The following is a 56,732-nucleotide window of genomic DNA, read 5'->3' on the forward strand; positions in this document are numbered from 1 at the left end:
GGCCGAGGTCGTCGGTGACCTGGCCCATGGTGGCGGTGTCGGCGGCGGCGAAGACGTCGGCGGGGGCGCCGGAGTTGATCTGCACGGCGAGTTCGCTGCTGCCGGCGAAGTTGAGCACGACGTCGACGTCGGGGTGTTCGGCCTCGAAGTCGGCGGCCAGGTCCTCGAAGACGTCGGTCAGGGAGGCGGCGGCGAAGACGTCGAGCTCGCCGGAGAGCTCCCCGGCGTCCTGGCCCTGGCCGTCCTCGTCGGACTCTCCCCCGCCGCAGGCGGTGGCGGCGAGGGTGAGGCAGGTGGCGGCGGCGATCAGGCTCAGGGCCGGGGTGTCCCGCCGTGGGATGCGGGAGCTGGGGGGCGTCTCAGGCATGGCGGTCTCCGGTGGTCTCGATCACGACGTTGGTGGACTTGACGACGGCGGTGGCGGTGCTGCCGACCTCCAGGCCGAGTTCGTCGGCGGCCTCGCGGCTCATGAGGGACACGACGCGGTGGGGCCCGGCCTGGATCTCCACGGAGGCCATGACACGGTCGCGGACCACGTGGGTGACCAGGCCGCGGAAGCGGTTGCGGGCCGAGGAGGTGCGCCGCGCGGGGTCCTCGTGGTCGCCCGAGCTCATGAACGCGGCGAGGTCGGCGCCCTCGAGCACGCGGTGCCCGCTCCCGCCCCGGTCGGCGGGCAGGCGCCCGGAGTCGACCCAGCGGCGGACGGTGTCGGCGCTGACGCCGAGGAGGTCGGCGGCCTCACTGATCCGGAATGTCGGCATGGGGTTCACCTTATATGCCGCACATACGAGCCCTGAAGACGGATTCCTACAGCAAGTGCGGCATCTCGGGCGCTGATCCCTGGCAGATACGACCAAGCCCGGCCCCGGGCCCGGTCGCCGGCCCGCGCACGACGGAGGGGCCGCACCCGGTGACGGGTACGGCCCCTCCTGCTGGGCCACGGGGACCTGGGTCCCGGTCGTCAGCCGCGCACGTCCACGACCTCGCCGACCGGGCCCTCGGCCCGGTAGTCGTCGAGCGCGGTGACCACGTAACCGGCGGTCTCGTCGTCGGCACCGCCGTCGGCCAGCTCGGTCTTCCCGGTGACCTCGACCAGGTTCTCCGGGGTGAGGGCGGCGCACTGTTCCTCGGGGTCACCGCCGGCCGCGGCCTCGACGGCCTCCTCGGTCAGGCGGTAGACGGCGTAGAAGCGGGCGTCCTCGTCCTCGTCCCAGGTCACCTGGGCGGTGCCGTCCTCGACGGTGGCGTCCAGCCCCTGGACGGCACCGACCTGCGGTTCGTCCTGGCCGGAGTCCACCTGCGGGGGCAGCGCCGGCTGGGCGTAGTGCGAGTCCAGGAGCTCGCCGACGGCGGCCTCGTTCTCGCGCAGGTTCTTGATGGAGAAGTAGATGTCGCCGCCGACCTGCTCGTTCTCGGACGAGTAGTCGAGCTGGGAGCTCAGGGCGTCGTCCTCGCTCCAGTCGTCGCTGCCCAGGCGGTAGGCGCCCTGGCCGATGTAGAGCTCGACGTCGGTGCCCTCGACCTCGTTCGCCCACCAGTCGGTCATCTGCTCGTAGTCGGCCGTCTCGAAGCCCCGCTCCCAGTACAGCTGCGGGGCGACGTAGTCGACGGTTCCCTCCTCGATCCAGGTCCGGGTGTCGGCGAACTGGTCGTCGTAGGACTGCAGGCCCGCGCTGGGCGATCCGGTGTCGTCGGTGGAGTCGTTGCGCCAGATACCGAACGGGGAAACGCCGAAGCTCACCCAGGGCTTGGTCTCCTGGATCTGCCCGTGCACGTCGCGCATGAGCTGGTCGACATTGTCGCGCCGCCAGTCCTCACGCTGGTCGAAGTCGCCGCCGTGGGCCTCCCACATGGCGTCGTCGTCGAACTCCTCGCCCTCGACCGGGTAGGGGTAGAAGAAGTCGTCGAAGTGCATGCCGTCGACGTCGTAGCGCTCGACGACGTCCATGATCACGCCGGTGACCCACTCGCGGACCTCGGGGTTGCCGGGGTCGACGTAGGCCTCGTTGCCGTGTTCGACGAGCCACTCGGGGTTCTGGCTGACCGGGTGGTCGTCGGTGAGGTCCTCCAGGTCCGGCTCGAGGTGGCCGATCCGGTAGGGGTTGAACCAGGCGTGCATCTCCAGGCCGCGCTCATGCGCCTGCTCGACGGCGTACTCGAGCGGGTCGTAGCCGGGGTCCCCGCCCTGTTCACCGGTGAGGTAGCGCGCCCACGGCTCCATGTCGGAGTCGTAGACGGCGTCGGCGGTGGGGCGCGCGTGCAGGAACACGGAGTTGAGGTTCATGTCGACGGCGTCGTCGAGCCACGCGTCGAGCTCGTCCTTCTGTTCCTGCTCGGACAGTCCGGGCTCGGAGGGCCAGTCGATGTTGCGCACGGTGGTCAGCCAGGCGCCGCGCATGTCGCGCTTGTCCTGCCCGGCCTCGCACGCCACGGAGGGGGCCGCCTGGTCGCCGGAGGTGTCCTGCGGGTCGTCGTCCCGGCCGACGGAGCAGCCCGAGAGCAGCACGGTGGTGGCGGCTGCAGCCGCACCCCACCACGTCACGGCGCGCGGCGGGGTCTTGGACGACCGTGCCACAGAACCCATTGATCAGTCTCCTCCGAGAGGTGGTCTCGCATGCCGCCGTCCCCCTGGCGCCACGCCGCGACCAAGAGTAGGACAAGATGTCAAGATTCCGTATCGATCCAGGTTTAATGTGGACAACGTCGCACGGCGACGGCATCGGGAATCTTTGCGCATGACACACAATCCGCGCAACCACAGGGGTTCTGGGTACCTGTATCCCCGCCGGGGGTCAACCGGACCTCTCCCACGGTTCAGCACGGACGCGCGCCCGACGGGGACCGCGGCACCTCGGGCCCCGGCCGAACCGGACACACCCTCCCGAACGACGTCCTAGACTCGGATGCCGTGAACTCCGCCCTGACCCCACCCGAGCTCGCCGTCCGCACCGTCGAACTGCGCGGCCGCGCCGAGAGCCTGGTGAACCACCTGCCCGCCGGGGCACCCCTGGCCTGGCTCTCCGGGGAGGACGGCCTCGTGGGCTGGGGCGAGGCGGTACGCCTGGACCTGGGGCCCCGCCCGGAGGGCACCTCCCCCACCGACACCGCACGCTTCTCCGACGCTGCCCGCTGGATCGAGGGTCTGGTCGCCGGTGCCGACGTCCGGGACGAGGTCGGCCTGCCCGGGACCGGACCGGTCGCCTTCGGGACCTTCACCTTCGCCCCGACCTCGCCCGGGACGGCGCTGGTGGTCCCGCGGGTGCTCGTGGGCCGCAAGGACGGGCGCACCTGGCTGACCACGGTCACGGACACCCCGGGAACCCACCCGCCCGAGCTCGTCCACAGCCGCTCCCCCGCCCGCCCCATCGGGCCGGTCACCTGGCGGGACGGCTCACTGACCCCGGAGCAGTGGAAGGGCGCGGTCGCGCACACCGTCTCCCGCATCCGCGACGGCCGGCTGGACAAGGCGGTCCTGGCCCGCGACGCCGTCGCCGCCACCGACGGGCCCATCGACGTCCGGGTGCTCCTGGAACGGCTGCGCCTGCGCTTCCCGAGCTGCTTCACCTTCTCCGTGGACGGCATGGTCGGGGCCACCCCCGAGCTCCTGCTGCGCCGGGAGGGCGACCGCCTGACCTCGCTGGTGCTGGCCGGGACACGTCCGCGCGGCGACGACGAGGAGGCCGACCGGGCGCTGGGCGAGGACCTCATGGCCTCGGCCAAGGACGACCGCGAGCACCACCTGGCCGTGGAGTCGCTGCGCACCGCGCTGGGCCCGCTGGCCGAGGAGCTCGACGTGCCCGGTACCCCGCACCTGCTGCGGCTGGCCAACGTCCAGCACCTGGCCACGCCCGTGCGCGCCCGGCTCGCCGACGGGGTCTCGGCCCTGGACGCCGTGGCCGCCCTGCACCCCACGGCCGCCGTGGGGGGCACACCGACGGAGACCGCGATGCGCCTGATCGCCGAGGTCGAGGGGATGGACCGCGGCGGTTACGCCGGCCCGGTCGGCTGGGTCGACGGCGCGGGCAACGCCGAGTGGGGCATCGCGCTGCGCTGCGCACGGGTGGAGGGGCGCAACGCACGCCTGTACGCCGGGGGCGGGATCGTCGCCGGTTCCGACCCGGACTCCGAGCTGGCCGAGACCGAGTCGAAGTTCCGTGTCATGCGTGAGGCGCTCACCGAACCGCCCGCGTGAGGCCGGCGAGTTCCGCGCCCGCCCGCAACAGCGCCGACATCCTCCGTGCGATCGAACCGACCCGTTCGTCCAACGCGACGAGCGGGCCCTCCGTGTCGAGGCGGTCCCCCGACCGGTACAGCCCCCGGAGGGCGGCCATCGTGTCCCGCACCTCGGGGACGCGGTAGCCGGCCGCTCTGAGCGCGGCGGTGATCCTGGCCTCCCGTATCGCCGCGAGCGGGTAGCGCCGGGCCGCGCCCGCACGGCCTTCGACCCGCTCGGGCACGACGAGCCCCTCCTTCTCCCAGAAGCGCAGGGTCGAGGTCCGCACACCGATCGCCCCGGCGAGCTCGGTGATCGTCATGGTGTCCTCGTTGCTCGGGGCGGGGTCGGCGAAGGACTCCTCCCGGATCGCCAGCAGGGCCGCCCGTGCGTCCAGTGCCTCCTGCCGCTCCCGGACCAGGCCGACGTGCAGGGAGCTGAGCAGCGCCAACGCCTCCTCCCCCGGCAGGGTGCGCACGTCGCGCAGCGCGCTGCGGGCACGGACGGGTCCGACCGCGAGGGCCAGGTCGCGGTAGGCGCGCAGCACACGCACGTGGTCCCGGGTGAACACGCGGTAGCCGTTGGCCGCGCGGCTCGCGGGCGGCAGGGTTCCGAGGGCCTCGAGGTCGCGGACCTGCTGCACGGAGTACCCGGCGGCCGCAGCGACCGCGGACGTCGTCAGGCCTGCGCCGGGGCGGGGATCCGTGGGAGGCACCGGTCAACCCTCCATTAGCACTTCAACCGCACACTTCAATCATGAGTATGCAGCAATTCCTCGACACGGTCCGTTCCTTCGACAGTGTCCTCGAACTCGCCCCGACCGAGGGCAGCGGGTTCCCGGAGATCGCGTGGGGTGACCACTTCTTCTACTACGCACCCGACGGGAAGGTCCCGAACGGCCAGCCGTACGCCACGTTCGTGACCAAGGACTACCCCGGTGACACGGGGTCCGGGTTGGACGCGCCGGGCCGGTGGCGCATCAACGTCCACGTCGGCAAGAAGGCCTTCGCAGAGCTGGTCACCGACCCCGAGCAGGGCGGCGGGCACGACTTCGGTGCGGCGGACGTGCTCCTGCCCCACCCCCTCTACGCCGACCAGGGCTGGATCGCGGTGGTCGACCCGGGGCCGGGGACCACCCCGATGCTGCTCGAGCTGGTGCGCCGGGCCCACGACGCGGCGCGGGAGCGGGCCCGGCGCAGGACCGGCTGAGCCCCGGCCCCGTACACACGAACCGGCACCGGAGTCCCCCACGACGGACGCCGGTGCCGGTGATCTGTGGAGCGGCCGGTCAGGCCGTGCCGACGTCACGCCCCTGCGTGTGCCAGATGCACACCACGGACGGGCGCGCGAAGTCGCCGTCGGGCCAGGTGCTGGTGGGCTCCTCGACGGTGCCGTTCTCGCCCGGGTGCTGCGGGGCGATGAAGGCGGTCTTGTTGTCCTCGGTGATGAGCGGCCCGCAGCACTCGGCCTCGACCGGGACGGTCGCGAAGGTGCGCAGCTCGCCGCGGAAGCGCCCCTCCACCGGGACCACGTGCAGGCCGTCGTTGATCTCCAGCGCCGAGGGCTGTCCGTCGGTGGCTACCCAGAGGTTGCCGTCCTTGTCGAAGGTGACGTTGTCGGGCGCCGAGATGGGCATGACCTTCGACTTGTCGTAGCCGGCGAAGTAGGTGCTCTCGTCCTCGGGGTCGCCGCAGACGATGGGCACGTTCCAGGTGAAGGACTCCGCGCCGGCGTCGTTGCGGTCCTCGACGACCTCCAGGATGTGGCCGTGCTTGTTGGGTCCGCGCGGGTTGGGCTCGTCGGCCTGGCCGGGCTCGCGGGCGTCGTTGTTGGTCAGGCAGCAGTAGACCTTGCCGGTCACCGGGCTGGGCTCGAAGTCCTCGGGGCGGTCCATCTTGGTGGCGCCCACGGCGTCGGCGGCCAACCGGGTGTGGATGAGCACCTCCTCGAGGGTGAAGCCGTCCACGAAGCTCTCGGTGTTGCTGGCCAGCGGCACCCACTCGCCCCTGCCGTCGAACTCGCCGTCGCTGGGCAGGGTTCCGGTCCCGTCGATCTCCTCCTCGGGGCTGTTGCCGGTCAGGCGGCCCACGTAGAGGGTCCCGGTGTCGAGCAGGCTCATGTTGTGCTTGCGCGAGCCCTTCACGTACTGCTTGGCGCTGACGAACTTGTAGATGTACTCGAAGCGCTCGTCGTCGCCCATGTACACGGCCACACGCCCGTCGGAGGTGATGGCGGTGGTGGCGCCCTCGTGCTTGAAGCGGCCGAGCATGGTGCGCTTGGTCGGCTTCGACTCGGGGTCGGTGGGGTCGATCTCCACGACCCAGTAGAAGCGGTTGGCCTCGTGGGGGTGCTTGGCCAGGTCGAAGCGTTCCTCGACCCGGTCGAAGCGGCGGCCCACGTAGGTGTCGCCCTCGACCTCGATGGAGTAGCGGGCCAGGGCCTCGCGGTCCTCCTCGGCGACCTGGTCGCCGCCCACGAAGTACTGGTCGCAGTTCTCCTCGCCGCTCAGGAACGTGCCCCAGGGCGTGTAACCGCCGGCGCAGTTGTTGAGGGTGCCCAGGGCCTCGACGCCCTCCGGGTCGGCCTCGGTGCGCAGGAGCTCGTGTCCGGCGGCCGGCCCGGAGATCCGGAACGGGGTGTTGCCGGTGATGCGGCGGTTGAAGGGCCGATCGCCCCCGGCCAGGCGCCACTCGCCGGTGCCGTTCTGGCGCTCCAGCTCGAGGATCGACCCGCCGTGCGCGGCGATGGCGACCTTGATCTGCTCCAGGTCCGCGTCGTTGCCGTCGGTGTACCCGGCGAACATGAGCTCTTCGTTGGTGTACTCGTGGTTCACCCAGAGCAGGCCGTGGTCGTCATCGAGCTGGTGGAAGCCGACGTAGTCGCAGTTGTAACCGAACTGCTGCTCCTGGGCCTCACCGGTCTGGTTCTCGAAATCGAACTCCGGGGCGCCGGGCAGGACCGGGTCGCCCCACCTGATGACGACGTGGTGGTCGTAGTTCGGCGGGACCGTCACCACGTCGTCGGTGTTGGGCTGGACGGCCTCGAACGTGGGCCGCGGCGAGGGGTGGTTCCGCTCGTTCGCGGCGGCCGACCCGGCCGAGGAGAGGCCCAGAGCACCCGCACCGGTGGTGACGGCCGCGCCCTGCAGGGCGGTCCGGCGGGAGAGCACCGCACGGAAGATGTCACCGAAGTAGGGGTTGTCGCTCTTGTTGGGCGCGGGGTGGAAACAGGCGTTGCCGCACCGGTACTGGCAGGTCTTGGGGGAACGGCCGCCCCCGACCTCTGCGAACAGGGGCAGCAGTCGGCGGCGGGGCGCGGATTCGGGCACTCGTTCTCCTCGTGGATCGTGGCTCTCCACGCCCTCGGCCGGGTACGGGCTCCGGTGGGGGCACGGAGACTGACGGGCAGGGGGACCTCTGCCTGGTCGACTACGACCTTGGCCGAAGCTCCACTCGGTCCGGTGAAAACCGGGTGAACGCGGACACAACTCCCACACACGACTCGTGCTCATCACTCCGGACCGTTGCGAGCTCACACACCGTAGGCCCCGGGGTGATCCTTGCCTACCCCCCTGCCGACTTCCAGAAGCCGCGCCAACATCGGCCTCGGGAACGCTCGAACTCGTCCTCCCACCGCAGGGGCACACCGCTGTCCCGCTGCCGGGCGCGCGCGAACGGCGGAGAGCAGGGCCGGAATCCGCCGCGATCGGCGGTGGTCGGCCGACCCCCGACCACTCGACGATGGGGACCACCGCCGAAACGATGAGGCGCGGTCCCCGTGGTCGCGCGCCGCTGAGGAGTTCCGATGACAGAAGTGCCCGTCCGCCCGCCGTTCGACCGCGAGGCCGCGGTGGCCCTCGCCGCCATCGCCGACCAACTGGAACCGGTGACGCCCGAGACCATCTCCGCGATGCGTTCACGCGGGACCCCGTTGGACCTCTCCGACGACGCTCTGGCCGACGTCGGCATCACCCGCAGGGACCTGGCCATCGCGGGGTACAACGGCGACGAGATCACCGTCTCGGTGCTCGAGCGAGCGGGCCGGACCGGGACCGGCCCCGGGATCTTCCACACGCACGGCGGCGGCATGATCACCGGGGACCGCATGGTGGGCGTGCAACAGCTCCTGCCGTGGATCGTCGAGCACGACGCCGTCGTCGTCACGGTCGAGTACCGGCTGGCCCCCGAGTTCCCCGACCCCTACCCGGTCGAGGACTGCTACGCCGGGCTCCGGTGGACCGCAGCACACGCCGCCGAACTCGGCATCGACCCCGAGCGCCTGCTCATCGCCGGCGCGAGCGCGGGCGGCGGCCTCGCAGCCGGCGTCACCCTGATGGCGCGTGACCGCAACGGCCCGCGGCTGCTCGGCCAGCTGCTCATTTGTCCGATGATCGACGACCGCGACACGCCGGTGTCGACGGCTCAGTACCCGGATGAGGGCACGTGGGTGCGCTCCAGCAATCGGACCGGGTGGAACGCCCTGCTCGGTGAGCGCCGCGGGACCGACGAGGTGTCGGTCTACGCCGCCCCTGCCCGGGCGACCGACCTCTCCGGTCTGCCGCCGGCGTTCATCGACTGCGGATCCGCCGAGGTCTTCCGGGACGAGGACGTCGCCTACGCGAGCGCGCTCTGGCGCGACGGCGTCCAGGCCGAACTCCACGTCTGGCCCGGCGGCTTCCACGGCTTCGACATGCTCGCCCCGCAGGCCGCCGTGTCCCAGGCGGCGACCGCCGCGCGCGACGCCTGGGTGGCCCGCCTGTTCGGCGCATGACGGCCCGAGCAGCGGACACGACAGACCTTCACCACGACCTCAGGAAGCACACCATGAGAGCAGCACGGTTCCACGGCAAAGAAGACCTCCGCGTGGAGGAGGTCCCCGAACCCAGTCCCGGCCCCGGGCAGGTGAAACTGCGCACCGCCTTCACCGGCATCTGCGGCTCCGACCTGCACTACTACTTCTGTCCCGAGTCCCTGCCGTTCGATCTGGACAACCCGCACCCGCTGACCGGCGCGCAGCTACCGCAGACGCTCGGGCACGAGTTCGCGGGCACGGTCGTCGAGGTCGGCGAAGGCGTGAACGGCGTGCGGGTCGGTGACCGGGGCGCCGTCTACCCGATGTGCGTTTCCTGTGGCGAGTGCACGCCGTGCCGCAGGGGGCTGCCGTTCATCTGCCGCCTGATGGGTTCCCTCGGTGCGACCGCCCCCGGCGGCGGTCTCTCGGAGTTCGTGACGTTCGACGCCTCACTCCTGCACGTTCTCCCGGAGAACGTGGACCTTCGGATGGGCGCGCTCGTCGAACCCATGGCGGTCGGCTGGCACGCGGTCGAACGCAGCGGGGTCGAGGCGGGCGGCACGGCGCTCGTCGCCGGCGCCGGACCGATCGGGATCGGCTCGTGGTTCGCGCTCAAGGCCCGCGGGGTCGACCGGGTCCTCGTGTCGGAGCCGAACCCGGAGCGCCGCGCCGCCGTCGCCGCTCTGGGCGCGACCGTGGTGGACCCTGCCAACGAGGATCTCGCGGCGGCCGTCGCCGAGCTCACCGACGGGGAAGGGGTGGACGCCGCGGTGGACGCGGCAGGCGCAGGAGCAGCGGTGTCCTCAGCGGTGGCCGGCCTCGTTCCCGGAGGCCGCCTGGTGGTGGCCGGATTCTATGAACAACCGGCAGAGATCCAGCCCACGCACCTGATGATGGCCGAGACGGAGATCGTCGGAGCGGTCGGTTACAGCGCCGAGGAGTTCGACGCCGTCATCACCGCGATGGGCCGCGGACAGTACGACACCACCGGGTGGGTCCAGGAGATGGCGTTCGACGAACTGCACGACGCTCTCCACTCGCTGCGCAACGGGGTCGGCAACAAGATCCTCATCCGGAACAGCTGATCGACGCCCTGAAAAACCGAACGAAGGAGCCCGTGTTGTCTGCTTTCCCGCGCCCACCGTTCGACGCCGAACTCGAGGCCGTGCTCGCGGCGCTCGCCGACCAGATCCCGCCGACCCTGACCGCAGACATGATTCCGCAGCTGCGACAGGCCGCGCCGGCGCAGACCTCCGACGAGGTTCTCGCCGAAGCCGGGCTGACCCGCCGGGACGTCACGGTCCCCGGGCATCTGGGCGACGACATCACCGTCTCGGTCATCAAGCGCCGGGACCACCGGGGGCCCGGCCCCGGCATCTTCCACACACACGGCGGCGGCATGGTCTCGGGCGACCGGTTCTCGGCACTGACCCAGGTCATCCCTTGGGTGGTCGAGCACGACGCCGTCATGGTCACCGTCGAGTACCGGCTGGCCCCCGAGTTCCCCGACCCCTACCCGGTCGAGGACTGCTACGCCGGACTGCTGTGGACCGCCGAACACGCCGCCGAACTCGGCATCGACCCCGAGCGCCTGCTCATCGCCGGCGCGAGCGCGGGCGGCGGCCTCGCAGCCGGCGTCACCCTGATGGCGCGTGATCGGCGCGGACCGGCCCTGGCCGGGCAGATGCTCATGTACCCGATGCTCGACGACCGCGACCGGACGGTCTCGTCGGCCCAGATGGAGGGGGTGGGCCTGTGGGACCGGGCCAGTAACACCATGGGCTGGACGGCGCTGCTCGGTGAGCGCCGCAGGACCGACGAGGTCTCCGTCTACGCCGCCCCCGCCCGTGCGACCGACCTGTCGGGGCTGCCTCCCGCGTTCATCGACTGCGGATCCGCCGAGGTCTTCCGGGACGAGGACGTGGCCTACGCGAGCGCGCTCTGGCGCGACGGCGTCCAGGCCGAACTCCACGTCTGGCCCGGCGGCTTCCACGGCTTCGACCTGGCCGCCCCGCACACCGCGCTCGCGCACGCCATGACGGAGGCCCGGAACTCCTGGGTGGCCCGCCTCCTCGGCGCCTGAGGCCCGTCGCGGCGGGTCACTAGACTGTGCGGAAGCGGCGAAGGAGCACCGATGGAGCGGCTGGTCGGCCACCTGAGGTCCGTCGATCCGGAGGCGAGTGAATCCCTGAGGATCGTGGAGTACTTCGATGTGCTCCTCAAGCGCGGCGCCGGCGTCGACGGACTGCTGCGGGGCGCGGCCGTTCTTTCGGGGACTGTGGCCGGTGCCGAGGTCCGCGGGCGGGTGAGCCGGCGCGGACCCGAGGGAGGTGTACCGGACGACGCACCCGGCGCCCGGTGCTCCTCCCGACGGTCCGGTGAGGGCTGGTCGGTGTGGCTGGAACGGGGCGGCGACGCGCTCGCGGACGACGAGATGATCGTGGAGCGCCTCGCGCTGGGCGTCGAGTTGCTCGAAGCGCGCCGCCGCCCCGCCGGTGGCCTGGAAACGGTCATCGACGCGGAGAGTCCGGTCGCGGAGCGGACGAAGGTCCTGGCCCGGCTCCACCTCCGTGCCGCGTCACCGGTGCGGATCATCGCGACGCCCGCCGACGCCCCCGAGTTCGGGGCGCCGACCGCGACCGTGCCGACCCCGTACGGGCTCCTGCGCGCCACCCTCGACACCGCCGATCCCTCCGCCCCGGGCGAGGCGGTGTCCCCGGCCGGTCCCGCCGGCCTCGGCACACGAGTGCGCGCCGACCGGGCACCGGAGTCCTGGGAGGCGGCGGTCGTCGCCCTGCGTCTGGCCGACGGGACCGACCCCGTGGTCGACGCGTCCTACCTGGGCGGGCTGCTGCTGGTCGCGCGGGGTCACGACCCGCGGTCTCCGCACGAGGACGTCGTGGCTCTCGCCCGCCTCGACCCGCGCGCGGCGCACATCCTCCGGGTGCTCGTCGAGTCCGAGAGCATGCGCTCGGCGGCGGCCGCCCTGGGCACCCACCACTCGACCGTGCAGGCCCGGCACGAGGCACTGACCCGCGCCCTCGGCTACGACCCGCGCACCCCGCTGGGGAAGATCCGCTACGTCACGGCCGAGCTGCTGCTCCGGCTGACCGACCCCGCGTACCTTCCCGCTTCCGACGGCTGACCCTTCCCCCGGTCGCACGGTGTCCGGTCAGGCCCCTCCCCCGGCGCGGCCGACCGGGACGATGAGCGGACCGCCGGAGACGGGGTCGGCCGTGACGACGGCCTCCAGGTCGAAGGCCTCGCGCAGCAGCTCGGGGGTGAACACCTCGGCGGGCGGCCCGCAGGCCAGGACCGTGCCGCTGCGCATGACGACCACGGTGTCGGCGTAGCGCGCGGCCAGGTTGAGGTCGTGCAGGACCATGACCACGGTGCGGCCGCCGCTGCGGTTCAGGTCGCGCACCAGGTCCAGGACGTCGATCTGGTGGACGAGGTCGAGGAAGGTCGTGGGTTCGTCGAGCAGGAGCAGGTCGGTGCCCTGGGCCAGGACCATCGAGATCCAGGCCCGCTGGCGCTGTCCGCCGGAGAGCTCCTGCAGCGGGGTGTCTGCGAGTTCGGCGAGGCCGGTGCGTTCCAGGGCCCCCTGCACGACCGTGCGGTCCTCGGCGGCCCACTGGCGGTACCACTTCTGCGCGGGGTGGCGCCCGCGGGCGACGAGGTCGCCGACGGTGAGGCCGTCGGGGGCCGTCGGCTGCTGCGGCAGGATCCCCAGCACCTGGGCCACACTGCGGGTCGGCACACGGTGGATGTCGCGGCCGTCGAGTTCGACCGATCCCGCCCGGGGCCGCATGAGGCGCCCGAGCGCCCGCAGCAGGGTGGACTTCCCGCAGCCGTTGGGGCCGACCACGCACGTGACGGTGTTCTCGACGACGTCGAGGTCGAGGGAGTCCACCACCGTGTGGTCGTCGTAGGCCAGGGTCAGCCCCCGGGCGCTCAACCGTGCGGCGGGGGTTCCGGCCGGACTGTCGAGGTGGGCGGGTGGTGTCTTCACGCCTGCCCCTTTCGGTTTCCGCGGACGAGCAGGTGGATGAGGTAGAGGGCGCCGAGGCACCCGGTGACGATGCCGACGGGCATCTGGGCCGAACCGAAGAACGTGCGCGCGATCAGGTCGGCGGTGGCGACCAGCCCGGCGCCCACCAGCGCCGACAGCAGGACGGGCGGCCGCGGGGTGCTGGCCAGGCGCAGCGCGATCTGCGGCGCGGCCAGGGACACGAACAGGATCGGGCCGGCCGCCGAGGTACCGGCGGCGGCGAGCAGGATCGCCAGCACGAGCGCGGCGGTACGGGCGGTCTCCAGCCGCACGCCCAGAGCCCGCGTGACGTCCTCGCCGAAGGAGAGCGCGTCCAGGGTGCGGGCGGCGACGAGCGCGAGGGGAAGCAGCAGCACCAGCGCGACGGCCACGGGCAGCGCATCGGTCCAGGAACGCATGTTCAGGCTCCCGGCGATCCAGACCATGGCCCGGCCGGTGTCGTCGACCTCCCCGAGGGTGAGCATCCAGATCGTCACGTTCATCAGGGCCGTGGAGATGCCGACGCCCACGAGCAGGAGGCGGAACCCGTCGATCCCGCTCCTCCAGGCGAGCCCGTAACACAGCGCCCCGGCCGCCAGCCCGCCCAGCAGCGCGACGGCCGGGGCCCCGATCTGGGCGAGCGGGCCGCTGACGGCGCCGTAGCTGCCACCCAGGGCCAGGACGGCCACGACACCGGCGCTGGCCCCGTGGGTGACCCCGAGCAGGTCCGGGCTGGCCAGCGGGTTGCGCATGATCGTCTGGGTGATGGCTCCGGCCGCGGCCAGGGCGGCGCCGGCCAGCACACCCACCACGATGCGCGGCATGCGCACCTGCCAGACGGTGAAGTGGTCGTCGTAGGTGAGCCCGACGACGTTGGCCCACACCGTCGCCGGCGACAGGACCACGGTGCCGAGGGAGAGGTTGAGGCCCACCAGTGCCACCAGCACCAGGGCCGCCGCCGTGCAGGTGCCGATCAGCCGTGGACGCAGGCGCAGGGCGACGGGGCCCGCGGTGAACGCGCGCCGGGTGTGGAGGACGGGCCGGTCGAAGGTCGGGGTCACAGGGCGAACAGCCTCCGGCGGCGGACGACATGGATGAAGAAGGGGACCCCGATCAAGGCCAGGACCACGCCGACCTGGAGTTCGCCGGGCGGGGCCAGGAACCGTCCGGCCACGTCGGCGACCATCAGCAGTGCCGCGCCCATGAGCGCCGAGCAGGGCAGCAGCAGGCGGTGGTCGCTGCCCACCAGGGACCGGGCCAGGTGCGGCACGACCAGCCCGACGAAGGCGATGGGTCCGCAGGCGGCCACCGTGATTCCGGTGAGCAGGGTGACGGCGAGCATTCCCACCAGGCGGGCGCGTGCGACACGGAAGCCCAGGCCCCGGGCGATGTCCTCCCCGAGGGCGAGGGCGTTGAGGGCCCGGGCGTTGGCCAGGGCCAGTACCGCCCCGATCAGGACCACGACGGCCATGGGTCCGATGATCGAGGGGTCGCGGCCGACGAGGGAGCCCACGCGCCAGAAGCGGAAGCTCTCCATCGTGGACTGGTCGAGCAACACCAGCCCGGAGGTCACCGAGTAGGCCAGCCAGCTCACGGCGGTGCCGGCCAGGGCGAGGGTGAGGGGTGTGGGTCCGCGCCCGGGCACGGAGGCCACGGCGTGCACGAACACCACGGCCGCACCGGCTCCGGCGAAGGCGAACCAGGCCTGCGCGTGCAGTGCGGTGACGCCCAGGAAGTGGATCGCGGCGACCACGGCCAGCGCGGCGCCGAAGGTGACCCCCAGGATGCTGGGGTCGCCCAGGGGGTTGCGGGTGTGTCCCTGCATGAGGGTGCCGCCGAGGCCGAGGGCGATGCCGGCGAGCAGCCCCAGGACGGTACGGGGCACGCGGATCTCGTGCACGATCGTGTCGGCCTCCGCGCCGGCCCCGCTGGTCAGGGCCTGCCACACGGTGGCGGGGTCGAGGGTCCGTGCCCCGACCAGGACGCTCGCCGTCGCGGCCAGGGCGACGGCCGCCACGAGCAGGGCGAGGATGCCCGCCGTCCGGCCGCGGCCCCGGTCGGTGCGGACGGTCGGCGGCCGCGGCTCGGGGGACACCGCCGTCGTCCTGCTCACTCGTGTCTCCCGTCATGACGAAGGCCAGGCCAACCCGGGTTAGGTTTGCCTAGCCACACTTGAATGACCTAAGTTTGCCACGGTCTGTCCAGGAACGTCATCCGCCCTGCTGAGACACCCGTCCACGGGTGGTTCGAACCCCGTCACGCCCCCATGGAGCCCCACCGTGCACACCCCCGTTCCGATGCGCTTCCGCGCCCTGTCCGTCCTGGCCGCGGCCTCCGGCGTCCTGCTGGCCACCTCCTGCGGAGCGAGCGGCCCGGACGGCGGGGACGGCCCCGACGAGGGCGGGGCCGGTTTCCCCCGCACCGTCGAGCACGCCATGGGCGAGACGGAGATCCCCGCCGCCCCCGAACGGATCCTGCCCCTGGACGCCACGTACGTGGACGCCGCGTTGGCCCTGGGCGGCGAGGTCGTGGGGTACACCCAGCCCGCCGACAACGAGGAGACCCTCCCCGAATACCTTCTGGAGAGCGAACACAACAACGGTGACGCCTCGGGGGCCTCGTCCGTGGGCATGCTCTGGGAGACCGATCCCGAGCTGGTGGCCGCCGCCGAACCCGACCTGATCCTGTCGGCCGAGGTGCGCCACGGCGACGGGTACGAGCAGTTCTCGGAGGTCGCCCCCACCGTCATGTCGGAGGACGTCGGCGTGTCGTGGAAGGACAACCTCCGCCTGACCGCTGAGGCGATGGGTGAGGAGGACGAGGCCGAGCGCCTGATCGGGGAGTACGAGGACCGTGCTGCCGCGATCGGCGAGGAGATCGCCGAGGACCACGGCGGCGAGGCCCCCACGGTGTCGGTGGTGCGCTTCGCCGGGGACGCCGAGGGGGTGCGCCTGTACACGCGTGAGTCCTACGTGGGTGTGATCCTCGACGACCTGGGCATCCCGGGCGGCGAGCACACCGAGACCGACGCCGACGACATCGCCACTTACCACAGCCCCGAGCGGTTGCTGGAGCTCGAGGCCGAGCACATCGTCGTGGCCACCTACGACGACGGCGAGGCAGGCGAGGTCGACGACGAGAAGGAGCGCTACGTCACCAACCCGCTGTGGGACCAGCTCGAAGGGCAGAAGACCGACGTGGACGACGAGCACTGGATGTCGGGCGTGGGTGTGATCTCGGCCCACGAGGTCCTGGACGACGTCGCCGAACTCTTCGACGTCGACCCGCAGGTCTGAGCCCGCGGCGAGGCCCCCGGGGCGCTCACACGAGCAGGTCGAGGGCCTCGTCGACGGCCGTCTGGAGGCGGCGGCGCAGGTCGGCGCCGGCCGCGCGCGAGGTGCACACCTCGATGATGCGCAGCCCCTCGCCCATGAGCGCCTTGGACAGGTCCCCGGCCCACTCCAGGCGTGTGTAGGGAAGGTCGGCCACGGCGGCGATGCGTTCCATGGACAGCCCGTGCGGGGTTCCGAAGACCCGCTCGAAGTCGGGGTGGCCCGCCTGTTCGAGACCGGAGAAGATCCCGCCGCCGTCGTTGTTGACGACCACGATCGCCAGGTCGGGGCGGGGTTCGCCGGGGCCGATCACGAGCCCGTTCTGGTCGTGGATCATCGCCAGGTCGCCCAGGAGCGCGTAGGCGCGCCCCTCCCCCGTGCGCTGGTGGGACAGGGCGGCGCCCACGGCGGTGGAGACGGTGCCGTCGATGCCGCTGACCCCGCGGTTGCCGACCAGGCGCAGGCCGCAGCGGGCCGCCATGGTCGAGTCGAGGTCCCGGATGGGCATGCTGGATCCGGCGAACAGCAGGGAACCCGGATCCAGGTGCGCGGCCAGGTCGCGGGCCAGGCGGGGTTCACTGAGCGTTTCCTCGGCGTCCAGGACCCCGTCCACGGCCGCACGGGCCGCGTTCTCGGCCCGCTGCCACGATCGTGACCACGCCGTGTCGGCGGGGCCCGCCTGCTGCGTGCGGGCGGGCGGGGCCACGGCCGCGACCACGTCGGTCGCGGTCCGGGTCGGGTCGGAGAAGGAGTCGGCCAGGTGGGCGGAGGGATCGCCCACCGCGTCGGCGGTGACCACGACGTGGCGGCGTGCACGCCTCAGGTAGGCCAGGACCTGTCGGGACAGGTTGGGCCGCCCCACGCTCACGACGAGGTCGGGCGTGTGCTCGGCGGCGAACCGGGGCGAGGCCAGCAACTGACGGTAGGTGGAGACCGCGCCCGTGCGGCGGGCGTTGGAGGTGGGCTCGGCCAGCAGCGGCCACCCGGTGAGCTCCGACAGCGCCAGGAAGGGCACCGGGTCGTAGTCGCCGTCGCCGCACACGATGACGCCGCGCTCGGCGTCGGGCAGTTCGAAGGGCGCGGGTTCGGGGGCGCGCTGCGGACGCACGGTCCACGGGCCTCCGTCCTCGCGGCCGTCCAGCGGCTCGGGCCACTCCGGGCCCTCGTCCTCGTCGGGGGTGAGGGGCTCGCGGAAGGCCACGTTGAGGTGCACGGGACCGGGCCGGCCGCCGCGGGCCGAGGCCCATGCACGGCCGGTCAGCGAACGCCAGTAGGCGGCCATGCCCGGGACCGGGTCGGGTGTGCCGACCTCGGCGAACATGCGCACGGCGCTGCCGTACAGGCCGATCTGGTCGGCGGTCTGGTTGGCGCCGGTGCCGCGCAGTTCCGGGGGCCGGTCGGCGGTGAGCACCAGCAGTGGCACACCGGACTCGTCGGCCTCCATGACGGCGGGATGGAAATTGGCGGCGGCGGTGCCGGAGGTACAGACCACGGCCACGGGGGTGCGGGAGGCCCGCGCCAACCCCAGGGCCAGGAACGAGGCAGAGCGCTCGTCGACACGCACGTGCACCCTGATGTCACCGTGGGCGACCAGGGCGAGCGCGAGCGGAGTCGAACGCGACCCGGGCGCGACGACGGCCTCGGTCAGGCCGCAGCGGGCCAGTTCGTCAACGAGGACCCGCGCCAGGGCGGTAGACGGATTCATCCACAACGCTTTCGTTCGTCAAGGTGTGTACCAATTCCCAGTCAACCCGCTCGGCGGCCCCGGTGCGAGCCGACCCGGCTGTGAGATCCGGCGCGGTCCCCGTCGCGGGGGCCGCCTCAGCGGCCCTGCCCCGCCTTCCTGGCGGCCTCGGCGCGCTCGCGCCAGCCGGCCGGGTCGGTCTCGACCGCACGCAGGTGTTCCTCGTCGACGGCGGCCGGGCGGACCGGCAGGGCACCGTCGACCGGCAGCAGCGGTTCGGCGGTGACGTCGCCGGTGAGCATCTGGACCGTGGCGAGCCCGCACGCGTAGGGCAGTTCGGGCAGGGCGGCGGCCAGGGCCACACCCGCGGCGATCCCGACGGAGGTCTCCACGGCGCTGGAGACGACCACCGGGAGCCCGCAGGCCTCGGCGATCTCCAGGGCCGGACGGACCCCGCCCAGGGGCTGGACCTTGAGCACGACCACGTCGGCGGCCTCGGCGGCGCGGACCTTGAGCGGGTCCTCGGCCTTGCGGATCGACTCGTCGGCGGCCACGGGCACGTCGACGCGGCGGCGGACGCGGGCCAGCTCCTCCAGGCTCGCGCAGGGCTGCTCGGCGTACTCCAGGCCGAAGCGGTCCAGCTCGGTGATCATGGAGACGGCGGTGTCGGCGTCCCAGGCCCCGTTGGCGTCCACACGGATCCGACCCCCGGGGCCGAGGGCGTCGCGGACGGCCTCGACGCGGGCGAGGTCCTCGGCCGGGTCCTGGCCCTTCTCGGCGACCTTGACCTTGGCGGTGGCACAGCCCCCGGACGCCACGATCTGCGCCGCGCGTTCGGGCCCGACGGCGGGCACGGTCACGTTGACCGGGACGGTCGTGCGCACGGGCTCGGGCCAACCGGTGTGGGCTGCCTCGACGCACGCCTGCCACCAGCGCGAGCTCTCCCGGGGGCCGTACTCGGCGAACGGGGAGAACTCGCCCCAGCCGGCGGGACCGTGCACGAGGAGCCCCTCGCGCACGGTGATCCCGCGGAACCGGTTGCGCAGGCCGATCGCGTACGCACGCCCCCCGGCGGATCCGGCCGCCGGGGGCGGGACCGGGCGGCTCACGGGCGGCGCGGGTACTTGTCGAACTCGGGGCGGCGCTTCTCCTTGAACGCGTCGCGGCCCTCCTGGGCCTCCTCGCTCATGTAGTAGAGCATCGTCGCGTCACCGGCGAACTGCTGCATGCCCGCGGCACCGTCACTGACGGCGTTGATGGCGCCCTTGACCATGCGCAGGGCCAGCGGGGACTTGTCGAGCATCTCGCGCGCCCACTGCACCGTCTCCTTCTCGAGGTCGGCGAGGGGCACGACGGTGTTGACCATGCCCATCTCGCGGGCCTCCTGCGCGTCGTACTGGCGGCACAGGTACCAGATCTCGCGGGCCTTCTTCAGGCCGACGGTCTCGGCGAGCAGCCAGGAGCCGTAACCACCGTCGAAGGAGCCGACCTTGGGGCCGGTCTGGCCGAAGCGGGCGTTGTCGGCGGCGATGGTGAGGTCGCAGCACACCTGGAGGACGTTGCCGCCGCCGATGGACCAGCCGGCGACCATGCAGATGACCGGCTTTGGCAGGCGGCGGATCTGGACCTGCAGGTCGAGCACGTTGAGGCGGCCGATGCCCTGCTTGGCCACGGCGTCGTCGCCCATGTAACCATCGTCGCCGCGGATCTTCTGGTCCCCGCCGGAGCAGAACGCCTGGTCGCCGGCGCCGGTGAAGATGATCACACCGACTTCGGCGTCGTCGCGGGCGATGTTGAAGGCCTGCTGCAGCTCGAAGAGCGTCTGGGGCCGGAAGGCGTTGTGCCGCTCGGGGCGGTTGATCGTGATCTTGGCGATGCCCTCCGCGGTCTCGTAGATGATGTCGGAATACTCGCCCGACCGCTGCCAGTCGATCACGCTGCTCACGGCTACTGCCTTTTCCTCACGGGGACACTGGGGACGCGCGGTGCGCATCGGATGCACGGTACGCCCGAACGTCAACTTTATGCATTCTGCCAGCCCGTCCGGGACTCCCCTGCCCCGGGCCCGCGACGTGGGCGGGGACGGGCGCGGCCGGGGCGGACATATCCTGGCGGGCGTGGTTAGCCAGAGCGTCGAGCCGTCCCCCGCCCCTTCCCGCGCCTCCTCGGGAGGTCGCGCGCTGCGGGCGGCGGTGGGGTTGTCCCCCGAGCGGATCACCGAGCTGTACGCGCGTGCACTGGAGGGCGAGGGCCCGGCCCTGCTCCCGGTGCCGGCTGGTACCCCCGACGCCCGGGCGCGCGAGCTGCTGGAGGCGATGCGCCCGGACTCGGTGCTGACCCCTGAGGGCGAGACCCCCTTGGAGGGAGGAACCCCGGTCGGCGAGGACACCGCGCTGGTGGTGACGACCTCCGGGTCGACCGGCGCGCCGAAGGGTGTGGAGCTGTCCGCGGCTGCGCTGCTCGCGTCGGCACGGGCGTCGGTGGAGCGCATCGGGGCCGCGCCCGGTGACACCTGGTTGTGTGTGCTGCCGGCCGGCCACATCTCGGGCCTGCAGGTCATCACCCGCGCCCTGGCCATGGACACCGAACCCGTGCACGCCCCCTTCGACACCGACGGTGTGGCCGAGCTGGCCGAGCGCCTGACCCCGCACGTGTCGCTGGTCCCCACGCAGCTGCGCCGCCTGCTCGCGGCCGGCGCGGACGTGAGCCGGTTCGGCTCGGTCCTGCTGGGCGGGGCCGCGGCCGAACCCGAGCTGTTGGAGCGCGCCCGTGACGCCGGGGCGCGGGTCATGACCACCTACGGCATGAGCGAGACCTGCGGCGGGTGTGTCTACGACGGCGTTCCCCTCGACGGGGTCCGCGCCGAGGTGGAGCCCGAGGAGCCGGACGGTCCGGGACGGATCGTGCTCTCGGGGCCGGTCCTGGCGAGCGGGTACCGGTACCCGACGGGCTCAGAACCGGGACCCGACCCGTTCGACCTCGAGCCCTCCGGTCGCCGTGTGCTGCGCACCCAGGACCTGGGCCGGTTCGAGAACGGGCGCCTGCGCGTGCTGGGCCGGGTCGACGAGGTCATCAACACCGGCGGGCACAAGGTCGTTCCGGGCCAGGTCAACACCTTGCTGAGCGCCCACCCCGGGGTGGCCGAGTCGGTCGTGGTGGGACGCCGCGACCCGGAGTGGGGCCAGCGGGTGAGCGCCGTGGTGGTCCCGGCCGACGCCGGCGCCCCTCCGACCCTGGAGCAGTTGCGGACGTGCGTGCGCGAACACCTGCCCGCCTACGCGGCCCCGCGCGAGCTCGACCTGCGCACGTCGATCCCGCTCCTGGCGTCGGGCAAACCGGACCTCCGGGCCCTGCGGGAGGCCTGAGCGGCGTCCGGGGACGATCGGGGGACGAAGCGGCGTTTACCGGTGCGCTCCCAACCCGTGGGACCCTGGGGCCGGAGCAGCGCGTGTGCCCATCGGCCCGGTCGGGGTGCACACGGCACGGGAGCCCTCCGGCCGCGCGATGATGCGGGGGTCCGGGGAACTTCCGGAGGCTTCTTCGCGTCTACCCGAGTATCCGGTCCTTCGGCCCCTCAGTCCCAAGGAGGCCCGCGGTTGGCTACTGCCATCGGCCCACCCGTCCGCGTCCCCGTGCCCTCCCCCGGGTCCGGGGGTACTCGGTCCTGCCGCGACCCCTCAGGGGCGGTTCCCTTTACCCGCTCCGGCGATCAGATGGCCACTGGCGACACAGTGACTTATGCCACTCTCGCCGATATGCAATCGAGACAGGGAACATTTGACTCCCCGACACGTTGGACATATTGGCGCGTCCAGTCGGCGGGAACCCTCCGCCGCGTGCCAATCGCCGAGGAAGGGAGGGAGTTGCCCGGATGACAAGCACTGGCATGACCGCTTCGGAAGACACGGACCTCACGGACCAGACGGATCACGAAGCGACGGCCGGCAGCGCTCCGACCGAGGAGATCACCGTCGACGCGGCCCTGACCGACCTGATCACCCGAGGCCGTGCGCAGGGACAGGTGTCCCTCTCCGAACTGCGCACCGCCTTCACCGCGGCCGGAGTCTCCGCCTCCGAGGGCCGCACCATCCTGCGTGAACTCACCGAGAACGGGGTCCGCCTCTCCAAGAGCGGCGACGACTCCGCACTGGTGGCCGACCCTGACGCCGAGGACGACGTGCTGGAAGACACTCTGATCGCCACGGTGCTCGACACCGACGAGGCACCCAAGGCCGCATCCGGCAAGGTCGCGCCCCGCAAGGGCTCCTCCACACGGAGGAAGCCCCGTTCGCCGCGGCGCGCCAAGAAGGCCGAGAACACCCAGACCAACCCCGACCCGGACTCCGGCGAGGCCGACCTCGACGACCAGTCCCCCGCGATGGGCGACTCGGTCCACACCTACCTGAAGGCGATCGGTCGCCGTCAGCTGCTCACCGCCGAGCAGGAGGTCGACCTGGCCAAGCGTGTGGAGGCCGGGCTCTACGCCGAGTACCGCCTGGGCCAGCACGGTGAGGTCGACGAGTCCTACGACCTGGCCCCGGTCGAGCGCGACGAGCTCGAGTGGGTGGCCGAGGACGGCCGCACCGCCAAGTCGCACATGCTCGAGGCCAACCTGCGCCTGGTCGTGTCGGTGGCCAAGAAGTACAGCGACCGCGGGATGTCCCTGCTGGACGTGGTCCAGGAGGGCAACCTCGGGCTGATCCGCGCGGTCGAGAAGTTCGACTACACCAAGGGCTTCAAGTTCTCCACCTACGCCATGTGGTGGATCCGCCAGGCCATCCAGCGCGGCTTCGCCGACTCCGCGCGCACCATCCGCCTGCCCGTGCACGTGCTCGAGCTGCTCAGCAAGGTCAGCCGTCTGGAGCGCGACATGCACCAGGCGCTGGGCCGCGAGCCCACGCCCGAGGAGCTGGCGCTGGAGTTGGACAAGACGCCGACGCAGATCGAGGAACTGCTGCGTGTGACGCGCCAGCCCATCAGCCTCGACTCCACCATCGGCGAGGACGGCGAGACGCGCATCGGCGACCTCATCGAGGACGTGGACGCCTCGGAGGCCTCCGAGGTGGTCGACCGCCAGCTCATGGCCGACCAGCTGCGCAACGCGTTGTCGGACCTCGAGCCGCGCGAGGCGACGATCATGTCCCTGCGCTTCGGCCTCATGGACGGCCGTCCGCGAACCCTGGACGAGATCGGCAAGCACCTCGGCCTCACCCGTGAGCGCATCCGGCAGCTGGAGAAGCAGTCGTTGTCCAAGCTGCGGCACCCGAGCCGGGCACAGCAGCTCCTCGACTTCGCGAGTTAGAGGACCTGCCGTAACCGGCCGAACGACGTAGGGGGCCGTCCCATCGGGGACGGCCCCCACGTCTGTCTCAGGGCTGTCCCTGACTGTGCCCGGGTCTGCGGGGCGATCGGGGCATCGACCGGCGGCACGGTGCGACCATGGAGGGCATGGACGACCACTCCTCCACACAGCGCAGGGACGAACTCGCCGCCGCACTGCGGGCCGGCCGGGAACTGGGGCCCGAGTACGACGAGGCCCTGGCCGCGTCCGTGGTCGAGAACGTGGACGCCACCATCGACGAGAAGGTGCGCCGCCAGGTGGAGGCCCAGCTGCGCAAGGACCGGCCCAAGGTCGGGGTGCCCTCCAACACGGTGCGGCTCGTGCTGTCCCTGGTGACGCTGGGTCTGAGCCTTCCGATCACCGCGATCGTGGTGACCCTGGGGCCGCCCGGCGTGCTGCCCCTGGTGTGGCTGGGGATGATCGCCTTCTACATCGTCTCCGTGCTGGGACTGCGCCGCTGAGCGCCGTGTCCCGGGAACGCCGAGGGGGCGGGGCCCCACTGGACCCCGCCCCCTCCGTCACGTGCGTAGCGCCTCAGCAGGCGTCGAGGATGGCCTCCTCGGTCTCGGCCATCCGGTCGGCGCCCTCGGTGACCAGCGACGGGTCCTGCTCGTCGATGCCGTCGAGGAGGTAGGCCGTGGCCTCGGTCCGCTCGTAGGCGGTCTCCTGCTTGTTGCCGCTCAGGTTCTCCTCGAGCACGACCATGTCCTCGTAGTGGGCGTCCAGGATGTCGAGGTGCTGCTCCTGGGGTTCGATGCCGTCCTCGACGTAGTCCTGGTAGACGCTCTGCGCGGCCATCCCGATCTCGCCGATCTCGGCCTCGACGTTCTGGCACGCCGACCGTGCCTCGGCGTTCGTGCAGGAGGTCAGCGCCAGAGGGAGCGCCACCATCGCGACGAGGGCGAGGGGGCGCTGGGGGTGGCGAAGGTGCAACACGTGGGGTGCTCTTTCCGGACGGGTCTGGGGTCAACTCGGGGGGTGTCGCCGGGGGATGCAGCCCCGCGGGGGTCCACGGGGATGTGCGGGGGCGGGAGCAGTGAACCAGATTCAGAACAACAACGCGAAGAACATGATCAGCAGGGCGATCGTCCCGATGAACAGGGCCACGACACAGCCGATGACGGCGCCGATGGGGTTGCGGCGCGGCGGGTAGGGGTGACCGCCGTGGTAATAGGGGTCGTGGTGGTAGTGGCGGCTGCGGCGCCACCCGTAGCCGTATCCACCGCCGTACCCGCCGCCGTACCCGCCGTACCATCGGCGCCGGGACGGGGCGGGCGGGGGCATGGGACCGCGTGCCATACCGGGGCCGCCGGCGCGGCTGCCGGGCGTGCCCGGGGACGTGCGGCGCCGGGGTGCACCGCCGCTGCGGGCCGCCCCGCCGATGCCGGGCGAGCTGCCGCCGCCACCGAAGGACTTGCCACCGCCGCCGCGGCCGCCGAAGGACCTGCCGCCGCTGCGCCGCGAGCCTCCGCTCCGGCGCGAACCGCCGCCGCTGCGCCGGCCTCCGCCTCTGGATCCTCCGCCTCTCCTGGCCATGGGCACCTCCCTGGGGGTCGAGTACGTGCCGCGCAGGGGACGGCGGCACAGATCGACCTTAACGGGAGGTCAGCGCGTCTCGGACGCCGAGCAGGGGGCAGGGCCGCTTCCGGACACGATGCAACCGGACGGGCGCGGGATCCGTCGTTGTCCCAGGCCCCGGTGGTGTGACGCGCAGTGCCGGGTCAGCTCTCCAGGGCAGCGCGCAGGATCCGGACGGCTTCCTCCTCGTCCAGGCCCACCCGCTGGATGACCTCGGCGTAGGCACGGGCCGCCTCCAGGGCCTCGGCCCGCTGGTCGTCACCGGAGGCCGCCACGAACGTTCCCGAGCGGCCCCGGGTCTCCACGACTCCGGCCTGTTCGAGCTCCCGATATGCACGGGCGACCGTGTTGACCGCCACCGAGAGCTGCCCGGACAGCGCCCGTACCGTCGGTAGTCGGTACCCGACGGGGAGCTCCCCGTTGGCCGCGGCGATCGCGACGATCGCCCGGATCTGCTCGTAGGGCGGAACCTTCGACGTTGGATCAATGCGGATGAAATCCGCCATCTCCTACCGCGCTCCCCACAGGGGCCCGTGGGCCCCGTCCCCGTCGACCGCGGGGGTCTGTCCTGGCCTGGTCGGGACCCAAACTACCCCGTGCGGCCCGCAGGTGCGTTCGTGCTGCCCGCCGCCGGCGCGACCTGCCCGGCGCGCGTCCATCGCGTTCGGTGCGGCCGCGACGGGGCAGGATGGGCCCCTGGCTCCGCACACCGGGTGGTCTCCGACCGGAGGAGGATCATGCTCACGCTCAGACGGCTCACGATCCGCGCGACGTCCCGCCTGGCGGCATCACTGTTCATCGGGGTGGTCGGCGGGCTCCTGGCGGGCCTCTGGGCCGAGACCGCCCACGGCGCCCTGGTCGGGATCGCGGGTACGGCGGCGGTGTTCGCGGTCAGCGGGGCGGCCGTCCTGTGGCCGATGGACGCGGAGTCCACGCGCGAGGAATCCCTGCGGGAGACCTTCGGACCGGTCCTCGACGAGCTCAGTGTCACCGTGGCCGGGCTGTGCGGGATCGGCGTGACCATCGCGATGCTGGTCCTGGGAGGCACGGACGCGGGTTACGTGCCGGCCCTCGTCGCTCTGTTGAGCGTGTTCATGCTCTGGGCCGGCCTCCACCTGATGTACGCCACCCATTACGCGTACCTGTACTACGACGAGGGCCGCCGGAGCGGGATCGATTTTGCGATCGATTCAGCGCCCTCGTACCGGGAGTTCATCTATTTCAGTTTCTCCATCGGCATCAGTTCGGGGATCCCCGGTGGAATGTCGGTGACGGACACGGGGATCATGTCCGTGGTGTTTCGCCACGGACTGCTGTCCTACGTTTTCAGAACGGTGATCATGGCGGTGGCCATCAACCTCGTGGTGGGTGTTTTCACCGGTTGATCCGGAACCGGGCCCGGTCCGGGATCAACCACCGGAGATCCGCCGCATGAGGAGCCGGTGGAGCAGTGCGCACGACGTCAGCAGCACCGCACCGGCCAGAACGGGTGTGAACAGGTAGTCCCAGCCACCGTGGGTCAGCATGATCGCGATGGGCGTCGCTCCCGCGGGCGGGTGCACGATCCGCAGTGCGGCCATCGCAGCCATCGCGACGCCGACCGAGAGGCCCAGGCTCCACCACTCGACCGGCATGAGCGTGTGCACGACCAGACCGCAGAGGGCGGAGACGAAGTGGCCCCCGATGACGCCGGCCGGCTGTGAGAGCGGCCCGTCCGGAAGCAGGAAGACCAGGACGCAGGAGGAGCCGAACGCCGCGACGAGCACGGGCGTTCCCGCGACGTCGCCGGTCAGGGCCAGAACCCCGATCGTCATCGCCCCGGCCAGCGAGGCCGCGAGGATGACGTGCCAGGGCGGCCGTTGCTGCGGGGAGACCGTGCCGTGCCTGACGAACACGGCCCACCGGCCGAGCAGGCCGCGCAGGCCGGCGGCCGGCCTTTCGGAACTGTTCACCGGTGCTCCCGGGGTCGTCGTTTCTCTCTCGCTGTGTTGCCGGGCGGGAACGGGGGCGCCCCGGCGCGACCGTGCCCACCGCCGGGACGGGCACGGGGCGGGCGGGTCCACGCACCCGTCCGCCCCGCTGGTCCCCGCTCCGCGCCCGCCGCAGGCCCTGCCGGGCCTGGCCTCAGGACTGCTCGGCGTAGGAGTGTGCGCCGGTGCCCGCGTAGGAACCGCCCTCGACGATGAGGTACTCGGGGCGGATCGGGTTCCCGGCGAACCAGTCCTCGAGGATCTCCCGGGTCCCTGCCGCGTAACGCGCCTGCCCGGACAGGGACGTGCCGGACGTGTGGGTGGTCATGGCGTTGTTCGGCATGGAGCGCCACGGGTGGTCGACCGGCGCGGGCTGCGGGTCCCAGACGTCGCCGGCGTAGCCGGCGAGCTGACCGGACTCGAGCGCGCGGACGACGGCGTCCCGGTCGGCGATGGCCCCTCGTGCGGGGTTCACGATGTACGAACCGCGCGGCATGGTCGCCAGCAGCTCGTCGTCGAGCAGGCCCTGCGTCTGTGCGGTGAGCGGGGCGTGCACGGTGAGCACGTCGACCTCCGTGACGAGGTCCTCGATGCTCTCGTAGTAGGTGAGGTCGTACTGCTCCTCGTACTCCGCCGGCAGCCGGAACCGGTCGGTGTAGCTGAGCTGCACCCCGAACGGCGCCAGGCGCTCGATCACCGCACGGCCGATGCGGCCGGCTGCGAAGACACCCACGCGCATGCCCTCGAGGTCGTAGGAGCGCTCGACGGCATCGGCGATGTTCCAGCCGCCCTCGGCCGCGATCCGGTGCTGCTTCACGAAGTCGCGCACCAGGACGAGGACCTGCATGACGGTGTGTTCGGCGACGCTGATGCTGTTGCTGTAGGTGACCTCCGCGACGGTGATCCCGCGCGCGTTGGCCGCGTTCAGGTCGGTGTGGTCGGAACCGATGCCGGCGGTGACGACCAGGCGCAGGTTCTCCGCCTTCTCGATCCGCTCGGGCGTGAGGTAGGCGGGCCAGAACGGCTGCGAGATCACGATGTCGGCGTCGGGCAGTTCGCGTTCGAAGACGGAGTCGGGGCCCTCCTTGTCGCTGGTGACCACGACGGTGTGCCCCTCGGACTCCAGCCATTCCTTCAGGCCGAGCGCGCCGGACACGGACCCCAGCAGTTCACCGGGGGTGAAACCGAAGTCCTTCGGCGTCGGCAGCGTGGCACCGCCCGGGTACGCGGAGACCTCCGGAATGGTGTCCCGCGCGTACTCCGGCGGAAATCCGGAAACGGGGTCCGGGTACAGGACGAGAACAATTTTGGCCATGATTCCCTCCAACAGGGGAATGAGCTTTTCAATGCGATTTCCATTTCACATTAGCCCCGCTGCCGGGTGCCCACCACGAACGTCTGATTGCCATGCCACAAGCCGTGGTTGTGCGTAATATGGAATGGTGTTCAGCAACCAGATGCCGGATCTTCGCGCCCTCGAACTCCTGGATGCGATCGGGCGCACGGGGTCCATCACCCTCGCCGCGGGGGAACTCGGGGTGACCCAGCAGGCCGCCTCACTGCGGCTGCGCAGGCTCGAACAGAGCCTGGGACGGTCGCTCGTCGTGCGCGCGTCCCGGTCCTCGCAGCTCACCGGCGACGGCGCCGCCCTGCTCGGACTCGCCCAGGGTGTACTGGAGGCGGCGGCCGAGATGGACGCGGCCCTGGAGACGATGCTCGCTGCGCAGGACCGGCTCAGGGTCGCCGCCAGCCTCACGGTCGCCGAGTACCTCCTGCCGCAGTGGCTCGGCGACTACATCGGCAACGGCAACGATCCGCGCAGCGTACGGTCGCGCGCGACGAACACGCGGGAGGTCGTCCGGCTCGTCGCCGACGCCGAGGTCGACATCGGGTTCGTCGAGGGGAACGAGCCGCCGCCCGGGCTGCGCTACACGTACGTCGCCTCCGACGAACTCGCGGTGTTCGTCTCCCCCGCCCACCCCTGGGCCAGGACCCCGCGCATCAGCCCGTGGACCCTGGCCAAGACCCCGCTGGTCACCCGCGAGGAGGGATCGGGATGCCGGGCGGTCGTCCAGGCGGCGCTCCTGGACCACGGGGTCGAGCGGTCGAGCCTGTCGGAGCCCGCCCTCGAGTTCTCGAGCAACATCTCGGTGCTGGAGGCCGCGGCGGCCGACGTGGCCCCGGCGGTCATCAGCAGGCTCCCGGCCGCGTGGTACCTCGAACAGGGGCGGCTGGTGCGCGTACACGTGCGCCACGTCGAGTTCCGGCGGCAGTTCGGCGCGGTCTGGCGCCAGGGGCAGGTCCCGCCCACCCACTCCGCGCAGGAGCTGCTCAGGGCCGCACTTTCGGGGTGAGCGAGCTGTCTGCCCTCATACGACTGCTCCCCGGGTAGATGGAACTGGATTTCACAGTCCGACTTCCGGGGAGCAGTTCACGCGGTGCGGGGCCCGTCGGGGGTCAGAACGTGCGGCGGGGGATGCGCTGGACCCCGTGGAGTCGGTGGTCCTCGCGTGCCGTGAGCAGTTCCTCGGCGTCCTCCGTGGCGCGGCGCACGGCCGGGGTGGCCAGGCGCTTGCGGCGGTGGATGCGGTCGGTGTAGCCCTTGGGGCCCACGAGGGTGCGTTCCTTGGCGTAGGCGGCCCGCATCGCCTCGGTCAGGGCGGTGTCGAGCTCGACGCCGTGGCGGCGCACCTCTTCGGCGGGGGCTCCCTGTTCACGGGCGGTCTCCAGCGCGCTCTGGGCCCGGGAGACCGAGCGCAGCAGGTCGGGCAGCCGGTCGGCCCGCTCCTGGTCCTCGGCCAGGCGCTGCATCGCCTGTTTCCTGCCCTGCTTGACCGGTGACATCTGTGTCCTCCGTTGCCCGAGTGTGGTCGGTCACAGTCACTCTAGCCCCAGGGCGCGTGAGCCCCGCGACGGCGGTGTGGACGATGAGGCAGACCACCGGGGCGGCGATGGTGCTCCACCCGTCGGCGGCCTCGGTGAGCAGGTCGTTGGGCAGGTACAGCAGGGTGTTCTCGGCGCCGTGGATCGTCGGGGTGAGCACGAAGGCGACCAGGCGCACGGTCAGCCCTGCGGCGATGCCGGCGACCGCCGCGGCCGTCCCGCCCCGGTTCCAGTACAGGCCCAGGAGGAACGGCACGACCATGCTCGCCAGCAACAGGTCGAAGGCGAGGGTGAGCAGGATCCCGCTCTGGGGCACCCGCACGGCCACGAACGCCCCGGCCACGGCGAGCGGCACCATGGCCGCGCGGATCGCCCACGTGGTGCGCCCGTCCATGGACCCCTCGGCGGGCGGGTCCGAGCTGAGCACGTTGCGGACGACCACGGCGGAGGCGCTGAGCAGGACCCCGCCCACCGTGGTCAGGGAGGCCATGACCAGCCCGGAGACGGTCAGCACCGCCAGCCACACGGGGGCGTGCCCGTCCAGGAGCACGAACAGGACGGGCCCGCCGCCGGAGACCACCCCGGCCCCGGCCAGGGCGACGAAGGTCAGGGGCAGGCACAGCACGAGGATCCCGCCGGCACCGATGAAACACGCACGGCGCGCGGCCGAGGGCGAACGTGCGGCGAAGATCCGGTTCATGAGGTCGATGGCCATGAGGTTGCCCAGTCCCAGGGCGAGCAGGGTCGCCCAGTTCAGGACGGCGCCGGAGTCGGCCGAGGCGAGCTGGTCCAGGTCGGCGGGGCCCAGCCCTTCGGGGGCGCCGAAACCGTGGGTGGTGGCGGTCCACACGGTCAGGCAGACCACGGCGACGGCGTTGACGGCGATCTGCAACAGCCCGGTGTAGACGCCGGCGAACAGGCCTCCGGCGACGGTGTAGGCGAGCACGACCGGGACGGCCAGGGCGATGCCGACGGTGTGGTGGATGCCGAGGAAGAACTCCGTGAGCAGGCCCAGGGCGACGAGGTTGCCCGCGAGCAGGACGGCGAAGGCGATGACGGTCAGCACGGCGGCGGCCAGCTCGACCGCACGGCCGTAGCGGTGCCGGAAGAACTCGGGCAGGGTCACCCAGCCCATGGCGTTCATCCGGCCCGCCACGAACAGCCCGGCCAGGACCAGGCACAGCGCCAGCCCCAACGGGAGGGAGGCCCCGGCCCAGAACCCGGCGTCCACGGCGGCGTCGGCGTTGCCGAGGGTGGCGTTGGCGTCGACGGCCTGGGTCATGAGTACGGCGCCGACCAGCGACGCCGGCAGGGCCCGGCCCGCGAGCAGGTAGGAGGAGGCCCGGCCGCGCACACGGCGTGCGGCCAGGACCCCGAGCAGGGACAGGGTCAGCACGGTGACCCCCGCGCCCAGGACGATCATGGGTGCTCCAGAGGGAGTGTCGGTCAGGGGGCAGGGGTGACGGCGGCCAGGAGGGCGCCCGGGCCGACCTGGGTCCCGGGTTCGGCGCGCAGGGCGCTCACGGTCCCGGAGACCGGGGCGCGCACGACGGTCTCGGTCTTCATCGCCTCGAGGGAGACCAGGGGGTCGCCCTCGCCGACGGGGTCGCCGACGGAGGCGTGCACACGCCACACGCCCGCGGTGAAGGGGGCGCTGACCGGTTCGCTGCCCTCGGGCGGCGTGTCCTCGGCCGGGGCGGGCACGGCGGTGCGGGCGGCACGTTCGGCCCGGGCGGATTCACCGGAGGCGGTCCAGGCGGCGCGTTCGGCCGCGAAGGCCTGTTCCCGGCGCCCGCGGAAGGCGTCGATGGAGTCGGCGTTGCGTTCGAGGAAGCGCCGGTGTTCGGCGAGGGAGAACGTGTCGTGTTCGATGTCGATGCGGGCGCGGCCCGCGGCGGTGTCGGCGCGCAGATCGGCGAGTTCCTCGGTGCCGACCGGGTACCAGCTGATGCGGTCGAAGAAGCGCAGCAGCCAGGGTGAGCCGGGTTCGAAGGGTCCGGTGTGGCGGTGCCTGCTCCACACCTGGGTGGTGCGGCCGACGAACTGGTACCCGCCGGGCCCTTCCATCCCGTAGATGCACAGGTAGGCGCCGCCGATGCCGACGGAGTTCTCCGCGGTCCAGGTGCGGGCGGGGTTGTACTTGGTGGTGACCAGCCGGTGCCGGGGGTCGAGCGGGGTGGCCAGGGGTGCGCCGAGGTAGACGTCGCCGAGGCCCAGGACGAGGTACTCGGCGCCGAAGACGATGTCGTACACGTCGTCGGTGTGGTCGAGGCCGTTGACACGGCGGATGAACTCGATGTTCCACGGGCACCAGGGGGCGTCGTCGCGTACCCCGGACATGTACCGGTCGACGGCCTCCCGGGTGGCGGGGTCGTCCCAGCTCAGGGGCAGGCGTAGGAGGCGGCTGGGGACGGTGAGGTCGTCGGTGGCCGGGAGTTCGGTCTCCAGTTCCGCGAGCAGTCCGGTGAGTCGGCGGGTGTCGAGCACGTCGGGGTCGGTGTGTACCTGCAGGGAGCGCACGCCGGGGGTCAGGTCCAGCACACCGCGCAGTTCCCCGGAGGCGGTGAGCTCTTCGAGCCGGGTGTGGAGGGCGTGCACGCGGGCGCGCAGTCCCAGGTCGAGGACCATGGGCCCGTACTCGACGAGCACGTTGTCGTCGCCCGCCCGGCGGTGGACGACGTCCGGTGTGCGGTCGGTGGCGGGGATGCGGTGCAGGATCCCGTCGTCGCCGTCCCCGGGCCCGGCCGGTGCCGGCGGTCGGGCGGGGACGGGCGCGGTGCGCGCGGGTGCGTCCCCGGCGCGCACGGCGACCAGGCGCACGGTGTCGCCGGGGCTCAGCTGGCCGAGTTTCCACCGGTCGGCGGTGACCACGGTGACGGGGCAGACAAACCCCCCGAGGCTGGGGCCGTCGGGGCCCAGGAGCACGGGGGTGTCGCCGGTGAAGTCGAGGGCGCCCACGGCGTAGGGGGTGTCGTGGATGTTGGAGGGGTGGAGCCCGGCCTCGCCGCCGTCGGGGCGGGCCCACTCGGGTGCGGGCCCCTCCAGGCGCACGCCCGTGCGCGAGGAGTTGAAGTGCACGGTGTAGTCGGTGTCCAGGAGCCGGTCGATGCCGGCGCGGGTGAAGAACTCCGGTGCGCCGTGGGGTCCTTCGGTGACGGCCAGGTCCCAGGCGCGGGCGAAGGCAGGCCGTTCCTCCTCCGGGACCGGGCCGCGCGGGCTCCCGGCGGCGGGGGCGGCGCGCAGCACGTCCCCGGCGACCAGGGCGCGTCCGCCGTGTCCCCCGAAGCGGCCGAGGGTGAAGGTGGCGGTGCTGCCCAGGTAGGAGGGCACGTCGATGCCCCCGGCGACGAGCACGTAGACCCGTTGCCCGGGGCCGTGTGCGGTGCCGACGTCGAGCAGGGCCCCGGCCGGAACCGTGACCGGTTCCCACTGGGGGACCTCGCGGCCGTCGGCGGTGACGGTGGCGGGGGCACCGGTCACGCACACGGTGGTGGGGTGGGAGAAGCGCAGGGCGGGGCCCTGCACGGTGCACTCGAGCCCGGGCGCACCCTCGGGGTTGCCCAGGGCGGTGTTGCCCAGGCGCAGGGAGAGGTCGTCCATGGCGCCGCTGGGCGGGACCCCCACCTTCCAGTGGCCGACCCGGCCGGGGGTGTCCTGGACGGTGGTCATCAGGCCGGGGCGCTCGACGCCGATGCGGGGTTCGGGGTCGCCGACGCCGGCGAGGGTGGCGGTGCTGTGGCGGGCCGCGCGCACGTCGGGGTGGACGGCGGCGGCTCGCAGCAGGCCGAGGTTGGTCTCGAGGCCGTCGACGCGGGTGCGGCCCAGGCGCTCGGCCGCACGGTCCCAGGCGGTGGCACGGTCGGGTCCGCCGACCACGATCTTGGCCAGGAGCGGGTCGTAGTGGGGTGTGACCTCGGTTCCGGTCTCCACCCAGGTGTCCACGCGTGTGTGCTCGGGCAGGGTGAGCCCGGTGACCGTCCCGGTGCTGGGGCGGAAGCCGGCGGCGGGGTCCTCGGCGTAGACGCGGGCCTCGACGGCGTGCCCGTCGGTGGCCACGGCGCCGGTCGCCCCTCCGGGCCTGAGGTGGGGATCGAGGAACCCGCGTTCGCCCCGGGCCAGACGCAGCATCCAGGCGACCAGGTCCACCCCGGTGACGGTCTCGGTGACGGGGTGTTCGACCTGGAGCCGGGCGTTGACCTCGAGGAAGGAGGCCTCCCGGCGTTCGGGGTCGTAGAGGAACTCCACGGTCCCGGCAGAGCGGTAACCGACGCCGGCGGCGAGCCCGCGGGCGGAGGCGTGCAGGCGGCGGCGCACCTCGTCGGGCAGGTCGGGCGCGGGGGCTTCCTCCAGGACCTTCTGGTGGCGGCGTTGCAGTGAGCAGTCGCGGTCGCCCAGGGAGAGCACGCGCCCGGTGCCGTCGCCGAAGATCTGCACCTCCACGTGGCGGGCGTGTTCGACGTAGCGCTCGACGAAGACGCCGTCGGTGGCGAAACCGGAGCGGGCCTGGTGGCGCACGACGGGGAAAGCGGCGGCCAGGGTGTCGGGGTCGTGGCACACACGCATGCCGATGCCGCCGCCCCCGCCGGTGGCCTTGAGCATGACCGGGTAACCGATGGAGGCGGCCGCTTCCAGGGCCGATTCCGCGTCGGGCAGGAGCGCGCTGCCGGCGAAGACGGGCACCCCGGCGCGTACGGCCTCGGTGCGGGCGGTGTGCTTGGCAGCGAACAGGCGCAGCTGGTCGGGGGTGGGACCGACGAAGACCAGGCCTGCGGCCTCGGCCTCCTCGGCCAGGACCGGGTCCTCGGACAGGAACCCGTACCCGGGGTGGATCGCCCCGGCCCCGGAGCGCAGGGCCGCGTCGAGCACGGCCTCGCGGGAGAGGTAACTGCGCGCGGGGTCGTCGGGGCCGATGCACACGGCGTCGTCGGCGCGGTGGACGTGGGCGGAGCCCCGGTCGGCCTCGGAGTGCACGGCGACGGTCTTCAGGCCCAGGGAGCGCGCGGAGTCGATGATGCGCACGGCGATCTCGCCCCGGTTGGCCACGAGCACGGTGTCGAAGGACATCTACTCCCCCGTCCCGGGCCGGGTGACGATCATGCGGACGGGGGTGGGGTCGAACCCGTTGCAGGGGTTGTTGACCTGGGGACAGTTGGAGACCAGGACGAGGGTGTCGGTCTCGGCGCGCACGGCGACCCGCTTCCCGGGTGCGGAGAGCCCGTCGACGATGCCCAGGGCCCCGTCGGGGTCGACGGGCACGTTCATGAACCAGTTGATGTTGGGCGCCAGGTCGCGGACGGTGAGCCCGTGGCGGGCGCCCTCGGTGAGGAAGTTCTGCATGCACGCGTGCTGGGAGCGTGTGTGCTGCCCGTAGCGCAGGGTGTTGGAGTAGGTGGAGCAGGCGCCGCCGAGGGTGTCGTGCCGGCCGACCTCGTCGGCGGCCACGGTCATGAGGGGCCGCCCGGTGTCGGTGCGCAGGACGGATCCGGTGGTGAGGAAGACGTTGCCCTGGGCGCGCACGGTCTCCGCGGAGGAGTAGCGCTCGGTCGTGTCGTGGGCGTCGTGGAGCAGGCAGTCGACGGCCTGGTTCCCCTCGAGGTCGACGATGGTGAGCACGTCCCCGGCGGCCACGACCGCCGACCAGGCGGCGCGGGCGGGGACGGTGCGGTCGAGCACGACGGCGCCCTCGACCAGGGGTGCGGGGTGTGGTGCGGTGGCGGTGCTCATCGGGTTCCTCTCGCGTGCAGGTCGGCCTCGGTGTTGTCGGCGGCGGTGCGGTGCTCGGGCGGCAGGGGTCCGAGGAGCCGGCCGTCCAGGAGCCGGGCGAGGTCGTCGGGGGCGCGCCAGGCCCGGATGTCCAGGGCGGTGCAGCGGGGGTCGGGGTCGAGGGGGTGGGCGGTGCCGGCGGCCAGCAGGATCGTGTCGGTGTGCAGGAGCAGGTCGGTGCTGTGTCCGGGCCCCGCGCTACCGGTGTGGATCAGGGCTCCGTCGGGGTCCACGCGTACGCCCTGGAAGAAGGAGACGGTGGGCGGCAGGTCGCGCGCGGTGAGGCCGTGTTCGAGGGCGGCCAGGGTGAGCAGGGCGCGGCCCGAGGCGGCGCCGTCCCCGGTTCCGGGCTCCGGACCGGAGGTGGTGCCGGTCAGGGCGTCGTGGTGTCCCCCGGTGTCGGCGACGACGGTGGCCAGGACACGCCCGTGACTGCTCAGGAGCGGGTGCCCGGCGCCGAGGTAGGCCTGCCAGGGGACCTTGACGGTGTCCGCGGTGTTGAGGCGTTCGTGGGTGGCGTCGGCGCGCACGAGCATGAGGTGGGCGCAGGCGTGTCCGTGCGGGTCGAACAGGCGCACCCGGGTGCCGCGGGCCAGGGTGATGCCGGTGTGGCCGCCGGGGGCAAGGGTCTCGGCCCAGGTGAGGTCGGCGGGGTCGAGCCCTTCCGGCGTGCGTCCGGGCAGGTCGGGTGCGTGCGTGGCGGGGACGTGCCGCATGTGCGGGGTGGTGCGTCCGTGCTGAGCGCGGGCGTGTGCGCGGGCGCCCGCGGTGGTGGAGGTGCCTCCGGGCGGCGCGGGGTCCGGGTCCTGTGGCGGTCGGGGTGTGCGGGCCGGTGCGGTGGCCATGGGGCGCTCCGTGGTCTGACGGGTTCCTGTCGCACGACAGTTTTTCCGTCGCGGGAGCTCCTGTGGTTTCACCGCTGTTCTGTTCGATGTCGCCCCGGTTACGTCTTGCTCACACGGGCGGACGGATACGGGCGCGGGTGGCGGTGCGGCCCGCCACAATGGGGGACATGACGTTCACGGTCGGCCGCCCCCGCCACACTCCCCCGCGCCACGAGGGTCTCTCCCCCCGCGACGAGATCCTGGAATCGGCCGCGCAACTGTTCACCGAACGCGGTTTCGGTGCGACCTCCACGCGCCGCATCGCCGAGCACGTGGGTATGCGCCAGGCCTCGCTCTACCACCATTTCGAGAACAAGGACTCGATCCTCGAAGCCCTGCTCATGAGCACCATCGAGGGCACCCTCGAGACCGCCGAACGGCTGCGCGGGGCGGCGACGAGCCCCGCGGCGGAGCTGTACGCGCTCGTGCGCTGGGACGCCGGGCAGCTGTTGGCCGCGCGCTGGAACCTGGGTGCGCTCTATACCCTGCCGGAGGTGCGCGGCCCCCGTTTCGCACCGTTCCAGCGGCGCCGGGACCGGCTGCGGGAGCGTTACCGCGTGCTCGCCCGCGCCGTGGCCGAGGACGCGGGCGGACCGACCGACCCGGCCACCCTCGAACTCCCGCTGCGCTTGGCCGAGACGGCGATCGCCCAGCGCACCGACGGGCCGGTCGGTGATCCCCGTCCGGTGGCGGCGGCGCTGGCCGATGCGGCCCTGCGGGTGTTGGGCGCCCGCCCCGAGCAGGCCGCCCGTGCCGCCTCGCGCCTGCCGGAGCCGGAGCCGGTGCCGTGACCGGCGCGCCGCACCGCCCCGGGCCAACCCGAGGTGCCAGTTTCGTCGGGCAGACCCCGAAAGGAAGACCGTGAGCAGGAACTACGCCGGACTCAGCCGTGAGCGCATCCTCATCGAGGCGCTGCACATCATCGCCGGCCGAGGGCTGGGCGGGCTGTCCATGCGCCGCCTGGGCGATGCCCTGGAGGTGGAGGCGATGGCGATCTACCACCACTTCCCCCTCGGCAAGGAGCAGTTGTTCACCTCCATCGCCGCCTACGTCGCCTCTCCCCCGCCCACCGGCGCCGCCTTCCACGACGAGGTCGGCGACGAGGGCGAAGGGCAGACGGAGGTGGAGGAAGAGGCCGTGGCCGACGAGCGCCCCTGGGACCAGCGCCTGACCTCGTGGGCCGAGGCCTACCGGGAACGCCTGCTGACCTACTCGGGTGCGCTGTCGTTGCTGGCTCACCGGGCCCCGCGCACCCCCAACAGCGCGACGACGTGGGCGCTGATGCGGCACGCCTTCGACGAGGCGGGACTGTCGGGCGAGGAGATCGAGATGGCGGCCGACGCCCTGCACGCGTACTGCATCGGGTCGGTGGTGCACCAGGTGCGCCACTCCGACGAGGACGGTGAGGAGGCCCTGGACGCGGCGGCCTGGGCGGCGCGGTTCCGGTTCGGGCTGCGTTCCCTGCTGCGGGGCCTGGCGCCCTGACCCCGCGCGGGGCCGGGCCCGCCGGCCGCAGGTTCAGGCGGTGGCGGACCCGGCCACGCGTTCGGCGCGCAGACGGCGCGCCTCGTCCGGGTCCAGCACGGGCGCGGCGGTGAGCAGCTGCCGGGTGTATTCGCTCCGGGGGTTCTCGTAGACGGTGTCGCTGTCGCCCATCTCCACGATCTCGCCCTTGCGCATGACCGCGACCCGGTCGCTGACCTGGCGCACCACAGCCAGGTCGTGGGCCACGAAGATGTAGGTCAGCCCGAAATCGTCCTGCAGCTCCGACAGCAGGCGCAGCACCTGGTCCTGGGTGGACACGTCCAGGGCCGAGACCGGCTCGTCGCAGATGATCAGCTTCGGCTTGAGGATCAGCGCCCGCGCGATCGCGATCCGCTGGCGCTGCCCGCCCGAGAACGCGTGCGGGAACCGGTTGTAGTGGTCGGGTTGGAGGCCGACGCGGTCCAGGAGCTCCCGGACGCGCGTGCGGATGGTGGTCCGGTCGCGTTCGCCCTGGACCTTGAGCGCGGTGCCGATCGCGTCGCCGACCGTGACCCGGGGGTTGAGCGAGGAGTACGGGTTCTGGAAGACCATCTGGATGTCGCGCCGCAACGGCCGCAGCGCGCGTTCCGGCAGGTGGGTGATGTCGCGCCCCTCGAACTCCACCGTGCCCTCGGTCGGCTCCAACAGCCGCATCACCATCCGCGACAACGTGCTCTTGCCCGACCCCGACTCGCCCACCACACCGAGCGTCTGGCCGGGGTGGAGGTCGAAGCTGACGTCCCTGACCGCCCAGAAGTCACTGGAACGCCCCCACAGACCACCTCGCACCTTGAACCGTTGGGCGGCGTCGCGCACGCGCAGGAGCGGCTCGCCCTGGGTCTCGGGCGGGGCGCTCGGTTCGGAGACGGTTGCCGACCCGGTGCCGGGGCCCGGTTCCTGGGCCGGTTCTTCGTCGGCCGGCGGCTTCTGCCCGAAGGCGGTGGCCCCGGCCGGCGGCGGGGCGGGGGCGGCGTGGGCCCCGTTCCCGGCGGGGGTTTCGCCGGGGGCGGTCTCGTCCGCAGCGGTCTCGTCCGCGGTTCCGGGCGCGGTGCCTCCGCCCTCGCCGGCGCGGTCGGCGCGGTCGGCGCGGTCCTGGGCGCGGCGCTGCGCCCGTGAGACCTCCACGCGCGGAACCGCATCCAACAGCGCGCGTGTGTAGGAATGCTGCGGCTCGGCCAGCACGCGCCGCACGTCCCCGTGTTCGACCGCCTCGCCGTGGCGCATCACCACGACCTCGTCCACCGACCCGGCCACCACCGCCAGGTCGTGCGAGACGAGGATCAACGCCATTCCCAGCTCACGCCGCAGGCCGTCCAGGAGGTCGAGCACCTGGGCCTGCACCGTCACGTCCAACGCCGTGGTCGGCTCATCGGCGAGCAACACCTTCGGATCGCACATGAGCCCCATCGCGATCACCACACGCTGGCGCATCCCACCCGAGAACTCGTGCGGATAGGAGTTGATGCGCTTGGCCGGCTCCGGGATCCCCACCCGCTCCAACGACTCCACCGCCTTGGCGTGCGCGTCCGCGCGGGAGACGTCGGAGCGGTGCACACGCAGGGCCTCCACCAGCTGGTTCCCGACGGTGAACAGCGGGTGCAGGGACTGCATGGGGTCCTGGAAGACCATCGCGATGTCGTTGCCCCGCATCGCACGCAACTGCTTGTTGCTCGCTGCGTTGACGTCGCGGCCCGCCACCTCGATCGAACCCGAGATGTCCGCGCGGGTCCCCCGGTGCAGGCCCATCAGCGCCAGCGAGGTCACGCTCTTGCCCGACCCCGACTCCCCCACGATGCCCAGGCCGCCGCCGACCGGTACCTCGAAGGACAGTCCCTCGACCGCCCGGACCTGCCCGTCCAGGGTCGGGAACCTCACCCGCAGGTCGTCGACGCGGACGACGGGGGCACCGGCGGAGTCCGGTTGGGTCATGGTGGGCCTCTCTGGTGGTTGCCGGTCAGCCGTGGACGCGGACTCGGGGGTCGATCAACGGGTAGAGGAGGTCGACGATCAGGTTGCTGACCACGATGAAGAAGGCGCCGAACAGGGTCACGCCGAGGATCACCGGAAGGTCGCTCTGGGTGATGGCCTGCACGGCGTAGCGGCCGATCCCGTTCAGGGAGAAGACCTGTTCGGTCAGCACGGCGCCGCCCAGCACCAGGCCCAGATCGAGGCCGAAAATGGTGACGATCGGGGTGAGGGTCGGCCGCAGGGCGTGTTTGAGCACGACCCTGCGTTCACTCAATCCCTTGGCGCGCGCGGTGCGGATGTAGTCCTCACTGAGCGTCTCGAGCATGCCCGCCCGGGTCTGGCGTGCGTACATCGCAGCGTGCAGGAACGCCAGGGTCAGCCAGGGCAGCACCATGCCTTCGGCCCAGCCCAGGGGGTTCTCGGTGAAGGGCACGTAGATCGGGGTGGCGAAGAGCCCCCAGGAGTGCACGAGGAAGGCCAGCGACAGCAGACCGGTGAAGAAGATCGGCAGGGAGACCCCGGCCAGGGCCACGGCCATCGCGACCCGGTCGAAGATGCTGCCCTTCCACACCGCGGAGACCACACCGACGGCGATCCCGCCCACGAGCCAGATGATGCCGGCCCCGATGGCCAGCGAGACCGTCACCGGCAGGCGCGCGACGATCTCGGGGAAGACCTCCTGGTAGGTCTGGAACGAGAACCCGAAGCAGGGTGCGGAGCACTGGACCGTGTCCCGCCCGAACTGGTACTCGGCCCCGAAGAGGATGCCGCGCACGAACTCGTAGAACTGCAGGGCGATGGGCTGGTCGAGCCCCAGCCGGTCGATGGTGGCCTGGATGGCCTCGGGGGTGGGCGCGCGCCCGACGTACATCGTGGCCAGCTGTTCGGTGGTGCGCCCGGCCCAGCGGGGCACCACGTAGAAGATGGCGAAGGTGACCATGGTGACCACGGCCAACAGCAGCAGACCGGCGCCGAGGCGGCGCAGGATGTAGGTCAGCACGGCGCGCTTTCTCTCTCGGGTGCGGGAGGGCGGGGACGGCCCGCGGAGCGGTCCCCCTCCACCACCAAAAATGTAACGCAGAGTATTTACTCGATCACGACCACGCGCCGTGGCCCGCCCCTGCCGACCGGGCACCGGCGTGCACGTGTGCCGAGGTTTTGCACCGGGCCACCTGGTGATTGGTGGGGCCTGTCCCACACTGGGTCAGGAAGGGGTGATACCGATGGCCAACCCCGTCTGGACCGGGACGCTGAGTTTCGGGCTGGTCAGCATGGGCGCCCGGCTGTACTCCGCGAGGGAGCGCCACGGCCCCACGACGCACCAGTTCGTCAAGGGCACCTCAGACCGGGTGCGGTACAAGCGGGTCAACGAGAGCACCGGTGAGCCCGTGTCCCAGGACGACATCGTCAAGGGGGCCCAGTACGGCTCGGATCGGGACTCCTACGTCGTCCTCGAACCCGAGGAGCTCGAACGCATCCAACCGGTGCGCTCCAAGACGCTCGAGGTCGAGGGGTTCGTCGAGACGGCGAGCATCGACCCGCTCTGGTACGCCTCGACCTACTACGTCGGCCCGGACAAGGGCGCGGCCAAGCCCTACCGGCTGCTGTGCCGGGCGCTGACCGAGTCCGGGCGCGCGGGGTTGGGCCGCATGGTGATGCGCGGCCGTGAGCACCTGGTGCTGATCACCCCGCAGCAGGGGGTGCTGACCGCGTCCACGCTGTACTGGCCCGACGAGATCCGCGAGCCCGAGGACGTGATGCGTCCGCCCTCCGGCGAGGTCGAGGACAAGGACCTGGAACTGGCCGAGCAGCTCATCGAGGCGATGGCCGCCGACTGGGAACCGGACCAGTACACCGACGAGTACGAACGGCGCCTCGAGGAGCTCATCGAGGCCAAGGCCAAGGGCAGCACGATCAGCTACGAGCCCGAGGAACCCGAGGAGCAGGGCAAGGTCGTGGCCCTGGACGACGCGCTGCGCCGGTCGCTGCAGGAGCGCCGCGGCAAGAAGGGCGGTAGGAAGACCGGGGGTGCCCGCCGGGCGCCCGCACCACGGCGGTCGCAGGAGCAGGCCTCGGCGGAGAAGAGCGCACCGGAGCAGCGGAACGCCCCGACGAAGAAGGAGCTCATGGCGCGGGCCAAGGAGCTCGGTGTCGAGGGCCGCTCGAAGATGAGCCGGGACGAACTCGCCGCGGCCGTGGACAGCGCCGGCTGACTCGGCCCCGGTCCAGGTCGGACGGCATGCAGCCCACCGACGGAATCAGGGCACGCCCCCGAAGGTTGACCTCGACCATTGTTGAGGTAGCAGTGTTGCCCGCATGAGCGTGATCGACATCGGAGCGGTGCTGCCCACCGCCATGGAAGAGTTGAACGAGCCCGGCACACCGGGCACCGCGGCCGCCGCCCGCGCCGTCGAGGAGCACGGGATGCCCCCGGAGGAGGCCGAGGCGGCCCCTCTCCTCGCCCGCACACCGGAGGAGCTGGCCGAGGTGTACACCGCCTACGCCGAAGCGGGCGCGGACCGCGTCGTCGCGGACGCCGACACCATGGGATGGGCCGAGCGACTGGACTTCATCGCCCGCGCACGGACCCTGTTCCCCGGTTAGGGGCGCGAGGCGACCGGACGGTCGTGCGCTCGGCAGGCCGATCCTGTACGGACCCGGTCCCGGGCGACGGCGCCGGCCGACTCAATCCACGTCGAGCCCGGTTGGCACGTCCCGCGGGCGCAGGTCGGTGCGCGGGCGTACGTACTCGGCCAGGTGCCGCCAGCGCCCCGCGACGGTCGCGGTGTCGGGGCAGATCTCCACCACCGTCTCGGGCACGACCTGGACATAGCGCTGCCGTTCGGTCTGCCCCCAGGAGGGCGGCAAGGTCCGGGGCCAGGGGTGGTCGCCGCGGCCGGCCTTGGTGAGGAAGGGACCCAGCTCGTGCGCCTGGTCGTCGGTCAGGTCCTGGGTGCGGCCGGCGATGTGCAGCTCCCCCGTGTCGGGGTCGGTGCGGCCCAGGATCAGCGCGCGCGGCCGGTCGGGTTCGCCGACTGTGCCGCCGACGATCGCCTCAGTGGTGACGCGGTGTTTGTATTTGCGCCAGTCGCGGCGGCCCGGCCGGTAGGAGCGTCCGCCGTCCTTGACCATGATCCCCTCCACGCCGACGGCCGGCATCTCCCGCCACCACTGCCGGGCCACGTCGGGGTTGTCGGTCTGCCAACCCAGGGTCAGCGGGGACGGTTGGGCGACCAGGCCCATGAGGCGTTCGAGTTCGGCACGCCGGTGCTCCAGCGACCGGTGGGTCAGATCGCGTCCGGCCAGCGCCAGGAGGTCGAAGACGACGTAGTGGCAGGGTTCGCTGCGGGCCAGTTGGCGTGCGTGGCGCGAGCTCACACCGTTCCTGCGCAACAGGGCCCCGAAGTCCAGGCGGCCGTCATCGGACCACCGGATGATCTCGCCGTCGAGCGCCACCCCGCCGGGCAGCTGCTCCCGTAGGGCCTCGGCGATCTCGGGGAAGCGGGTGTGCAGGCGCCGCCCGTTCCTGGAGTACATCTCCACCGGCCCGGTCCCCGCCACGGCACGGAAGCCGTCCCACTTGGGCTCGTACAGCAGCCGTTCGCCGGTCGGCAGGTGGTCGACCGTGCGTGCCAGCATCGGCTCGATCGGTTCCACGTGATCTCCTCACCCCCGGACGCCAGAACCACCCCTCAGGGTTGATCGGGTGTGGCGTCGGTTTTCACACGTGCCCGATGTGACCCCAACCACTACCAAAATCCAGGTCACGCCCTACATTGCACGTATGCCTTTTATCGAATCGATGCCGAAGTTTGTGTTTACTGCGACATCGGGCGTGCTGCTCAGCGGCGGCCTGCTCCTCGCGGGCCCCGGAATCGCAGCCGCTGACGAGAGCAACAACGAGGACAACGACGGCTGCACCGCCGTCGGGATGGACCTCGAGAACGCAGACGGCAGCTTCACCGAGGACGCCGAAAAGGCCGCCGACGACCTCAACGACGAGTTGACCCAGGACATGGCCGGCAACATGGACGCCCGCACCACGACCTGCGCCAAGGAGGTCGTCGAGGCCTCCAAGGACCGCGACATGGACCAGAAGGCCGCAACCATCGCCATGTCCACCGCCATCGTCGAGACCCACCTGAACAACTACGACGGCGGCGACCGCGACAGCGTCGGCCTCTACCAGCAGCGCGACCACTACGGCTCGGCCGACGACCGCCTGGACGCCGGGTGGGCCACCGACGCCTTCTACGACGAGCTCGAGGTCGTCTTCCCCGACGAGAGCTGGGAGGACGAGGAGATGGGCACCGTCGCCCAGGACGTTCAGCGCTCCGCCTACCCCGACCGTTACCACGACCAGATCGACGACGCCGAGACCATCGTCGACCACCTCTGGTGACAACCCCACATGGACCACAGGGGTGAGACCCGCCCGGTGAACCCCACCGGGCCGGCGACCTCCCCAGGGCGGGCACCGACCGTGTGATCCCCGCTCACGCACGACCGGCCCCGACCGAAGACGGCCCCGGTTCCACCACGGAACCGGGGCCGTTTCTTTGCCCGGGTGAACCCTCCGGCCCCGTCGGCGACGACAGGACGGCCACGCCGGGGCAAAGGACGGTCCACCGGCGTGCTTACTCCCGCGTCGTGCCCAGCGCCATGAAGTCGTACATCGAGTAACCGGCGTGGTAATAGGCGTTGGTCAGGTGCGGCGGACGGTAGACCACGATGCGTTCGAAGACCATCGGAAGGATCGCCGCCTGCTCCATCGCCCGCTCGTCGATCTGCGTGTAGATCGACGAGCGCTCGTCCGGGTCGTCGATGGTCTGCACCTCGTCGAACCAGTCGTTGATCTCCGGATCGTCGAGCTCGGAGATGTTGGAGTTGCCGGCCGGCTGGATCGCCTCGCCGTCCAGGATCTTGCTCATGAACCCGTAACCGCTGGCCCAGTCCGGCGCCCACCCGTAGACGGTCAGCCCCAGGTCGTTGTCGTGCACGAAGTCGGGCGACCCGGCCTGGGTGTTGGTGTAGGAGTCCGACGGGTACTGCTGGATCTCGGTCTCGATGCCCACCCGCGACAGCGACTGCTGCAGCGCCTCCGCGGAACTGACGTCGGTGGGCCGGTCGGAGCGGGTACCGATGGTGGTGCTGAACCCGTCGGGCTCGCCGCACTCCTCCAACTTCTCCCGCGCCGTGTCCAGGTCACCGGTGTTGTCGTCCGACGGGTACAGGTCGATGCTCTGGTCCGACCCCGGCAGTGAGGGCGGCATCACCTGGGTGGCGATGTCGCCCCCGGTGTCGCCGCCCCAGGCCCGTTGCAGGGCGTCGCGGTCGGCCGCGTGCATCACCGCTTCCCGGCAGGCCGGGTCGTCGAGGGGTTCGACGACGGTGTTGACGTTGAAGTACCGCAACGTGCTGGTCTGCGGGTTGTCGACGTTGGGGCGCCTGCTCTCGTCGGTGATGAGTGTGCCCTTCATCGCAGGACCCACGCCGACGCCGGCCAGGTCCACGTCGAGGTCGCCGTTGACCAGGCGCTGGTCGATCTCGTTCTGCTCGACGCCGATCTCCAGCTCGACCCGGTCGGGCAGGGCGGGGCGCGTGTCGTCGGTGTCGGAGTCCCACTCCTCGTTGCGTTCCAGGTTCAGGCCGACACCGGGCCGGTAGTCCTCGGCGAACTTGTAGGGACCCGAGGAGACCACGCGGCTCTGGTACTGCTCCCCCTCGTCGGCGTCGGCCGGCACGGGCGCGGTCTGGGGCTGGATCAGCACGTAGGGGAACTCCGAGAACGGCTCTTCCAGGTGGAAGACCAGTGTGTGGTCGTCCGGGGTCTCGATACCGCCGAAGCCCTCCAAGGGGTCGTCGCCGTCGTCCGCCGCGTAGGGCCCCTCATAACCGTCGCTGTCGGCGAGCAGGTCCACGAAGTACTTGGGCCCGTTGGGCAGGGCCTGCTCACCGAAGTTGGACCGCGCGATCGCGTACTTGATGTCCTCGGCGGTGATCGGCGACCCGTCCTCGTAGGTCAGGCCCTCCTTGATGCGCACGGTCCACTCGGTGGAGTCGTCGTTGGACTCGGGCATCTCCTCGGCCATGTCGGGCACGAGCTCGGTCCCTGCCTCCCCCGGCTCCTCCTGGTAGGTCAACAGGGTGCGCGCGTAGTAGCGGCTGAAGTTCCAACTGAAGGCGTAGTAGGTGTTGCCCGGGTCGGGCGAGTCGAAATCGGCGGCCAGCCCGTAACGCAGGGTGCCACCGGTCTCGTCGGAGGGGTTGACCACGGAGGTCTCCCCCTCGTTGAACTCGCCCTCGCCCTCCTGGCCGGCACCGCCGCCACCGCAGGCGGCCAGCAGGACGACCAGGGCGCTCGCCGCCGCCGGTGGCCCTACCGTCCGGCCCCGGCCGGCGTGCGTTCGGCGCGGCACCGCGCGTGTGACGTGGTGGGTACTCACCTTGCCTCCTGATCGGGTTCACTGCAGGGTCCGTGCGGGGCACGGCGGGTTCGTGCGGGCACCGGCCGGTCAGTCGGAGGAGCGGGGATCGAAGGCGTCGCGCAGCCCGTCGCCGAACAGGTTGAAGGCGAGCACGGTGACGAAGATGGCCAGACCCGGGATGATCACGAAGTGCGGTGAGGTCGTGTAGAACTGCAGCGCGTTCTCGAGCATGCCGCCCCAGGTGGCCATGGGCGGGTTGATGCCCACACCGAGGAAGCTCAGCGCGGCCTCGAAGAGGATGTTCGTGGGGATCAGCAGCGTGGAGTACACCAGGATCGGCGTGACCAGGTTGGGCAGGATCTCCCGGAAGACGATGTGCCCGCTCCCGGCACCGAGGCTGCGGGAGGCCTCCACGAACTCCCGTTCACGCAGGGTGAGCGTCTGCCCGCGCACGATCCGGCCGATGTAGGGCCAGTTGAAGAACCCGATGATGAAGACCAGCACACCGATGCGCAGGTCGTTGCCCTCCAGACCGAAGGCGCCGTCGGGGATGACGCCGACCAGGGCGATCGCGAACAGCAGCAGGGGAAAAGCCAGGAAGATGTCCATCGCCCGGCTGATGACGGTGTCGATCCAGCCGCCGAAGTAACCGGCCACGATACCGAGCACGGTGCCGATGACCACGCACACCACGGTGGCGACGGTGGCCACGAGCAGCGAGGTGCGGGCGCCGTGGACGATGCGGCNGCAGGGGAAAAGCCAGGAAGATGTCCATCGCCCGGCTGATGACGGTGTCGATCCAGCCGCCGAAGTAACCGGCCACGATACCGAGCACGGTGCCGATGACCACGCACACCACGGTGGCGACGGTGGCCACGAGCAGCGAGGTGCGGGCGCCGTGGACGATGCGGCTGAACAGGTCGCGGCCGTTGACGGGTTCGACGCCGAGCAGGTGTTGGGCGCTGATACCGCCCCAGGGGTCCAGGCCCAGTTCGGGGCGGTCGGGGTCCTGGAGCACGCCCCCGGTGAGGGGATCCACGAGCGGTTGGTTGAACTGGTTGGGCGGAGACCCGAACCAGGACGCGAGCAGGGGCGCGAACAGGGCCACGAGGATGAGCAGGAGCACGACCACGCCGCCGGCCATGCCGACCTTGTCGCGCCGGAACCGCTGCCAGGCGATCTGCCTCAGCGACCGTCCGGCCGAACCCCGGTCCCCGGAGGCCAGGGACTCGGGGTCGGCGTTGCGGGACGACTCCGGCGCGTCCATGGGCGTGGTCATGTACCGGAGACCCCCGTTGACATCTCTGAGCAATCAATTGACTACCGAGAGTTTGCACGAGGTGTGCGGGGGTTTCCAGTGCCCGCGCCGGTACCGGTCAGTGGTCGGCGGCGCCCCCGACCAGGCGCAGTTCCTCCCCTTCCCAGTTGCGGCGCAGCCACCGGTCGTGCGAGGCGACCACGACCGCACCGGGCGCGGTTCCCAGGGCCTCCTCCAGTTCTTCGGACAGGGACAGCGACAGGTGGTTGGTCGGCTCGTCCAGCAGCAGGACGTCGGGCGCGTGGCCCACGAGCATGGCCAGGGCCAGGCGGCGGCGCTGTCCCACGCTGAGCAGGCCCACCGGACGGTCCTGGTCACGCGGGGCGACCAGCCCGAGCTCCACCAGCCGCGGGGCGTCGGGGCGCCCGGCGTTGAGCGCCTCGTACAGCGAGCGCGGGGTGCGTTCGGGGTCGGTGAACTCCACGTCCTGTTCCAACAGGGCCACCGTGGCGCCCCGCGCCCAGGTCACCGTTCCGGAGACCGGGGTGAGGCGGCGCGCCAACGTGTACAGGAGCGTGGACTTGCCGGCACCGTTCGGACCGGTCACGAGCAGCCGTCCGTCCGCGGGCACGTCCAGGTATGACAGGCTCAGCCGGCCGGGCACCTGCGCGTCGCGCAGCATCAGGGCCTGGCCGTCGGCCGTGTCGGGCCGGGCGGTCAGGTGCCCGGAGAAGGAGAGCTTGCGCGGAGGTTTGCGCACCTGGTCGCGTTCGAGCGCCTCCAGCCGCCCGCGTGCGTCGCGCACCCGCCGCGAGACCTGCTGCGCCACCCGCTCGCCGGTGGCGTCGTAGTTCATCTTGTCGTTGTCCTTGGGCTGACGGTTGTAGCCCACCTTGCGCGCGGTCGTGCGTACCGACTCCCGCAGCGCCTTCAACCGTTCCTGCTCGGTCTGGTGGCGCTGTTCCCACCGCTCCCGCTCGAGCTTCTTCTCGTGCAGGTAGTAGGTGTAGGCACCGCCGTAGAAGACGGGCCCCTCCACGGCGGGGTCGAGGTCGATCAGGCCGGTGCAGACGGCGTCGAGGAACACCCGGTCGTGGCTGGCCAGCACCACCAGGCCCGGGAGGCCGCGCAGGTACCCCTCGAGGAACTCCAGCGCGGCGTCGTCCAGGTGGTTGGTGGGCTCGTCCAGGAGCAGGGCCCGCGGACGCCGGATGAGCAGGGCGGCCAGGGCCAGGCGGGCGCGTTGTCCGCCGGACATGCGTTCCACGGTGCGGTCGGTGCCCAGCCCGTCGATGCCGAGACCTGCCACGACGAGATCGGCGCGCCGGTCGGCGTCCCAGACCTCGAGGCGTTCGGCCTCGGACAGGGCGTCGGCGTACTCGGCCAGGACGTGTTCGTCGCCGGGGCCGTCGTTCATCGCCTCGGCACAGCGGGCCAGGCGCTGTTCGACCTCGCGCGCGGGCGCGAGCGCGTCGGCCACGACGTCGCCGAGGGTGTGCCCGGGCCCGTAGGGCAGTTCCTGGTGCAGGAACCCGGTGTCGTCGGGGCGTTCGACGCTGCCGGAGTCGGGGTCCTCGGTCCCGGCGAGCAGGCGCAGGAGCGTGGACTTCCCGGAACCGTTCTCCCCGACCAGGCCCAGGCGCTGACCGGGGGCCACGTCGAGGCCGATCCCGTCCAGGACCACATGGGTGCCGTAGGCGCGGGACAGATCGCGGGCGCTGAGCGTGGCCGCGCCGCTGGGAGCTGACGTGGTGTGCGGATTCACGATGTGGGACCACCCTTCGTCATGGGGTGGGCCTCGATGCGCAGGTGCCCGCGGGCGGCGGACTGCTGGGGCGAGGGTGTCGCCGACATCGAGACCGCACCACGGGCTGGGAACTGTGGCGGCCCGAGCGGGGTCGGCTCCAGCCTCTTCGGCGAGCCCCGCACACTCGGGCGATCGGTCTCGATGTCAGTTGCGCATTACGTGTTCAGATTAGCCGTCCCGGGCGGGCCGCGCAAAGGTGTTGTCGCGCACGCCCGCCCGGGCGAAGGTCAGCCGCGGTGGCGCATGCGCCGGTACTGCTCGACGAGCGCGGCGGTGGAGGCGTCGAGGCCCGGCACCTGCTCGCCCTCGGTGAGCGCGGGCTCCACACGTTTGGCGAGCACCTTGCCGAGCTGGACCCCCCACTGGTCGAAGGAGTTGACGTTCCACACGGCGCCCTGCACGAACACCTTGTGCTCGTAGAGCGCGACGAGCTGGCCGAGCACCGCGGGCGTGAGCTGTTCGGCCAGGATCGTGGTGGTGGGCCGGTTTCCGGGGAACGTGCGGTGCGGCACCAGGTGGGCGGGCACACCCTCGGCGGCGACCTCATCCGCGGTCCGGCCGAAGGCCAGCGCCTGGCCCTGGGCGAAGAGGTTGGCCATGAGCAGGTCGTGCTGGCCGCGCAGGTGGGCGGGCAGGTCGGGGCCGGGTCGGGCGAACCCGATGAGGTCGGCGGGCACGAAGCGGGTGCCCTGGTGCAGGAGCTGGAAGTAGGCGTGTTGTCCGTTGGTGCCGGGGGTGCCCCAGACCACGGGGCCGGTGTGCCAGCCCACGGGCCGCCCGTCGCGCTGGACGGACTTGCCGTTGGACTCCATGTCGAGCTGCTGCAGGTAGGCGGGGAAGCGCCCCATGTGGTGGCTGTAGGGCAGCACGGCGTGGCTGTGGGCGTCGTGGAAACCGCCGTACCAGACCCCCAGCATCCCCAGCAGGAACGGCAGGTTGGTCTCGGGGGGCGCGGTCGCGAAGTGCTCGTCCATGACGTGGAACCCGCGGAGCATCTCCCGGAAGCGTTCGGGCCCCAGGGCGACCATGAGCGAGAGCCCGACCGCCGAGTCGTAGGAGTAGCGGCCGCCGACCCAGTCCCAGAACTCGAACATGTGGGAGGTGTCGATACCGAAGCGGGAGACCTCGTCGGCGTTGGTGGAGACCGCGACGAAGTGGCGGGCCACGGCCTCCTCGTCGCCCTCGTGGCCCAGCGCGTCCAGCAGCCAGCGCTTGGCCTCGGTGGCGTTGGCGATGGTCTCCTGGGTGGTGAAGGTCTTGGAGACGACCACGAACAGGGTCGTGGCGGGGTCGGCGTCGATGAGCGCCTCGTGCAGGTCGGCGCCGTCGACGTTGGAGACGAAGCGGAACTCGAGCCCGCGGTCGGTGTAGGGGCGCAGCGCCTCGTAGGCCATGGCGGGGCCCAGGTCGGAGCCGCCGATGCCGATGTTGACCACACGCGTGACGGCGCGCCCGGTACGCCCGAGCCAGGTGCGGGAGCGGACCTGTTCGGCGAACCACGCCATGTGGTTGAGGACCCGGTGGACCTCGGGGACGACGTTGTGCCCGTCGGTGCGGATCACGGCCTCGCTCGGGGCGCGCAGGGCGGTGTGCAGGACCGCGCGGTCCTCGGTGACGTTGATGCGGTCGCCGCGCAGCATGGCGTCGCGCAGGTCGGCCACGCGGGTGGCGCGGGCGAGGTCGGCCAGCAGCTGCCAGGTGCGGTCGGTGACGAGGTTCTTGGACAGGTCGACGTGCAGGTCGCCCACGCGCTGGGTGTTGCGGTCCACGCGTTCGGGGTCGGATTCGAAGAGGTCGCGCAGACGGGTGGAGTCGAACCCGGAACGGTGCTCGCCCAGGGCCTTCCATTCGTCGCGGCGGTCCAGTGCGATGGCGGCCTCGGCCCGGTCACCGGTGGCCTCGGCGCGGGGCAGGGGTGTGCTGGCGGACATCCGGTCGCTCCTGTCCGTACGGTGTGGGCTCGCCTAGCTTTCCACAGAAGCGCGTTCGCTGCGTAGTGCTTCGACCTCGGTCCGCAGCGAACGCAGTTCCTCCAGGATGCGCTCCTGGTGGTCGTCTCCGCGCGGCCCCCGGGGGCTGCGCGGGCCGAGCACCGGTTCGGGCTCGGCCTGTTCGTCGTCGCCGGTCTTGTTGAGCGCCTCGACGGCCACCGCGATGAACAGGTTCAGGGCGATGAGCGTGGACACCAGCACGAAGACGACGAAGAAGATCCACGCGTAGGGCTGGTGTGCCATGACGTCGTCGGCGATGTTGGCCCAGCCGTCGGCGGTGAAGATCTGGAAGAGCGTGAACAGCGAGGCGCCCAGGTCGCCGAAGTGCTGCGGGGAATCGGCGCCGAACAGCTTGGTGGCGATGACCGCCGAGACGTAGAGCAGCAGGAGGACCAGCACCATGATGGAGGCCATACCGGGCAGGGCGCGGAAGAGGCCGGCCACGACGTGCCGCAGGGCGGGCACGACCGTCACCAGGCGCAGGACCCGCAGGACCCTGAGCACACGCAGCACGGCGAAGGGGCCGCTGGCGGGGACCAGGGCGATACCGACGACGACGAGGTCGAACCAGCTCCAGGGGTCCTTGAAGAAGCGCCCGCGGTAGGCGAAGAGCCGCAGTGCCAGCTCGGTGACGAACAGGGTGAGGATGACCCGGTCGGCACGCATCAGGTGGTCGCCGTGTTCGGCCATGATCCGTGGCGAGGTCTCGAAGCCGAGGATGACGGCGTTGACGAGGATCAGGGTGATGACGACGGCCTGGAACCAGGAGGCCTCGACGGTCCTGCGGACCCCTTCGCGTACGGTCACTGCTCGTGGGACTCCGTTCATGGAGAGGGAGATTGGTTCGACGGCGGTCGAAGCTTACCCCCGGTCACCGTCGTGCGGGCGCGGCCCGCGGAGTGCGGTTCGCCGCACTCGTACGGCGCGCGCACGGCCCCGCGGCCCCACTGGTAACGACCGCTCCGACCGGGAATGATCCAGTGGTAGGACCGATGGCGAGGGGGCGCCGGTGAGTGCACGACCCGATCCCGAGGACCTCGACCGCACGGACATCGACGACGTGGACGCGGAGCTGGACGCGGGGGCGCCGGACCAGGACTCGGCGGTGGCCGAGTACCTGGAGGAACAGCCCGAGGATCACCGCATCGACGAGATCGAGGACCGTGGGTCGCTGGGTATAGACGCCGAGTTGCCGCGTGAGGTTCCCGATCCCTCGCCGGTGCCGGAGGAGGAGCGTCCTCCGGTGCCGCGGCGCGGCGAGCTGGCGCGGCTGTTGCGCGCGGAGGAGTTCGCCGACCGGGTGCGCGGCCAGGAGTGAGCGCCGCCCGCCGTCACCGCTCCCGGGCGGCGGCGGGGTCGACGGTGCCGGCAGGATCCGCATCGGCCGGGCCCTGGTCACCGGGGCCTGCTGCGGCCTGCCCCCGGAGATCGGCCTGGCCCCGGAGCTCGGCGCGCAGCCAGTCCTCGACGCGCAGCACGTGCGCGGTGGCGGCGGCGCGTGCGGCGTCGGGGTCCCGGGCGAGCAGGGCCTCGTGGATGCGGTGGTGGTCCTCGCGGAGTTTGGCGGTGAGCCCGGCCTCGCGGTGACCGGCCCACACGCGCGTGTGGAAGCTGGCGGAGCTGAGACCGTCGTTGACGGCGGCGAGGGTGGCGTTGCCGGTGGCGGCGACGATGGCCTGGTGGAAGCCGAGGTCGGCCGAGACGGTGCCGTCCCCGCCGTCGATGTCCTCCAGCAGGGTTCCGATGTGGGCGATCTGGGCGTCGTCGGCGCGCGCGGCGGCCAGGGCGGTGGCGGCGGGCTCGAGCATGCGGCGCACCTGGAGGACCTCCAGGAGGGTGGCGCCCTGGGAGACCTCGGCCAGGACGGAGAAGGTCTCCAGCAGGTCCGAGGGGCGCAGGGCCGTGACGTAGACGCCGGCGCCGTGGCGCGACTCCAGGACACCGAGGGTGATGAGGGCGCGGATGGCCTCGCGCATGGAGCTGCGGGACACACCCAGGTCGGCGGCGAGGTCGCGCTCGGTGGGCAGGCGGTCGCCGGGGCCGAAGCGCCCGTCGGCGATCCTGCGCTTGATCTCCTCGACGGCCCTCTGTGTCACGGGGGTGCGCCGGGCGTCGAGGTCGGTCACGGGGTCTCCAGGTGTGGTGGTCGGGTCGGGTGCCGGATGAGGCGCTCCATCGTGGCAGCTCCGCACCCTCTGCACTAAGAGATCATACCAATTTCCTCCCGACACGCAGCGAAACCCCAGAACCCGCCTAAACAGCCGCAGATGCCTTGCGCCGCCCCCACCTGCGTGCCAGAGTGGTCCGACCACCAACGGGTGGAACGAAGGAGGGACATGCGGATCGCACTGTTCATCACCTGTGTCAACGACACACTGTTCCCCGGGACCGGGCGGGCCGTGGTCGACCTGCTGGAGCGGCTGGGACACGAGGTGGTCTTCCCGGAGGGGCAGACCTGCTGCGGGCAGATGCACTACAACACCGGCTACCGCCGCCCGGCCGCGAAGATGGCGGTGCGTTTCGTGCAGACCTTCGGCGACGCCGACGCGGTGGTGGTCCCCTCCGCCTCCTGCGCCGCGATGGTGCGCGAGCACTACCCGCGCCTCGGGCAGAACGGCAGCCGCCTGTCCCGCAAGGTCGCGGACCTGGCGCCGCGCGTGTACGACCTGACCGAGTTCCTCGTCGACGTGCTCGACGTGACGGACGTGGGCGCCTACTACCCGCACCGGGTCGCCTATCACCCCACCTGCCACGGGCTGCGCATGCTCGGACTGGGCGACCGCCCGTACCGGCTGCTGCGCGCGGTCCGCGGCCTGGAGCTGGTGGAGGTCGCCCAGGCCACCGAGTGCTGCGGGTTCGGCGGCACGTTCTCCGTCAAGAACGGCGACGTGTCCTCGGCCATGGGTGCGGACAAGGCCCGCCACGCCGTCGACACCGGTGCCGAGGTGCTGTGCATGGTCGACAACTCCTGCCTGATGCACGTGGGCGGGATCCTTGAGCGCCAGCGTTCGGGCATGCGCGTCGCCCACATCGCCGAGATCCTCGCCCACACCGAGACGAGCGCGCCCGCCGTCCCGCCGACCGCCTCCCCAGCCACGGAAGGGGCCCGCCGATGAGTGCGACGTTCCTGGGTATCCCGCCCTTCCCCGAGGCCGCCCACACGGCCGTCGAGGACTCCCAACTACGCCACAACCTGCGCAAGGCCACCCACACGATCCGCGACAAACGCGGCCAGGTCGTCGGCGAGCTCGGCGACGACTGGTCGGCGCTGCGTTCGGAGGGCGCGGCGATCAAGGAACACACCCTGCGCCACCTGGACCACTACCTGGAGCAGGTCGAGGAGGCGGTGCAGCGTGCCGGTGGGACGGTGCACTGGGCCTCCGACGCCGCCGAGGCCAACGAGATCGTCACCCGGCTGGTGCAGGACACCGGGCAGAGCGACGTGGTCAAGGTCAAGTCCATGGCCACGCAGGAGATCGAGCTGAACCAGGCGCTCGAGCGGGCCGGCATCACCGCTTACGAGACCGACCTGGCCGAGCTCATCGTGCAGCTGGGCGACGACCTGCCGTCGCACATCCTGGTCCCCGCCATCCACCTGGGACGGGCGCAGATCCGCGAGATCTTCCTGCAGCACATGGCCGAGTGGGGTGTGCCCGCCCCGGAGGAACTGACCGACGACCCGCGTGCGCTGGCCGAGGCCGCCCGCGTCCACCTGCGCGAACGGTTCCTGAGCACCCGCACCGCGATCTCGGGGGCCAACTTCGTGGTCGCCGACTCCGGGACGCTGGTGGTACTGGAGTCGGAGGGCAACGGGCGCATGTGCCTGACGCTGCCCGAGACGCTCATCTCCGTGGTCGGGATCGAGAAGATCGTGCCGACCTTCGACGACCTGGAGGTGTTCATGCAGCTGCTGCCGCGCTCCTCCACCGGCGAGCGCATGAACCCCTACACCTCGATGTGGACCGGGGTCACCCCGGGCGACGGTCCGCAGGAGTTCCACCTGGTGCTGTTGGACAACGGCCGCACCGACGTGCTCGGCGACACCGTGGGGCGCCAGGCGTTGCGGTGCATCCGCTGCTCGGCCTGCCTCAACACCTGCCCGGTCTACGAACGTGCGGGCGGGCACGCCTACGGGTCGGTGTATCCGGGCCCGATCGGCGCGATCCTCACACCCCAGCTGCAGGGGATGTCGTCGGAGGTGGACAAGGCCCTGCCGTACGCGTCGTCGCTGTGCGGGGCCTGCTACGAGGTGTGCCCGGTGGCCATCGACATCCCCGAGGTGCTGGTGCACCTGCGCGAGCAGGTCGCGGAGGGCCCGGGGCACACGGGCGAGAAGGCGATGATGGCCGGTGCGGAAGCCGCGCTGTCGTCGTCGGCCAGGCTGGACGCCGCGCAGCGGGCCGCGTCCCTGGCGCGCGGGGCCGTGCCCCAGCACCTTCCGGGACTGGCCGGGAACTGGACCGACACCCGTTCGGTGCCCGAGATCCCGGAGGAGTCGTTCCGCCGGTGGTGGAAGAAACGAGGAGAGGGCCGCTCATGACGACCGCACGAGAGCGTGTGTTGGGCCGGGTGCGCGCGGCCCTGAAGGACGTTCCCGCCGACGAGCCGGCCGAGCGCACCCTGCAGCGCACCTACGCCGACAGCCACGGCATGGGGCCCACCCTGGACGTGCTCGTGGACCGCCTGGCCGACTACAAGGCCCTGGTGCACAGGGTCCGGCCCGAGGAGGTGGCCGGGCAGGTCGCCGCCGCGCTGGAGAGGCGCGGGGCACAGCGGATCGCGGTGCCCTCGGGCGCCCCCGAGGGGTGGTTCGCCGAGACCGGGGTGGAGCGTGTGCCCGACTCCCGGCAGGACCCGCTTCCGTTGGAGGTGCTGGACGGCGTGGACGGCGCGGTGACCGGGTGCGCGGTGGCGATCGCGGAGTCCGGCACCATCGTGCTGGACGGCGAGCCCGACCAGGGGCGGCGCGCGACGACGCTGGTGCCCGACTACCACCTGTGTGTGGTCCGGGCCGGCCAGGTCGTGGACGCGGTGCCCGAGGCGGTGCGGATACTGGATCCGACGCGTCCGCTGACCTGGATCAGCGGCCCTTCGGCCACCAGCGACATCGAGCTCGACCGGGTCGAGGGTGTGCACGGGCCGCGCACGCTGGAGGTCCTGGTGGTGGCCGAGGAGGACTGAGCCGGTCGGGGCCGGCTGGAACCTCGGGGATCTTGCTACCAGAGCCGGGTTCAGCGCTGATATTGGTTCCAGTAGCAAGATCTACTGGGGATCATGGTGGGTGTCG

At 71.8% G+C, this 56,732-nt stretch carries 50 protein-coding genes and 2 pseudogenes (1 of these 52 cut by a window edge); 21 read left to right on the plus strand and 31 right to left on the minus strand.

Going from position 1 to position 56,732, the window contains the following annotated elements; genetic code table 11:
- The 3 genes from modA to IDM40_RS17730 all read right to left on the minus strand — a co-directional run.
- Window positions 1-367, minus strand: the 5' portion of a protein-coding gene (gene modA, locus IDM40_RS17720; protein WP_193123125.1) for a molybdate ABC transporter substrate-binding protein. 485 nt of this gene lie to the left of the window's left edge; the window shows 367 of its 852 coding nt (coding positions 1-367); its start codon is at window positions 365-367; its stop codon lies off the left edge, out of view.
- Window positions 360-761, minus strand: coding sequence for a TOBE domain-containing protein (locus IDM40_RS17725; protein ID WP_193123126.1), 402 nt, complete (start codon window positions 759-761; stop codon window positions 360-362). The genes modA and IDM40_RS17725 overlap by 8 nt, the downstream gene beginning before the upstream one ends.
- Window positions 762-961: 200 nt before the next feature.
- On the minus strand, window positions 962-2,584 hold the full coding sequence (locus IDM40_RS17730; RefSeq protein WP_193123127.1) for a glycoside hydrolase family 10 protein: 1,623 nt from the start codon (window positions 2,582-2,584) through the stop codon (window positions 962-964).
- A gap of 324 nt (window positions 2,585-2,908) precedes the next feature.
- Here IDM40_RS17730 and IDM40_RS17735 point away from each other — a divergent pair, with 324 nt between their 5' ends.
- Window positions 2,909-4,192: an isochorismate synthase gene (locus IDM40_RS17735; RefSeq protein ID WP_193123128.1), complete on the plus strand. Its 1,284-nt coding sequence runs from the start codon at window positions 2,909-2,911 to the stop codon at window positions 4,190-4,192.
- Here the strand turns inward: IDM40_RS17735 and IDM40_RS17740 are convergent.
- A complete protein-coding gene (locus tag IDM40_RS17740; protein ID WP_328807049.1) occupies window positions 4,173-4,928 on the minus strand; it encodes a MerR family transcriptional regulator in 756 nt (251 codons plus the stop codon). The two genes, IDM40_RS17735 and IDM40_RS17740, sit on opposite strands and share 20 nt — an antisense overlap.
- A 41-nt stretch (window positions 4,929-4,969) precedes the next feature.
- Here IDM40_RS17740 and IDM40_RS17745 point away from each other — a divergent pair, with 41 nt between their 5' ends.
- On the plus strand, window positions 4,970-5,422 hold the full coding sequence (locus tag IDM40_RS17745; RefSeq protein ID WP_328807050.1) for a DUF6194 family protein: 453 nt from the start codon (window positions 4,970-4,972) through the stop codon (window positions 5,420-5,422).
- A 79-nt stretch (window positions 5,423-5,501) separates the two neighbouring features.
- Here IDM40_RS17745 and IDM40_RS17750 read toward each other — a convergent pair whose 3' ends face one another.
- The gene (locus tag IDM40_RS17750; protein ID WP_193123129.1) at window positions 5,502-7,541 is read right to left on the minus strand and encodes a PhoX family protein; all 2,040 of its coding nucleotides are present in this window, start codon (window positions 7,539-7,541) and stop codon (window positions 5,502-5,504) included.
- Between the two features lie 476 nt (window positions 7,542-8,017).
- On the opposite strand from IDM40_RS17750, the gene IDM40_RS17755 reads away from it, so the two are divergent.
- From IDM40_RS17755 to IDM40_RS17770, 4 genes are read left to right on the plus strand one after another with little or no spacing between them, the layout of a single operon-like run.
- Window positions 8,018-8,983 carry an alpha/beta hydrolase gene (locus tag IDM40_RS17755; protein WP_193123130.1) on the plus strand — a complete coding sequence of 322 codons (966 nt, stop codon included), beginning with the start codon at window positions 8,018-8,020 and terminating at the stop codon, window positions 8,981-8,983.
- Window positions 8,984-9,036: 53 nt separating this feature from the next.
- Complete coding sequence (locus IDM40_RS17760; RefSeq protein WP_193123131.1) at window positions 9,037-10,089, plus strand: zinc-binding dehydrogenase; 1,053 nt, start codon at window positions 9,037-9,039, stop codon at window positions 10,087-10,089.
- Window positions 10,090-10,121: 32 nt separating this feature from the next.
- Window positions 10,122-11,087 (plus strand): alpha/beta hydrolase, encoded by a 966-nt coding sequence (locus tag IDM40_RS17765; RefSeq protein WP_193123132.1) that lies wholly within the window; start codon window positions 10,122-10,124, stop codon window positions 11,085-11,087.
- A gap of 51 nt (window positions 11,088-11,138) precedes the next feature.
- Window positions 11,139-12,149, plus strand: a complete 1,011-nt coding sequence (locus IDM40_RS17770; protein ID WP_193123133.1) for a hypothetical protein — start codon at window positions 11,139-11,141, stop codon at window positions 12,147-12,149.
- Between the two features lie 27 nt (window positions 12,150-12,176).
- Here IDM40_RS17770 and IDM40_RS17775 read toward each other — a convergent pair whose 3' ends face one another.
- Genes IDM40_RS17775 through IDM40_RS17785 form a run of 3 tightly spaced genes read right to left on the minus strand, consistent with a single transcriptional unit; the run spans window position 12,177 to window position 15,147 of the window.
- Window positions 12,177-13,016, minus strand: a complete 840-nt coding sequence (locus IDM40_RS17775; protein ID WP_193123134.1) for an ABC transporter ATP-binding protein — start codon at window positions 13,014-13,016, stop codon at window positions 12,177-12,179.
- Complete coding sequence (locus IDM40_RS17780) at window positions 13,013-14,095, minus strand: FecCD family ABC transporter permease (RefSeq protein WP_193123135.1); 1,083 nt, start codon at window positions 14,093-14,095, stop codon at window positions 13,013-13,015. Before IDM40_RS17780 ends, IDM40_RS17775 begins: the two co-directional genes overlap by 4 nt.
- Window positions 14,092-15,147 (minus strand): FecCD family ABC transporter permease, encoded by a 1,056-nt coding sequence (locus IDM40_RS17785; protein WP_193123136.1) that lies wholly within the window; start codon window positions 15,145-15,147, stop codon window positions 14,092-14,094. The genes IDM40_RS17780 and IDM40_RS17785 overlap by 4 nt, the downstream gene beginning before the upstream one ends.
- 166 nt (window positions 15,148-15,313) lie before the next feature.
- Here IDM40_RS17785 and IDM40_RS17790 point away from each other — a divergent pair, with 166 nt between their 5' ends.
- On the plus strand, window positions 15,314-16,330 hold the full coding sequence (locus IDM40_RS17790) for an ABC transporter substrate-binding protein (RefSeq protein ID WP_328807051.1): 1,017 nt from the start codon (window positions 15,314-15,316) through the stop codon (window positions 16,328-16,330).
- 25 nt (window positions 16,331-16,355) lie between these two features.
- Here the strand turns inward: IDM40_RS17790 and menD are convergent, their stop codons facing one another.
- From menD to menB, 3 genes are all read right to left on the minus strand, one after another.
- On the minus strand, window positions 16,356-18,071 hold the full coding sequence (gene menD / locus IDM40_RS17795; RefSeq protein WP_193123137.1) for a 2-succinyl-5-enolpyruvyl-6-hydroxy-3-cyclohexene-1-carboxylic-acid synthase: 1,716 nt from the start codon (window positions 18,069-18,071) through the stop codon (window positions 16,356-16,358).
- A 116-nt stretch (window positions 18,072-18,187) separates the two neighbouring features.
- Window positions 18,188-19,159 carry an o-succinylbenzoate synthase gene (locus IDM40_RS17800; RefSeq protein ID WP_193123138.1) on the minus strand — a complete coding sequence of 324 codons (972 nt, stop codon included), beginning with the start codon at window positions 19,157-19,159 and terminating at the stop codon, window positions 18,188-18,190.
- Window positions 19,156-19,995 (minus strand): 1,4-dihydroxy-2-naphthoyl-CoA synthase, encoded by an 840-nt coding sequence (menB, locus tag IDM40_RS17805; RefSeq protein WP_193123139.1) that lies wholly within the window; start codon window positions 19,993-19,995, stop codon window positions 19,156-19,158. The genes IDM40_RS17800 and menB overlap by 4 nt, the downstream gene beginning before the upstream one ends.
- Before the next feature lie 253 nt (window positions 19,996-20,248).
- On the opposite strand from menB, the gene IDM40_RS17810 reads away from it, so the two are divergent.
- The 3 genes from IDM40_RS17810 to IDM40_RS17820 all read left to right on the plus strand — a co-directional run bounded on the left by IDM40_RS17810 (window position 20,249) and on the right by IDM40_RS17820 (window position 23,852).
- Window positions 20,249-21,415, plus strand: a complete 1,167-nt coding sequence (locus IDM40_RS17810; RefSeq protein WP_235997716.1) for an AMP-binding protein — start codon at window positions 20,249-20,251, stop codon at window positions 21,413-21,415.
- A gap of 506 nt (window positions 21,416-21,921) precedes the next feature.
- Window positions 21,922-23,352: an RNA polymerase sigma factor gene (locus IDM40_RS17815; RefSeq protein WP_407939988.1), complete on the plus strand. Its 1,431-nt coding sequence runs from the start codon at window positions 21,922-21,924 to the stop codon at window positions 23,350-23,352.
- Between the two features lie 137 nt (window positions 23,353-23,489).
- On the plus strand, window positions 23,490-23,852 hold the full coding sequence (locus IDM40_RS17820) for a hypothetical protein (protein WP_407939989.1): 363 nt from the start codon (window positions 23,490-23,492) through the stop codon (window positions 23,850-23,852).
- A 73-nt stretch (window positions 23,853-23,925) separates the two neighbouring features.
- Here the strand turns inward: IDM40_RS17820 and IDM40_RS17825 are convergent, their stop codons facing one another.
- The 3 genes from IDM40_RS17825 to IDM40_RS17835 all read right to left on the minus strand — a co-directional run bounded on the left by IDM40_RS17825 (window position 23,926) and on the right by IDM40_RS17835 (window position 25,475).
- On the minus strand, window positions 23,926-24,327 hold the full coding sequence (locus tag IDM40_RS17825) for a hypothetical protein (RefSeq protein WP_193123143.1): 402 nt from the start codon (window positions 24,325-24,327) through the stop codon (window positions 23,926-23,928).
- 111 nt (window positions 24,328-24,438) lie between these two features.
- Window positions 24,439-24,927: a hypothetical protein gene (locus IDM40_RS17830; RefSeq protein ID WP_193123144.1), complete on the minus strand. Its 489-nt coding sequence runs from the start codon at window positions 24,925-24,927 to the stop codon at window positions 24,439-24,441.
- A 185-nt stretch (window positions 24,928-25,112) separates the two neighbouring features.
- Entirely contained in the window at window positions 25,113-25,475 is a 363-nt protein-coding gene (locus IDM40_RS17835) for a GntR family transcriptional regulator (RefSeq protein ID WP_193123145.1), read from the minus strand.
- A 231-nt stretch (window positions 25,476-25,706) separates the two neighbouring features.
- Between IDM40_RS17835 and IDM40_RS17840 the strand changes: the two genes are divergently transcribed.
- The gene (locus IDM40_RS17840; protein ID WP_193123146.1) at window positions 25,707-26,354 is read left to right on the plus strand and encodes a DUF1345 domain-containing protein; all 648 of its coding nucleotides are present in this window, start codon (window positions 25,707-25,709) and stop codon (window positions 26,352-26,354) included.
- A 24-nt stretch (window positions 26,355-26,378) separates the two neighbouring features.
- Here the strand turns inward: IDM40_RS17840 and IDM40_RS17845 are convergent, their stop codons facing one another.
- Together IDM40_RS17845 and IDM40_RS17850 are read right to left on the minus strand one after the other, a co-directional pair.
- On the minus strand, window positions 26,379-26,921 hold the full coding sequence (locus tag IDM40_RS17845) for an HPP family protein (RefSeq protein ID WP_193123147.1): 543 nt from the start codon (window positions 26,919-26,921) through the stop codon (window positions 26,379-26,381).
- 172 nt (window positions 26,922-27,093) lie between these two features.
- Window positions 27,094-28,254, minus strand: coding sequence for an NAD-dependent formate dehydrogenase (locus tag IDM40_RS17850; protein WP_193123148.1), 1,161 nt, complete (start codon window positions 28,252-28,254; stop codon window positions 27,094-27,096).
- A gap of 124 nt (window positions 28,255-28,378) precedes the next feature.
- On the opposite strand from IDM40_RS17850, the gene IDM40_RS17855 reads away from it, so the two are divergent.
- Complete coding sequence (locus tag IDM40_RS17855) at window positions 28,379-29,293, plus strand: LysR family transcriptional regulator (protein ID WP_216630960.1); 915 nt, start codon at window positions 28,379-28,381, stop codon at window positions 29,291-29,293.
- Between the two features lie 103 nt (window positions 29,294-29,396).
- Here IDM40_RS17855 and IDM40_RS17860 read toward each other — a convergent pair whose 3' ends face one another.
- From IDM40_RS17860 to IDM40_RS17880, 5 genes are read right to left on the minus strand one after another with little or no spacing between them, the layout of a single operon-like run.
- Window positions 29,397-29,750, minus strand: a complete 354-nt coding sequence (locus tag IDM40_RS17860; RefSeq protein ID WP_235997705.1) for a hypothetical protein — start codon at window positions 29,748-29,750, stop codon at window positions 29,397-29,399.
- Window positions 29,653-31,245 (minus strand): sodium:solute symporter family transporter, encoded by a 1,593-nt coding sequence (locus IDM40_RS28265; protein WP_235997706.1) that lies wholly within the window; start codon window positions 31,243-31,245, stop codon window positions 29,653-29,655. The genes IDM40_RS17860 and IDM40_RS28265 overlap by 98 nt, the downstream gene beginning before the upstream one ends.
- Before the next feature lie 23 nt (window positions 31,246-31,268).
- Window positions 31,269-34,886, minus strand: coding sequence for an urea carboxylase (gene uca, locus IDM40_RS17870; protein WP_193123151.1), 3,618 nt, complete (start codon window positions 34,884-34,886; stop codon window positions 31,269-31,271).
- The gene (locus IDM40_RS17875) at window positions 34,887-35,546 is read right to left on the minus strand and encodes an urea amidolyase associated protein UAAP2 (protein ID WP_193123152.1); all 660 of its coding nucleotides are present in this window, start codon (window positions 35,544-35,546) and stop codon (window positions 34,887-34,889) included.
- Window positions 35,543-36,430 carry an urea amidolyase associated protein UAAP1 gene (locus IDM40_RS17880; protein WP_193123153.1) on the minus strand — a complete coding sequence of 296 codons (888 nt, stop codon included), beginning with the start codon at window positions 36,428-36,430 and terminating at the stop codon, window positions 35,543-35,545. Before IDM40_RS17880 ends, IDM40_RS17875 begins: the two co-directional genes overlap by 4 nt.
- 167 nt (window positions 36,431-36,597) lie before the next feature.
- On the opposite strand from IDM40_RS17880, the gene IDM40_RS17885 reads away from it, so the two are divergent.
- Complete coding sequence (locus IDM40_RS17885; protein WP_193123154.1) at window positions 36,598-37,260, plus strand: TetR/AcrR family transcriptional regulator; 663 nt, start codon at window positions 36,598-36,600, stop codon at window positions 37,258-37,260.
- 70 nt (window positions 37,261-37,330) lie between these two features.
- Window positions 37,331-37,954, plus strand: a complete 624-nt coding sequence (locus IDM40_RS17890) for a TetR/AcrR family transcriptional regulator (protein WP_193123155.1) — start codon at window positions 37,331-37,333, stop codon at window positions 37,952-37,954.
- 33 nt (window positions 37,955-37,987) lie between these two features.
- On the opposite strand, the gene IDM40_RS17895 is transcribed toward IDM40_RS17890, so the two are convergent.
- A complete protein-coding gene (locus IDM40_RS17895; protein ID WP_193123156.1) occupies window positions 37,988-39,922 on the minus strand; it encodes a dipeptide ABC transporter ATP-binding protein in 1,935 nt (644 codons plus the stop codon).
- A gap of 25 nt (window positions 39,923-39,947) precedes the next feature.
- Window positions 39,948-40,961 carry an ABC transporter permease gene (locus IDM40_RS17900; protein ID WP_193123157.1) on the minus strand — a complete coding sequence of 338 codons (1,014 nt, stop codon included), beginning with the start codon at window positions 40,959-40,961 and terminating at the stop codon, window positions 39,948-39,950.
- Between the two features lie 223 nt (window positions 40,962-41,184).
- Here IDM40_RS17900 and ku point away from each other — a divergent pair, with 223 nt between their 5' ends.
- Window positions 41,185-42,174 (plus strand): non-homologous end joining protein Ku, encoded by a 990-nt coding sequence (gene ku / locus IDM40_RS17905; protein ID WP_193123158.1) that lies wholly within the window; start codon window positions 41,185-41,187, stop codon window positions 42,172-42,174.
- Window positions 42,175-42,277: 103 nt separating this feature from the next.
- Window positions 42,278-42,565, plus strand: a complete 288-nt coding sequence (locus IDM40_RS17910) for a hypothetical protein (RefSeq protein ID WP_235997707.1) — start codon at window positions 42,278-42,280, stop codon at window positions 42,563-42,565.
- A gap of 81 nt (window positions 42,566-42,646) precedes the next feature.
- Here IDM40_RS17910 and IDM40_RS17915 read toward each other — a convergent pair whose 3' ends face one another.
- Window positions 42,647-43,618, minus strand: coding sequence for an ATP-dependent DNA ligase (locus tag IDM40_RS17915; protein WP_328807052.1), 972 nt, complete (start codon window positions 43,616-43,618; stop codon window positions 42,647-42,649).
- Window positions 43,619-43,763: 145 nt separating this feature from the next.
- Between IDM40_RS17915 and IDM40_RS17920 the strand changes: the two genes are divergently transcribed.
- Complete coding sequence (locus tag IDM40_RS17920) at window positions 43,764-44,363, plus strand: hypothetical protein (RefSeq protein WP_193123159.1); 600 nt, start codon at window positions 43,764-43,766, stop codon at window positions 44,361-44,363.
- A 235-nt stretch (window positions 44,364-44,598) separates the two neighbouring features.
- Here the strand turns inward: IDM40_RS17920 and IDM40_RS17925 are convergent, their stop codons facing one another.
- From IDM40_RS17925 to IDM40_RS17950, 6 genes and pseudogenes are all read right to left on the minus strand, one after another.
- Entirely contained in the window at window positions 44,599-46,407 is a 1,809-nt protein-coding gene (locus IDM40_RS17925; RefSeq protein WP_193123160.1) for an ABC transporter substrate-binding protein, read from the minus strand.
- Between the two features lie 69 nt (window positions 46,408-46,476).
- Window positions 46,477-47,133, minus strand: a pseudogene (locus IDM40_RS17930) (ABC transporter permease); the annotation flags it as partial.
- Between the two features lie 16 nt (window positions 47,134-47,149).
- A pseudogene (locus IDM40_RS17935) lies at window positions 47,150-47,668 on the minus strand (ABC transporter permease); the annotation flags it as partial.
- Window positions 47,669-47,765: 97 nt separating this feature from the next.
- Window positions 47,766-49,412: an ABC-F family ATP-binding cassette domain-containing protein gene (locus IDM40_RS17940; RefSeq protein ID WP_193123161.1), complete on the minus strand. Its 1,647-nt coding sequence runs from the start codon at window positions 49,410-49,412 to the stop codon at window positions 47,766-47,768.
- A 269-nt stretch (window positions 49,413-49,681) separates the two neighbouring features.
- Window positions 49,682-51,385, minus strand: coding sequence for a glucose-6-phosphate isomerase (pgi, locus tag IDM40_RS17945; protein ID WP_193123162.1), 1,704 nt, complete (start codon window positions 51,383-51,385; stop codon window positions 49,682-49,684).
- A gap of 33 nt (window positions 51,386-51,418) precedes the next feature.
- Window positions 51,419-52,252 (minus strand): ion transporter, encoded by an 834-nt coding sequence (locus IDM40_RS17950; RefSeq protein WP_193123163.1) that lies wholly within the window; start codon window positions 52,250-52,252, stop codon window positions 51,419-51,421.
- A 202-nt stretch (window positions 52,253-52,454) separates the two neighbouring features.
- Between IDM40_RS17950 and IDM40_RS17955 the strand changes: the two genes are divergently transcribed.
- Window positions 52,455-52,763 carry a hypothetical protein gene (locus tag IDM40_RS17955; RefSeq protein ID WP_193123164.1) on the plus strand — a complete coding sequence of 103 codons (309 nt, stop codon included), beginning with the start codon at window positions 52,455-52,457 and terminating at the stop codon, window positions 52,761-52,763.
- Window positions 52,764-52,776: 13 nt separating this feature from the next.
- Here the strand turns inward: IDM40_RS17955 and IDM40_RS17960 are convergent, their stop codons facing one another.
- Window positions 52,777-53,571 (minus strand): FadR/GntR family transcriptional regulator, encoded by a 795-nt coding sequence (locus IDM40_RS17960; protein WP_328807053.1) that lies wholly within the window; start codon window positions 53,569-53,571, stop codon window positions 52,777-52,779.
- A gap of 210 nt (window positions 53,572-53,781) precedes the next feature.
- On the opposite strand from IDM40_RS17960, the gene IDM40_RS17965 reads away from it, so the two are divergent.
- Genes IDM40_RS17965 through IDM40_RS17975 form a run of 3 tightly spaced genes read left to right on the plus strand, consistent with a single transcriptional unit; the run spans window position 53,782 to window position 56,626 of the window.
- Entirely contained in the window at window positions 53,782-54,561 is a 780-nt protein-coding gene (locus tag IDM40_RS17965) for a (Fe-S)-binding protein (RefSeq protein ID WP_193123165.1), read from the plus strand.
- Complete coding sequence (locus tag IDM40_RS17970; protein ID WP_193123166.1) at window positions 54,558-55,985, plus strand: lactate utilization protein B; 1,428 nt, start codon at window positions 54,558-54,560, stop codon at window positions 55,983-55,985. Before IDM40_RS17965 ends, IDM40_RS17970 begins: the two co-directional genes overlap by 4 nt.
- Entirely contained in the window at window positions 55,982-56,626 is a 645-nt protein-coding gene (locus tag IDM40_RS17975) for a LutC/YkgG family protein (protein ID WP_193123167.1), read from the plus strand. The genes IDM40_RS17970 and IDM40_RS17975 overlap by 4 nt, the downstream gene beginning before the upstream one ends.
- Window positions 56,627-56,732 lie beyond the last annotated feature (106 nt).

Source organism: Nocardiopsis coralli (assembly GCF_014892575.1).
In the GTDB taxonomy this organism is placed as follows: domain Bacteria; phylum Actinomycetota; class Actinomycetes; order Streptosporangiales; family Streptosporangiaceae; genus Nocardiopsis; species Nocardiopsis coralli.

What these genes read in the sequence shown, in the direction of transcription:
- IDM40_RS17725 (WP_193123126.1), bottom strand. Translation starts at nt 761, where the DNA reads ATGCCGACATTCCGGATCAGTGAGGCCGCCGACCTCCTCGGCGTCAGC.
- IDM40_RS17730 (WP_193123127.1), bottom strand. Translation starts at nt 2,584, where the DNA reads ATGGGTTCTGTGGCACGGTCGTCCAAGACCCCGCCGCGCGCCGTGACG.
- IDM40_RS17745 (WP_328807050.1), top strand. Translation starts at nt 4,970, where the DNA reads ATGAGTATGCAGCAATTCCTCGACACGGTCCGTTCCTTCGACAGTGTC.
- IDM40_RS17755 (WP_193123130.1), top strand. Translation starts at nt 8,018, where the DNA reads ATGACAGAAGTGCCCGTCCGCCCGCCGTTCGACCGCGAGGCCGCGGTG.
- IDM40_RS17760 (WP_193123131.1), top strand. Translation starts at nt 9,037, where the DNA reads ATGAGAGCAGCACGGTTCCACGGCAAAGAAGACCTCCGCGTGGAGGAG.
- IDM40_RS17770 (WP_193123133.1), top strand. Translation starts at nt 11,139, where the DNA reads ATGGAGCGGCTGGTCGGCCACCTGAGGTCCGTCGATCCGGAGGCGAGT.
- menD (WP_193123137.1), bottom strand. Translation starts at nt 18,071, where the DNA reads ATGAATCCGTCTACCGCCCTGGCGCGGGTCCTCGTTGACGAACTGGCC.
- IDM40_RS17815 (WP_407939988.1), top strand. Translation starts at nt 21,922, where the DNA reads ATGACAAGCACTGGCATGACCGCTTCGGAAGACACGGACCTCACGGAC.
- IDM40_RS17820 (WP_407939989.1), top strand. Translation starts at nt 23,490, where the DNA reads ATGGAGGGCATGGACGACCACTCCTCCACACAGCGCAGGGACGAACTC.
- IDM40_RS17830 (WP_193123144.1), bottom strand. Translation starts at nt 24,927, where the DNA reads ATGGCCAGGAGAGGCGGAGGATCCAGAGGCGGAGGCCGGCGCAGCGGC.
- IDM40_RS17835 (WP_193123145.1), bottom strand. Translation starts at nt 25,475, where the DNA reads ATGGCGGATTTCATCCGCATTGATCCAACGTCGAAGGTTCCGCCCTAC.
- IDM40_RS17840 (WP_193123146.1), top strand. Translation starts at nt 25,707, where the DNA reads ATGCTCACGCTCAGACGGCTCACGATCCGCGCGACGTCCCGCCTGGCG.
- IDM40_RS17850 (WP_193123148.1), bottom strand. Translation starts at nt 28,254, where the DNA reads ATGGCCAAAATTGTTCTCGTCCTGTACCCGGACCCCGTTTCCGGATTT.
- IDM40_RS17855 (WP_216630960.1), top strand. Translation starts at nt 28,379, where the DNA reads ATGGTGTTCAGCAACCAGATGCCGGATCTTCGCGCCCTCGAACTCCTG.
- IDM40_RS17860 (WP_235997705.1), bottom strand. Translation starts at nt 29,750, where the DNA reads ATGCAGCGCCTGGCCGAGGACCAGGAGCGGGCCGACCGGCTGCCCGAC.
- IDM40_RS28265 (WP_235997706.1), bottom strand. Translation starts at nt 31,245, where the DNA reads ATGATCGTCCTGGGCGCGGGGGTCACCGTGCTGACCCTGTCCCTGCTC.
- uca (WP_193123151.1), bottom strand. Translation starts at nt 34,886, where the DNA reads ATGTCCTTCGACACCGTGCTCGTGGCCAACCGGGGCGAGATCGCCGTG.
- IDM40_RS17875 (WP_193123152.1), bottom strand. Translation starts at nt 35,546, where the DNA reads ATGAGCACCGCCACCGCACCACACCCCGCACCCCTGGTCGAGGGCGCC.
- IDM40_RS17880 (WP_193123153.1), bottom strand. Translation starts at nt 36,430, where the DNA reads ATGGCCACCGCACCGGCCCGCACACCCCGACCGCCACAGGACCCGGAC.
- IDM40_RS17885 (WP_193123154.1), top strand. Translation starts at nt 36,598, where the DNA reads ATGACGTTCACGGTCGGCCGCCCCCGCCACACTCCCCCGCGCCACGAG.
- IDM40_RS17895 (WP_193123156.1), bottom strand. Translation starts at nt 39,922, where the DNA reads ATGACCCAACCGGACTCCGCCGGTGCCCCCGTCGTCCGCGTCGACGAC.
- ku (WP_193123158.1), top strand. Translation starts at nt 41,185, where the DNA reads ATGGCCAACCCCGTCTGGACCGGGACGCTGAGTTTCGGGCTGGTCAGC.
- IDM40_RS17910 (WP_235997707.1), top strand. Translation starts at nt 42,278, where the DNA reads ATGAGCGTGATCGACATCGGAGCGGTGCTGCCCACCGCCATGGAAGAG.
- IDM40_RS17920 (WP_193123159.1), top strand. Translation starts at nt 43,764, where the DNA reads ATGCCGAAGTTTGTGTTTACTGCGACATCGGGCGTGCTGCTCAGCGGC.
- pgi (WP_193123162.1), bottom strand. Translation starts at nt 51,385, where the DNA reads ATGTCCGCCAGCACACCCCTGCCCCGCGCCGAGGCCACCGGTGACCGG.
- IDM40_RS17965 (WP_193123165.1), top strand. Translation starts at nt 53,782, where the DNA reads ATGCGGATCGCACTGTTCATCACCTGTGTCAACGACACACTGTTCCCC.
- IDM40_RS17970 (WP_193123166.1), top strand. Translation starts at nt 54,558, where the DNA reads ATGAGTGCGACGTTCCTGGGTATCCCGCCCTTCCCCGAGGCCGCCCAC.
- IDM40_RS17975 (WP_193123167.1), top strand. Translation starts at nt 55,982, where the DNA reads ATGACGACCGCACGAGAGCGTGTGTTGGGCCGGGTGCGCGCGGCCCTG.